At 46.4% G+C, this 56,329-nt stretch carries 48 protein-coding genes and 1 rRNA gene; 31 read left to right on the forward strand and 18 right to left on the reverse strand.

Features of this window, described 5'->3' with window-relative positions:
• Positions 1 to 46: 46 nt before the first annotated feature.
• Positions 47 to 163 (forward strand): 5S ribosomal RNA (rrf, locus tag ACI3EZ_RS06455).
• A 46-nt stretch (positions 164 to 209) separates the two neighbouring features.
• On the opposite strand, the gene ACI3EZ_RS06460 is transcribed toward rrf, so the two are convergent.
• A complete protein-coding gene (locus tag ACI3EZ_RS06460) occupies positions 210 to 668 on the reverse strand; it encodes a low molecular weight protein-tyrosine-phosphatase (RefSeq protein ID WP_405025878.1) in 459 nt (152 codons plus the stop codon).
• 165 nt (positions 669 to 833) lie between these two features.
• On the opposite strand from ACI3EZ_RS06460, the gene ACI3EZ_RS06465 reads away from it, so the two are divergent.
• Positions 834 to 2,159 (forward strand): ClC family H(+)/Cl(-) exchange transporter, encoded by a 1,326-nt coding sequence (locus ACI3EZ_RS06465; RefSeq protein ID WP_405025879.1) that lies wholly within the window; start codon positions 834 to 836, stop codon positions 2,157 to 2,159.
• A 113-nt stretch (positions 2,160 to 2,272) separates the two neighbouring features.
• Here the strand turns inward: ACI3EZ_RS06465 and ACI3EZ_RS06470 are convergent, their stop codons facing one another.
• Together ACI3EZ_RS06470 and ACI3EZ_RS06475 are read right to left on the reverse strand one after the other, a co-directional pair.
• Positions 2,273 to 3,262, reverse strand: a complete 990-nt coding sequence (locus ACI3EZ_RS06470) for a LacI family DNA-binding transcriptional regulator (RefSeq protein WP_405024747.1) — start codon at positions 3,260 to 3,262, stop codon at positions 2,273 to 2,275.
• Between the two features lie 49 nt (positions 3,263 to 3,311).
• Positions 3,312 to 4,787 (reverse strand): sucrose-6-phosphate hydrolase, encoded by a 1,476-nt coding sequence (locus ACI3EZ_RS06475; RefSeq protein ID WP_405025880.1) that lies wholly within the window; start codon positions 4,785 to 4,787, stop codon positions 3,312 to 3,314.
• Positions 4,788 to 5,009: 222 nt separating this feature from the next.
• Here ACI3EZ_RS06475 and ACI3EZ_RS06480 point away from each other — a divergent pair, with 222 nt between their 5' ends.
• Positions 5,010 to 6,977: a sucrose-specific PTS transporter subunit IIBC gene (locus tag ACI3EZ_RS06480; protein WP_405025881.1), complete on the forward strand. Its 1,968-nt coding sequence runs from the start codon at positions 5,010 to 5,012 to the stop codon at positions 6,975 to 6,977.
• A gap of 89 nt (positions 6,978 to 7,066) precedes the next feature.
• On the opposite strand, the gene ACI3EZ_RS06485 is transcribed toward ACI3EZ_RS06480, so the two are convergent.
• On the reverse strand, positions 7,067 to 8,254 hold the full coding sequence (locus tag ACI3EZ_RS06485) for a class I SAM-dependent methyltransferase (RefSeq protein ID WP_405025882.1): 1,188 nt from the start codon (positions 8,252 to 8,254) through the stop codon (positions 7,067 to 7,069).
• A 181-nt stretch (positions 8,255 to 8,435) separates the two neighbouring features.
• On the opposite strand from ACI3EZ_RS06485, the gene ACI3EZ_RS06490 reads away from it, so the two are divergent.
• Positions 8,436 to 8,672: a transcriptional regulator gene (locus ACI3EZ_RS06490; RefSeq protein ID WP_283582398.1), complete on the forward strand. Its 237-nt coding sequence runs from the start codon at positions 8,436 to 8,438 to the stop codon at positions 8,670 to 8,672.
• A 101-nt stretch (positions 8,673 to 8,773) separates the two neighbouring features.
• Positions 8,774 to 10,930, forward strand: coding sequence for an ATP-dependent Clp protease ATP-binding subunit (locus ACI3EZ_RS06495; RefSeq protein ID WP_405025883.1), 2,157 nt, complete (start codon positions 8,774 to 8,776; stop codon positions 10,928 to 10,930).
• 172 nt (positions 10,931 to 11,102) lie between these two features.
• Here ACI3EZ_RS06495 and ACI3EZ_RS06500 read toward each other — a convergent pair whose 3' ends face one another.
• On the reverse strand, positions 11,103 to 12,446 hold the full coding sequence (locus ACI3EZ_RS06500) for an NlpC/P60 family protein (RefSeq protein ID WP_405025884.1): 1,344 nt from the start codon (positions 12,444 to 12,446) through the stop codon (positions 11,103 to 11,105).
• A gap of 193 nt (positions 12,447 to 12,639) precedes the next feature.
• Complete coding sequence (locus ACI3EZ_RS06505) at positions 12,640 to 13,530, reverse strand: LysR family transcriptional regulator (protein WP_405025885.1); 891 nt, start codon at positions 13,528 to 13,530, stop codon at positions 12,640 to 12,642.
• A 130-nt stretch (positions 13,531 to 13,660) separates the two neighbouring features.
• On the opposite strand from ACI3EZ_RS06505, the gene ACI3EZ_RS06510 reads away from it, so the two are divergent.
• Both ACI3EZ_RS06510 and ACI3EZ_RS06515 read left to right on the forward strand, forming a co-directional pair.
• Entirely contained in the window at positions 13,661 to 16,030 is a 2,370-nt protein-coding gene (locus ACI3EZ_RS06510; protein WP_405025886.1) for an FAD-dependent oxidoreductase, read from the forward strand.
• 189 nt (positions 16,031 to 16,219) lie between these two features.
• Entirely contained in the window at positions 16,220 to 17,107 is an 888-nt protein-coding gene (locus ACI3EZ_RS06515; RefSeq protein WP_405024730.1) for an ROK family protein, read from the forward strand.
• Between the two features lie 370 nt (positions 17,108 to 17,477).
• Here the strand turns inward: ACI3EZ_RS06515 and ACI3EZ_RS06520 are convergent, their stop codons facing one another.
• Entirely contained in the window at positions 17,478 to 18,383 is a 906-nt protein-coding gene (locus ACI3EZ_RS06520) for a proline-specific peptidase family protein (protein WP_405025887.1), read from the reverse strand.
• 43 nt (positions 18,384 to 18,426) lie between these two features.
• Positions 18,427 to 20,844: a Xaa-Pro dipeptidyl-peptidase gene (locus ACI3EZ_RS06525; protein ID WP_405025888.1), complete on the reverse strand. Its 2,418-nt coding sequence runs from the start codon at positions 20,842 to 20,844 to the stop codon at positions 18,427 to 18,429.
• A gap of 166 nt (positions 20,845 to 21,010) precedes the next feature.
• On the opposite strand from ACI3EZ_RS06525, the gene ACI3EZ_RS06530 reads away from it, so the two are divergent.
• The 4 genes from ACI3EZ_RS06530 to ACI3EZ_RS06545 all read left to right on the forward strand — a co-directional run bounded on the left by ACI3EZ_RS06530 (position 21,011) and on the right by ACI3EZ_RS06545 (position 24,253).
• Positions 21,011 to 22,183 (forward strand): cation:proton antiporter, encoded by a 1,173-nt coding sequence (locus tag ACI3EZ_RS06530; protein ID WP_405024727.1) that lies wholly within the window; start codon positions 21,011 to 21,013, stop codon positions 22,181 to 22,183.
• A gap of 85 nt (positions 22,184 to 22,268) precedes the next feature.
• Entirely contained in the window at positions 22,269 to 22,700 is a 432-nt protein-coding gene (locus ACI3EZ_RS06535) for a Fur family transcriptional regulator (protein ID WP_405024726.1), read from the forward strand.
• 70 nt (positions 22,701 to 22,770) lie between these two features.
• The gene (locus tag ACI3EZ_RS06540; protein ID WP_405025889.1) at positions 22,771 to 23,226 is read left to right on the forward strand and encodes a hypothetical protein; all 456 of its coding nucleotides are present in this window, start codon (positions 22,771 to 22,773) and stop codon (positions 23,224 to 23,226) included.
• Positions 23,227 to 23,239: 13 nt separating this feature from the next.
• Positions 23,240 to 24,253, forward strand: a complete 1,014-nt coding sequence (locus ACI3EZ_RS06545; protein ID WP_405025890.1) for a DUF6681 family protein — start codon at positions 23,240 to 23,242, stop codon at positions 24,251 to 24,253.
• 81 nt (positions 24,254 to 24,334) lie between these two features.
• On the opposite strand, the gene hflX is transcribed toward ACI3EZ_RS06545, so the two are convergent.
• From hflX to ACI3EZ_RS06565, 4 genes are all read right to left on the reverse strand, one after another.
• The gene (gene hflX / locus ACI3EZ_RS06550; protein WP_405025891.1) at positions 24,335 to 25,609 is read right to left on the reverse strand and encodes a GTPase HflX; all 1,275 of its coding nucleotides are present in this window, start codon (positions 25,607 to 25,609) and stop codon (positions 24,335 to 24,337) included.
• Between the two features lie 57 nt (positions 25,610 to 25,666).
• Positions 25,667 to 26,338: a histidine phosphatase family protein gene (locus ACI3EZ_RS06555; protein WP_405025892.1), complete on the reverse strand. Its 672-nt coding sequence runs from the start codon at positions 26,336 to 26,338 to the stop codon at positions 25,667 to 25,669.
• 218 nt (positions 26,339 to 26,556) lie between these two features.
• Positions 26,557 to 28,410: a monovalent cation:proton antiporter family protein gene (locus tag ACI3EZ_RS06560; RefSeq protein ID WP_405025893.1), complete on the reverse strand. Its 1,854-nt coding sequence runs from the start codon at positions 28,408 to 28,410 to the stop codon at positions 26,557 to 26,559.
• A 21-nt stretch (positions 28,411 to 28,431) separates the two neighbouring features.
• A complete protein-coding gene (locus ACI3EZ_RS06565; protein WP_405025894.1) occupies positions 28,432 to 29,061 on the reverse strand; it encodes a VTT domain-containing protein in 630 nt (209 codons plus the stop codon).
• 159 nt (positions 29,062 to 29,220) lie between these two features.
• On the opposite strand from ACI3EZ_RS06565, the gene helD reads away from it, so the two are divergent.
• Positions 29,221 to 31,524 carry an RNA polymerase recycling motor HelD gene (gene helD, locus ACI3EZ_RS06570; RefSeq protein WP_405025895.1) on the forward strand — a complete coding sequence of 768 codons (2,304 nt, stop codon included), beginning with the start codon at positions 29,221 to 29,223 and terminating at the stop codon, positions 31,522 to 31,524.
• 168 nt (positions 31,525 to 31,692) lie between these two features.
• On the opposite strand, the gene ACI3EZ_RS06575 is transcribed toward helD, so the two are convergent.
• Positions 31,693 to 32,307 carry an SGNH/GDSL hydrolase family protein gene (locus tag ACI3EZ_RS06575; RefSeq protein ID WP_405025896.1) on the reverse strand — a complete coding sequence of 205 codons (615 nt, stop codon included), beginning with the start codon at positions 32,305 to 32,307 and terminating at the stop codon, positions 31,693 to 31,695.
• Positions 32,308 to 32,437: 130 nt separating this feature from the next.
• On the opposite strand from ACI3EZ_RS06575, the gene coaA reads away from it, so the two are divergent.
• From coaA to ACI3EZ_RS06640, 13 genes are all read left to right on the forward strand, one after another.
• A complete protein-coding gene (gene coaA, locus ACI3EZ_RS06580; RefSeq protein ID WP_405025897.1) occupies positions 32,438 to 33,358 on the forward strand; it encodes a type I pantothenate kinase in 921 nt (306 codons plus the stop codon).
• Between the two features lie 112 nt (positions 33,359 to 33,470).
• Complete coding sequence (gene guaA, locus ACI3EZ_RS06585) at positions 33,471 to 35,012, forward strand: glutamine-hydrolyzing GMP synthase (protein ID WP_405024756.1); 1,542 nt, start codon at positions 33,471 to 33,473, stop codon at positions 35,010 to 35,012.
• A 654-nt stretch (positions 35,013 to 35,666) separates the two neighbouring features.
• Positions 35,667 to 35,789, forward strand: a complete 123-nt coding sequence (locus ACI3EZ_RS06590) for a hypothetical protein (RefSeq protein ID WP_405025898.1) — start codon at positions 35,667 to 35,669, stop codon at positions 35,787 to 35,789.
• Positions 35,790 to 36,085: 296 nt separating this feature from the next.
• A complete protein-coding gene (locus ACI3EZ_RS06595) occupies positions 36,086 to 36,463 on the forward strand; it encodes a helicase HerA domain-containing protein (RefSeq protein WP_405025899.1) in 378 nt (125 codons plus the stop codon).
• A gap of 23 nt (positions 36,464 to 36,486) precedes the next feature.
• Positions 36,487 to 36,954: a hypothetical protein gene (locus tag ACI3EZ_RS06600; RefSeq protein ID WP_405025900.1), complete on the forward strand. Its 468-nt coding sequence runs from the start codon at positions 36,487 to 36,489 to the stop codon at positions 36,952 to 36,954.
• Between the two features lie 242 nt (positions 36,955 to 37,196).
• Positions 37,197 to 37,520, forward strand: a complete 324-nt coding sequence (locus ACI3EZ_RS06605; protein WP_405025901.1) for a hypothetical protein — start codon at positions 37,197 to 37,199, stop codon at positions 37,518 to 37,520.
• 44 nt (positions 37,521 to 37,564) lie between these two features.
• Complete coding sequence (locus tag ACI3EZ_RS06610) at positions 37,565 to 37,777, forward strand: hypothetical protein (protein ID WP_405025902.1); 213 nt, start codon at positions 37,565 to 37,567, stop codon at positions 37,775 to 37,777.
• Positions 37,744 to 37,965, forward strand: a complete 222-nt coding sequence (locus ACI3EZ_RS06615; protein ID WP_405025903.1) for a hypothetical protein — start codon at positions 37,744 to 37,746, stop codon at positions 37,963 to 37,965. The genes ACI3EZ_RS06610 and ACI3EZ_RS06615 overlap by 34 nt, the downstream gene beginning before the upstream one ends.
• Before the next feature lie 802 nt (positions 37,966 to 38,767).
• The gene (locus tag ACI3EZ_RS06620; RefSeq protein ID WP_405025904.1) at positions 38,768 to 39,073 is read left to right on the forward strand and encodes a nucleotide pyrophosphohydrolase; all 306 of its coding nucleotides are present in this window, start codon (positions 38,768 to 38,770) and stop codon (positions 39,071 to 39,073) included.
• 52 nt (positions 39,074 to 39,125) lie between these two features.
• Positions 39,126 to 41,009: a DNA/RNA helicase domain-containing protein gene (locus ACI3EZ_RS06625; RefSeq protein ID WP_405025905.1), complete on the forward strand. Its 1,884-nt coding sequence runs from the start codon at positions 39,126 to 39,128 to the stop codon at positions 41,007 to 41,009.
• 304 nt (positions 41,010 to 41,313) lie between these two features.
• Positions 41,314 to 41,829 (forward strand): GNAT family N-acetyltransferase, encoded by a 516-nt coding sequence (locus tag ACI3EZ_RS06630; protein ID WP_405025906.1) that lies wholly within the window; start codon positions 41,314 to 41,316, stop codon positions 41,827 to 41,829.
• Positions 41,830 to 42,135: 306 nt separating this feature from the next.
• Positions 42,136 to 42,774, forward strand: a complete 639-nt coding sequence (locus ACI3EZ_RS06635) for an Lreu_0056 family protein (protein WP_405025907.1) — start codon at positions 42,136 to 42,138, stop codon at positions 42,772 to 42,774.
• 2 nt (positions 42,775 to 42,776) lie between these two features.
• Positions 42,777 to 43,439 carry a histidine phosphatase family protein gene (locus ACI3EZ_RS06640; protein WP_405025908.1) on the forward strand — a complete coding sequence of 221 codons (663 nt, stop codon included), beginning with the start codon at positions 42,777 to 42,779 and terminating at the stop codon, positions 43,437 to 43,439.
• A 70-nt stretch (positions 43,440 to 43,509) separates the two neighbouring features.
• Here the strand turns inward: ACI3EZ_RS06640 and ACI3EZ_RS06645 are convergent, their stop codons facing one another.
• Both ACI3EZ_RS06645 and ACI3EZ_RS06650 read right to left on the reverse strand, forming a co-directional pair.
• A complete protein-coding gene (locus tag ACI3EZ_RS06645; RefSeq protein ID WP_405025909.1) occupies positions 43,510 to 44,853 on the reverse strand; it encodes an FAD-dependent oxidoreductase in 1,344 nt (447 codons plus the stop codon).
• 223 nt (positions 44,854 to 45,076) lie between these two features.
• Positions 45,077 to 46,669 carry a bifunctional aspartate transaminase/aspartate 4-decarboxylase gene (locus tag ACI3EZ_RS06650; RefSeq protein WP_405025910.1) on the reverse strand — a complete coding sequence of 531 codons (1,593 nt, stop codon included), beginning with the start codon at positions 46,667 to 46,669 and terminating at the stop codon, positions 45,077 to 45,079.
• Between the two features lie 172 nt (positions 46,670 to 46,841).
• Here ACI3EZ_RS06650 and ACI3EZ_RS06655 point away from each other — a divergent pair, with 172 nt between their 5' ends.
• The 3 genes from ACI3EZ_RS06655 to ACI3EZ_RS06665 all read left to right on the forward strand — a co-directional run bounded on the left by ACI3EZ_RS06655 (position 46,842) and on the right by ACI3EZ_RS06665 (position 49,973).
• Complete coding sequence (locus ACI3EZ_RS06655; protein ID WP_405025911.1) at positions 46,842 to 48,272, forward strand: C69 family dipeptidase; 1,431 nt, start codon at positions 46,842 to 46,844, stop codon at positions 48,270 to 48,272.
• A gap of 240 nt (positions 48,273 to 48,512) precedes the next feature.
• A complete protein-coding gene (locus tag ACI3EZ_RS06660; RefSeq protein ID WP_405025912.1) occupies positions 48,513 to 49,124 on the forward strand; it encodes an SAP domain-containing protein in 612 nt (203 codons plus the stop codon).
• A gap of 300 nt (positions 49,125 to 49,424) precedes the next feature.
• Positions 49,425 to 49,973 carry a hypothetical protein gene (locus tag ACI3EZ_RS06665; RefSeq protein WP_405024710.1) on the forward strand — a complete coding sequence of 183 codons (549 nt, stop codon included), beginning with the start codon at positions 49,425 to 49,427 and terminating at the stop codon, positions 49,971 to 49,973.
• A gap of 175 nt (positions 49,974 to 50,148) precedes the next feature.
• Here the strand turns inward: ACI3EZ_RS06665 and ACI3EZ_RS06670 are convergent, their stop codons facing one another.
• From ACI3EZ_RS06670 to ACI3EZ_RS06680, 3 genes are all read right to left on the reverse strand, one after another.
• Complete coding sequence (locus ACI3EZ_RS06670) at positions 50,149 to 50,412, reverse strand: hypothetical protein (protein ID WP_405024709.1); 264 nt, start codon at positions 50,410 to 50,412, stop codon at positions 50,149 to 50,151.
• Positions 50,413 to 50,727: 315 nt separating this feature from the next.
• Positions 50,728 to 52,029: a uracil-xanthine permease family protein gene (locus tag ACI3EZ_RS06675; RefSeq protein WP_405025913.1), complete on the reverse strand. Its 1,302-nt coding sequence runs from the start codon at positions 52,027 to 52,029 to the stop codon at positions 50,728 to 50,730.
• 240 nt (positions 52,030 to 52,269) lie between these two features.
• Positions 52,270 to 54,174, reverse strand: a complete 1,905-nt coding sequence (locus ACI3EZ_RS06680) for a M13 family metallopeptidase (protein ID WP_405025914.1) — start codon at positions 54,172 to 54,174, stop codon at positions 52,270 to 52,272.
• 197 nt (positions 54,175 to 54,371) lie between these two features.
• Here ACI3EZ_RS06680 and jag point away from each other — a divergent pair, with 197 nt between their 5' ends.
• Genes jag through ACI3EZ_RS06695 form a run of 3 tightly spaced genes read left to right on the forward strand, consistent with a single transcriptional unit; the run spans position 54,372 to position 56,118 of the window.
• A complete protein-coding gene (jag, locus tag ACI3EZ_RS06685; RefSeq protein ID WP_405025915.1) occupies positions 54,372 to 55,142 on the forward strand; it encodes an RNA-binding cell elongation regulator Jag/EloR in 771 nt (256 codons plus the stop codon).
• 12 nt (positions 55,143 to 55,154) lie between these two features.
• Positions 55,155 to 55,532 (forward strand): DUF302 domain-containing protein, encoded by a 378-nt coding sequence (locus ACI3EZ_RS06690; protein ID WP_405025916.1) that lies wholly within the window; start codon positions 55,155 to 55,157, stop codon positions 55,530 to 55,532.
• A 1-nt stretch (position 55,533) separates the two neighbouring features.
• The gene (locus tag ACI3EZ_RS06695) at positions 55,534 to 56,118 is read left to right on the forward strand and encodes a uracil-DNA glycosylase family protein (RefSeq protein WP_405024704.1); all 585 of its coding nucleotides are present in this window, start codon (positions 55,534 to 55,536) and stop codon (positions 56,116 to 56,118) included.
• Positions 56,119 to 56,329 lie beyond the last annotated feature (211 nt).

A 56,329-nucleotide genomic window follows, 5' to 3' on the forward strand; every position in this document is an offset into this window, starting at 1 on the left:
AATTGTTAGCTAGTTTTGAGAGAACGAAGTTCTCTTAAGGAAAGAGTGCGGTGATGATGGCCTGAAGGATACACCTGTTCCCATGCCGAACACAGTAGTTAAGCTTCAGCGCGCCGAGAGTAGTTGGGGGACCGCCCCCTGTGAGGGTAGGACGTCGCCGTGCGGTGAAAAAGAGGAGTTCTAATAAGAACTCCTTTTTTATTTGTTTATTACTGTTTTTGGATAAGTGTTAACCATACTGGAAGCGCCGCACATAAATCATTGTATGTTGCTTTGAAGTTGTGCGTATACCACGGATCAACAATTGGTTGGCCCTTCTTATTCGGTAAAACATCATTAATTCCGTAAATTTTACCGGCTGTTCCTTGAGGAGCAATTGCGCGAAGATCCCGTAAATTCATGGCATCCATTCCGATAATGTAGTCATTAGTAGTAAAGTCTTGGGGAATAATTTGGCGTGAAATTAACCCAGTCATCGGAATATGATGAGCCGTTAAAATTTGTTTAGTTCCCTCGTGGGGCTGACTTCCTACCTGAGCACTTGTCCCGGCTGAATCGACCGTAATTTGAGACGTAAGGTGGGCTTGATCCACAAGATTATGCATCATTGCTTCTGCCATGGGTGACCGACAAATATTTCCTAAGCATACAAACAGGACGTTTGTCATTATTCTCTCTCCTTCCTTGTTTAGTATTAGAATACGTAAAGTTACGCAAATTGACAACGATTTATAATTATTCGGGTAAACGGCGGTAGTGTAGGGGAAATTTCAATTTTTACGATGATAATCATATAATAAAAGTAAAGCGAAGGGGAAAGAAGCGAGATCCAATTGGAAAGTGTAAAGGAAGTTCTTCAACCAGCATTTCAAACGAAGAACTTCATTTTGATTGTAAAGAGTGCGGTAGTGGGCGCAATAACGGGATTAATCGTTAGTATTTTTCGGTTGATTATTGACCATACAATGAGTTGGTTGTACTTAATTTACCCGTACATGCTTCACCATCCGGTAACTATTATCGGATATGTAATTGTAACCCTCATCTTAGCGTTAATCCTAGGATTTATTATTCGACCGCAATTGCGTAATATTACGGGTTCTGGGGTCCCTCAGACAGAGGCGATTCTTGACGGAACGCTTGAGATTAAGTGGTGGCCGGTTCTTTGGCGGAAGTTTGTAGGAGGCCTTATGGCGATTTGTCCGGGATTGTTTCTTGGGCGAGAGGGTCCGTGTATTCAAATGGGAGCGTGCGTTGCTCAGGGAGTAGCGGATGATCTGTTTCCTAGCACAAAACAGGAGCGAAATACGTTGATTGCTAGTGGAGTTGCTGCGGGGCTTTCTGCAGCGTTTAGCGCTCCGCTCGCCGGTGCGTTATTTTTGATTGAAGAAATTACCCAGGACTTTTCCACGGTCGTTTGGTTAGCGGCCCTGACCGCTGCAATTGTTTCTGACATAGTAACGCTTATCTTCTTTGGGTTAACTCCTAGCCTACACTTAATTTATGATTTTAGTGTCCCGCTAGCGCAATATTGGCAATTAATTCTGTTAGGGTTGATTCTTGGGTTCTTTGCTTTTCTCTACCAGTGGGTGATTTTAAGTTTACCTCATTGGTACGGAAAGTTAAAAATCATTCCCCGACCTTGGCACTGCGTTGTCCCGCTTTTATTGGTAATTCCGCTGGGGTTATATTATTGTAAAATGCTCGGGGGAAGCCATAACTTTATTCTTGATATTACCAGCCCCCACTTTAGTACGTATATTATGAACAGGATGTCTGGGGTGGGAATCTTGCTTCTCCTTCTAATTATTCGGTTTGTTTTTTCGATGGTTTCATACGGTGCATCTGTCCCAGGAGGGATTTTCATGCCAATCCTGGTTCTTGGGGCAACGGCGGGCGGTTTATACGCAAGCGTGATGGTCCACATGGGACTACTTGCCTCAGGGTACTTCTTAAACATCGTAATTTATGCGATGGCGGCGTACTTTGGTGCGATTGAAAAGGCACCATTTACCGCGGTGGTGCTTATTTCTGAAATGGTCGGAAGTATTAAACACATGATGCCTTTGATTGTTGTCACGTTAGTCGCATACCTGGTCAATGATTGGCTAGGAGGACGGCCGATTTACACCGCTTTACGGGAATTAAATGGATTTTAGAAAAGGGACGGATGTACCAAAAGTAATACAGCATTCAGTTGCTCCTTTTATTAGAATTGAAAAACGCGTTAAGGGGTTGGAAGCTCCTTAACGCGCTTTTTGTTTATTCATAATTAATTTGTAAGGTTTCCCCCGCGAAACGTAACCGGGAGAATACACGGCGATTCAGTTACGGGTTTGTCTGGGGTTTCAATCCGTTGTTTTAGGAAATTAACAAGCACCGCAGCAAGGTCACGCGTTGGCTGAATAACTGTCGGTAATTCCGGATAGTAGTTTTGAATTAGCTGTGTACCATCAAACCCGCTTACCCGTAAGGCGGCTGGAACGTCAATATGAAGTTCCCGGGCCGTTTGAAGAACTAAGAGTGCGGTTAAGTCGTCCGTGCACACTACCGCATCAGGATGATGATTAGTTAGCATGTCTTTAATTGTTAGTTTTTTGACTGCGGGTGAATCATCAAACCGAACCGGATAAATGTGGGAATGGAGTCTAAGCGCACGCACCGTATCCTGGTATCCGTGGAGGCGTTGGATGGTCGGATTAGCTTCATCGTGGGGATTTCCCAGGAAATAAATATGCCGGGCACCGGTCTGGTACATGGCTCGAGTTGCATAAACCATTCCCTGGTAATTATCGGACGACACGATGGGGATATGGGGGGCTAACTGCCGGTCGAAAGAAACAATCGGTAATCCCGTACGTTGGTACTCCCCAATGCCAAGGTTGTGGGCCCCGGCAATTACCCCGTCCACCTGATTAGCAATCAGCATCCGGAGGTAAGCGCGCTCTTTTTCCTTATTTGTTACACTGTTACACAGAATCATTTTGTAGTTGTTACGGAGCAGTTCGTTTTCAATTTCCTCGACAAGTTCGGCAAAAAACGGGTTCGTAATTGACGGAACAATTACGCCAATTAGGTGGGTTCGTTTTCCTTGAAGAGAGCGGGCCAAGGAGTTGGGCTGGTAGTTCAGTTTTTTCATTGCGGCATGGACCGCATTAATTGTTTTTTCGCTAAGGTAACCGTAGTTATTGATTACCCGGGAAACGGTCGTAACTGAGCACTGTGCTTCCCGGGCAACGTCTTTCAATGTTGGACGGTGCATGGTTCATTCCCCCCTAATAGGCGTACTTCAGTCATAATCAAGCTGGTAATTATAACGCAAGCGGCCAGTATTTACCGGTAAAATGGCCGCTCCCCAAAAGTGCCACTGTTGTAGCAGTTGGTTCCTGGAAGAACCGGAAGGTCATAACACGCCGGCCACCATTAATAAAGATTTCACCCAGTGAAGCGTCAATGAAGACGTCCAGATCTAGGTTGGCGTTTGCTGCAAGGGTGATTGTCCGGGTTGTCCCATATTTTGGGTTGACTGCCTTTCCGGCCTGACCACGGTCAAGCGTTAGTTTCCCGGTGGTGGTATCAAAATGGAGCTGGATGGCATGGGTACAGTTTGCATTGCCTGCGAGAAAAAGGGTTCCTTGAGTTGGGGCATCAAAATGCAGGTGAAGTTCGTATTGGCTACCAACATCAGCAATCAACGGGGTAATTTCCTGGGAAATTGTACCGTTCAACGTTTGTTCATCCCCTCGGAGACTTTTCATTGCAGCCACTGGTTGCTGGATTAATTCCCCCGCGGGTGTCATGTGGAGCTCCTTTACCTGGCTAAGACAATTAGCCCAGCCTTCTTCATCCGTTGGGTAGGTGCAATCGGGAAGGCCAACCCAGCTAATCATGTACGTATTTCCGTCCGGGGCATTAAATGCCTGAGAAGCATACACGTCAAAGCCGTCGTCAAGGTTGGTTGGCGAAGTAGCACCGGTAATTGCCGGGGTAGTGAGGTCACAGTCATCACCAACGAGATACATGTTTGGATAAATATTGGCGTAATGTTGGATTTCTTGGGCGAGTCCTTGCGGGCAGAAAATAAAAACGGGGTGTCCGTCAACCCAAACAAGGTTCGGACATTCAATCATGTATCCCATGTCGTCTTTACTAAACTGAAGGTATCCTAGATCACGCCATTCATGGAGGTCGGGGGATGAATAGACCGCCACTTGTCCGGTTAAGGTTTGCTTATCTTGCGCCCCGATGATGGCATAATAGGTGTCTCCTTGCTTAACTAGCTGCGGATCACGGAAATGTTCGGTGACATGGTCAGGAGGGATGATTAACGGGGCTGGAAGCTTGGTGATGGTTCCGTCTGGGGCCATCATTGCTCCTAATTGGTATGGGGTTCGAACCCATTTATCGTTCCGGTGGTTTCCCGTGTACATTAGCATTAGTTGGTCGCCGACGACCATTGCTGAACCGGAATACGCTCCGTGACTATCGTATGGTGTATCAGGCGCGAGGGCGAGTCCTTGGTTTTCCCAGTGAACGAGGTCAGACGATGTGAGGTGAACCCACGACTTTAACCCGTGAACCGGGCCGAAGGGATATGACTGATAAAAAATGTGCCATTCCCCGTTAAAGTATGAAAAACCATTGGGATCATTTAGAAGTCCTGACTGGGGATGAATGTGGTAATGCAACTGATACTGTGACCGAGCCGTCTTTGCCTGCAATTGAAGTAGTGTTTGGGCGTCCCAATCAGCGTAAGGTAAATACCGGCGTTCTCGCGTCCATTCCATTAGTAATCCTCCTTGAAAACGTTATCTACCACCATTCTAGCGAGCAGCAGTTTTTGTGTCAAACGTATGTCATGTTATCCTTTCATGTTTAAAAAAGAAGGATAAAAACGGCTTTTTGTATGATAAGCGTTTGACATACGGGTAAAAAGCTGGATAATAGAGCTTGGAAGTTATAAAAACGTTTCCATTGCAATTATTATTTACGGTAAAGGAGTGTTTGCCATGGATCACAAGAAGGTCGCTGCTGACGTCGTCAAGGCGGTTGGCGAAGACAACATCGTTGCCGCTGCCCACTGTGCAACCCGGCTACGGTTGGTCTTAAAGGATGAATCCAAGGTTGATCAGGCAGCTTTGGATAATAACGACGGGGTTAAGGGGACGTTCAGCACGAACGGACAGTTTCAGATTATTATTGGCCCCGGTGATGTTAATAACGTTTACGATGAAATGGTTAAGCAGACAGGGGTGCAACAGGCATCAACTGATGACTTAAAGCAGATTGCTGCTAAGGGAAAGCACGTTAATCCAATTATGGCATTTGTTAAGCTATTGTCTGACATCTTTGTTCCGTTAATTCCAGCATTGGTTGCCGGCGGGCTTATGATGGCGTTAAACAACTTCATTACGTCAAAGGGACTCTTCGGCCCCCAAGCTGTTGTTACGATGGTGCCGTGGCTTAAGCCAATTTCAAACATGATTCAGGTCATGGCGTCAGCACCGTTCATCTTCTTGCCAATCTTAGTTGGGTTTGCCGCCGCTAAGCGGTTTGGGGCTAACCGGTTCCTTGGTGGAATGATCGGGATGATGATGACGTCCCCGAGTTTGATTGCAGGACATTCGTGGGTTCTGTTTGGGATGCACGTTTCCCAGACGCCGTACACATACCAGGTTATCCCGGTATTGGCGGCTGTGTGGGTTCTGTCCATTCTAGAGAAGTTCTTTCACAAGCATTTACCAGAAGCAGTGGACTTTACGTTTACCCCGTTATTGTCCGTTATTATTACCGGTTTTCTGACATTTGTTTTGATTGGACCGGTTATGCGGGCCGTTTCTGAGTACCTGACCGACTTCATCGTTTGGCTGTACCACATGACTGGAGCGATTGGGATGGGAATCTTTGGGGCTTGCTATTCACCGATTGTGCTGACTGGGCTGCACCAAAGTTTCCCGGCCATTGAAACCCAATTAATTACTGCTTTACAGCATGGTAAGGGAGTGGGAGATTTCATCTTTATCGTTGCTTCTATGGCTAACGTTGCTCAGGGAGCGGCGACCTTTGCAATCTGGCGGTTAACTAAGGACAGCAAAATGAAGAGTTTGACTTCATCGGCCGGTGTTTCTGCTTTACTGGGGATTACGGAACCGGCCATCTTTGGGGTTAACCTGAAGTTTAAGTTTCCGTTCTTCTGTGCTTTAGTTGGTTCATGTGTGGCATCGTTTGTCGCTGGACTGTGCAAGTTAGGCGCTGCTTCCCTTGGTTCTGCTGGATTCTTAGGGTTCCTATCACTACACATTGCGTCTCGGTTAACGTTACCGTTCTACGTTGGGTGTGAATTACTTAGTTTTGTCGTTGCCTTTATCATCACCTTTATATACGGGAAGAAGCATATCGACCAGGTTAACCCGGCTAGTGCGACGGTTCAAGAAAGCGTTACGGCCGTTTCTGCTGACGAAGCCGCTGCGGTTGATGCCAAGGCAGAACAGGTTGCTGAGGAAGAATTAAGCCTGAACGATGAAATCATTGCTTCTCCGGTTACCGGGAAGTCTGAAAGTCTAAGTGATGTTAACGACGAGGTCTTCTCCACGTTAATGATGGGGAACGGGGCTGCTGTTGTTCCAAGTGATGGAACAATCTATGCGCCAGTTGATGGTGAAATTACGATTGCATACGAAACGAAACACGCTTACGGTTTGAAGTCTGATAACGGTGCGGAAGTATTGATTCATATCGGGATTGATACCGTTAACCTGAAGGGTGCCCCGTTTGAATCATTTGTTAAGCAGGGGCAGCACGTTAAGAAAGGAGATAAACTGGGGACGGTTGATGTCCAGCAGGTAAAGGATGCCGGGCTTGATCCAACGGTGATGGTGGTTATTACTAATACTGCCAGTTATGCTGCCGTTGATCGAATCACCGAATCAAAGGTGGAACATGGCGATCAGTTAATTGCCGTTACGGTTAAGGAATAACCGCACGTTCTTCGAAGTGTGGTTAAATGAAAAATCCGGGGAACCAACTGGTTCTCCGGATTTTTTGTTTTCAATGCCCTGGATAAAGGTTACTGTTCGTCCTTGTAGACGTAGTCCCGTGTTATTGGCAATCCAGCACCGCTTGGCCCCTTAGTTAGCAGATACTGCATGACGTCTACATTCCCCACTTGGAAGACGGCTGCACAGGCTTGAAGGTAGAGATCCCACATTCGGGCAAAGCGTTCGTCAAACATTTGCTCAACTTCTTGCCGGTGGGCGTTAAAGTTTTTGTCCCAAATTTCAAGTGTCTTTTGGTAGTGTCGCCGTAAACTTTCGAGGTCAGCAATTTGGAGGTTAGCGTTGATGATATGGTCGATGTTTTCGACCACTCCCGGAATATAACCGCCCGGGAAGATATATTTATTGAGCCAGGCGTTATAGGCACCACCTTGTTGGCGGGTAATTCCATGGATGAGGGCGGTCCCACCATCCTTAAGAAACTGACTAATCAGTTGAAAGTATTCTGCCAGGTTTTCTTCGCCAACGTGCTCAAACATGCCGACGCTGACTACATAGTCAAACGGGGAGTGCTTTAACTTCCGGTAATCTTCAAGGAGGATTTCTGCTTGACCTTCGAGCCCCTGGCTCTTAATTTGCTGTTGGACGTAGTGGTATTGTTCCTCACTAAGGGTAATCCCGGTGACTTTCATGTCGTATTTCTTAGCGGCTGTGAGCATCAGTGTTCCCCAACCACATCCAATATCAAGGAGCGTTTCCCCTTGCTTGGGATGGAGTTTGTGGAGAATGTGCATGACCTTGTTCATTTGAGCCTGTTCGAGGGTATCGTCAGGATGCTTAAAGTAGGCACATGAATATGTCATCGTTGGGTCAAGCCACATCTTATAAAAGGTATTCCCAATGTCATAGTGGGCAGCGATGTCTGCCTTGTTATCCTTAACCGAGTGAGTTTGTTTTTTGGGTAAAAGGTTCTTGATCTTAGAATTGGTCATGAAACTGCCTGCTGATTCATAAGCAGAAACTAGTAGTCGTTGAAGTGAGCCATCAACGTCAACGGTTTTGTTCATGTAGGCTTCGCCTAAGCAGAGCGAAGCATTTTTGATGAGGTCAGGAATTGAGATTTTACCGTTAAAGGTGATGGTTGCTTCAGGCGTCCCATCACCGCCGTACTGTTCCGTCTTTCCGTCGGCAAACTTAACCTTTACCGGGTAGTTAAACGAATGTTTCAGTACTTCCTTGAAAAACAAATCATTTATCATGTGAAAGACCTCCTTAGAATTAATGAAATGCTTTCCAAATTAATTGTAACGCTTTTGTTAATTGTTAGTAAGTAGTTGCGGTATGCAACGGTTACGACAAATTTATTCCACTTTTTTGGTAGTTTACACTTGTCATATACTACAAAAGTAGTATACTAAGAAGCGTAAGGAAGTGATGGCGATGAAAATCGACATCAAGGCATATCTCGGTGCAAACCAATTAACGATTTACCGGGTGTCGAAGGAATCAGGCTACGGCTACACGACCTTGCATAAGTCGTTCAATAAGCAGCAGTCCAGTGCGACGTCGCTGAATCTTCGGGATCTCGATGCACTTGCTCAGGCTCAGCATAAACGAATGTGGGAAGTTCTTCGGGAGCTTGAAGAACACTACTTACGGGACGATGATGAAGGGTAAGCGTAGTTGGAAGTCCGTTAGCATGCACGAGCAGGTTGATGGGCTTTTGCCGTTAAATAAATACCGTAAGAATTAGAAAATATAAGAAGGAGGAATGTGTTATGGCTAGGATTCCAGTAGATCCATTTGACGATGACATGAATAGTATCTTTAACCAGTTAATGGGCGGGATGAACGGAATGAATTCAGAACGGCATTATCTGGTAAACGGGCGGGAGTTAACCCCAGAACAGTTCGCAGAGTACCGGAAAACCGGGAAGCTACCGGATGAGGTTGCTCCACAGCAAGCCGCTAAGCGCGGGCAAGCAAATGGGAAGGATTCGCTTCTGGATAAGCTTGGCCGTAACCTAACGGAAGAAGCCCGGCAAGGAAACCTTGATCCGGTAATTGGGCGGAACAAGGAAATCCAGGAAACGAGTGAAATCCTTTCTCGGCGGACGAAGAATAACCCAGTATTGGTTGGTGATGCCGGGGTTGGGAAAACGGCTGTGGTTGAAGGCTTGGCTCAGGCGATTGTCGCGGGTAACGTTCCGGCAGCCATTAAAAATAAGGAAATTATCAGCATAGATATTTCTGGTTTAGAGGCAGGGACTCAGTTCCGGGGAGCGTTTGAAGAAAACGTTCAGCGGTTAATTGATGAAGTAAAGAAACGGGGCAATGTAATCCTCTTCTTAGATGAAATTCATCAGATTCTTGGTGCTGGGAGTACCGGCGACGGGAACGGTTCGAAGGGCTTGGCTGATATCTTAAAGCCGGCATTATCCCGGGGTGAAGTGACCGTTATTGGGGCAACGACCCAGGATGAGTACCGGAATACTATTATGAAGGACGCAGCCCTTGCACGGCGGTTTAACGCGGTTACGGTTAATGCACCGAGTGCAGCGGACACGTTTAAGATTCTGCAGGGAATCCGTAAGTTGTACGAGAAGCACCATAACGTTGAACTGCCGGATGATGTTTTAAAGGCAGCGGTTGATTACTCAATCCAGTACATCCCGCAGCGGAGTTTACCAGATAAGGCGATTGACCTGCTTGATATGACGGCAGCGCACCTTGCGGCGCAGAACCCGGTTGCTGATGTGAAGGAACTAGAAGGTCAGATTAAAGAATTGGCCAAGAAGCAAAAGGATGCGGCCGCTAAGGAAGACTACGAAGAAGCCATGAAGGATAAGCAGCAAATCAAGGAGTTGCAGTCCCAGATTGACCAGCACTCGGAGGATAAGAAGACAACGGCAACGGTGAACGACGTGGCGGAAGCCGTTGAACGGTTAACCGGCATTCCGGTTTCTCAGATGGGCGCAAGCGATATTGAACGCCTGCGGGGAATCGGTGACCGGTTAAAGGGTAAGGTAATCGGCCAGGACGAAGCGGTCGATGCGGTTGCCCGCGCAATTCGGCGGAACCGGGCTGGGTTTGATGAAGGTAATCGGCCGATTGGGAGTTTTCTGTTCGTTGGCCCAACCGGAGTTGGAAAGACGGAACTGGCAAAGCAGTTGGCGTTGGATATGTTCGGCAATAAGGATGCGATTATTCGGTTGGACATGTCTGAGTATTCTGACCGGACGGCGGTTTCTAAATTGATCGGAACAACGGCTGGATACGTTGGGTATGACGACAACGGTAACACGCTAACCGAAAAGGTTCGGCGGAATCCGTATTCAATTGTCCTACTGGATGAAATTGAAAAGGCTGATCCACAGGTAATCACGCTACTCCTGCAGGTACTGGATGATGGCCGGTTGACGGATGGCCAGGGAAACACCGTTGACTTTAAGAACACGGTCATTATCGCAACGTCAAACGCTGGGTTTGGAAACGAAGAGTTGACGGGTGACAAGAAGCAGGATGCTGACCTGATGAAGCGGTTAGCCCCGTACTTCCGGCCAGAATTCCTAAATCGGTTTAATGCCATCGTTGAGTTCTCCCACCTGACAAAGGACGATCTCAAGCAGATTGTTGATCTCATGTTAGCAGACGTTAATGCGACGCTGGCTAAGAAACACCTGGATTTGACCGTCAACGATGATGCCAAGGACTACTTGATTGAACAAGGGTACGACGAAGCGATGGGTGCCCGGCCACTGCGGCGGGTAATTGAGCAGCAGATCCGGGACAAGGTAACGGACTACTACCTGGATCACCTGGACGTTCAGCACCTTGAAGCGGTGATGGAAGATGGTCAGCTAGTTATTAAGGAACGGCAGGCTAAGGCAAAGAAGGATAAGGGTGTGGAAAAGAAAGGGGATGGCAAAGAATAATCTTAACGGAGACATTAAGTAAAAGGACGAGGTTAGCGGGATTTCCGTTAACTTCGTCCTTTTTGCGCCTTTATAATTAAAACTCCATCATATAAACACCGAAGCAATGCCCTCAAATAGCATTGCTTCGGTGTTATATTTAAGATTAGTTGTTTATGAAGTCGCTATTGAATTACCGAACGTGAACGGCAAATGATGGTTCGAAGTATTGCATGCTTTGAACTGAGACAGACTGTCCCGGCTCCGGAGCAGCAATGAACTTATCATTCCCAACATAAATTCCAACGTGGTACGTAGCGCCTTTTGCTCCCCAGAAAAGCAAATCTCCCGGCTGGGCCTGACTAACTGAAATCTGAGCCCCGGCATTTTCTTGCTGGGTGGTTACCCGGCCAATGTGAATACCTTCGTGAGCGTAAACGTACTGCGTAAAGCCTGAGCAATCAAATCCAGCCGGCGTAGTTCCCCCCCATACGTATGGGGTGCCAACAAAGGATTCAGCGTATGAAACGATAGAATTGTAGTTTGCTTGGGCCTGATTAACCTGCTGTTGGGCTTGGTTAACTTGTTGTTGGGCCTGCTGAACAGCGGCAGAACGAGCAGCGGCATTGGCATTGTTGTTTTGCTGTGTTGTTTGTGTTTGTGCAGGAACCTGAGCGACAGCAGCCGGTTTAACCTGCTGTTGGGTCTGAACAGTCGTTGCCGGTTGCTGGGCTGATTGTTGAACGGAAGCCGTCGATTGCGATTGCTGTACAGCGTAGTTTGCCTGCGTCTGTGGTGCAACTACTGAACTTGAAGTAGCAGGTTGGCTTGAAGAATTAATGTTCGCAGTCTCAGCCTTAACGCGTGCTAAATTACTTTCTGCTGATGACAGCTTAGCATTGGCGTTGTCTAATGAAGACTTAGCTGCACTAACCTGCTGCTGAACATTAGCTGGCACCGTCTTTTGTTGAACTTGCTGCGGTTGAGCCTGTTGTTGAGCGGCAGCCTTTTGGGCCGCAACAGCATTAGCTAACTGCTGTGCCTGGTTGTTATTATTAGCAGGTTGCTGTTGGCTAGCAGCCGGTTGTTGTGTTGTCTCCTGCTGAGCAGGAGCTGCGGTAGCAGTAACGACAACGGCATGACCGCTAATCTTCAGGATTTGGCCTGGGTGAATCAGCGTGTCGTTAACCGGAATGTTGTTCAGCTTCTGTAATTGGCTGATGGTCATCCCAAATTTGTTGGCGATGGCCCAGAGAGAATCACCCGCCTGAACGGTGTAGTTCTGAACATTGTCAGTATCGTTCTTTGTTGGGATTTGCAAATCCTGTCCCTGGTAAATCATCCCAGTTTGTTTGTTAATATTGTTTAATTGTTCGATTGATTGAATTGAAACGCCGTATTTCTGGGCAAGGCCGGAAACCGTATCGTTAGTAACAACCTTATGAACGGTATCGGCATTAGCCGTTGCGGTTGTAACGAGCATTGCTCCTGCAACCCCAACGGTTCCGGCTAATAATGTTTTTGTTGTTTTTTTCAAGAAATTCACTCCTAAGAAATTAATGACGTAATTAATAAGTACTCTTTTCCCGTTATCTATGCTCCATGATACACGAAGTGCATTGCAGAAACGTTGTCATAATGTTACAAGAACGTAACTTAATCGGGTGATAACACCGCGTAAACACGTCTAGTCTATCATACATAGCTTAAAGAGTAAAACTACGGCCCCGTTAGCGGTATTTCCGAGTAATAAACCGGTGAAAAGTAGTCAAGATCGCCGAGTGTTGATGTTCTGGATTGATGCATAGAGCCGTTGTAAATTGCATACTGCTGGCAGGGATGGAGACGGCACGAATTGGCGCGTCTTGGGCGGTTAAAAGTGAATGGGGAACAATCGTTGCTCCTAGACCAGCCCGTGCGAGCTGCAGGGCAGTGACGATGTTATCGGCAGTTAGGATGGTATGGGGGTGAATTTCGTACCGCTCGAAATAGCTCGTGACGAGGTGATCAAAAGTAGAGGTTTCTTTTTCACGGATAAACGGGTGATCACTAATTAGAGGGGCAATGTCGGGCACGGCTCCCGTTGTAGTAATCTGCCATGAGGAAGGAAGAACAAGAGCCATTGTATCCCTAAATAGAAAATCCACCGTAATGTGTTGTTGGTGAGGGGGATTAATCCCGATGTATGCATCAATTTTATTAGCGGTCAGGAGGCGGAGCAGGGTCGCGGGCGCCTGTTCAACTAATTGGATGGTTGTAGTGGGATGATGGCGGCTGAATTCGGGGATAATTTGAGGGAGAATAACCCCAGCAAGGGAAGGATTGATTCCTAGCGTGAGGGTACTTGGGGCTGCCGTGGCGATTGTTTTGAGGTGGGCGAGAATATGTTGGCGGTGATTGTTAAGATTACGGATTCCTTGGAGATAGTATTGGCCGGCAGTCGTTAGCGTCACTGGATGGTGGTGCCGATCAACCAGCAAGACGCCGAGCTGGTGTTCGCATTTTTTGAGAAGTTTGCTGACTGTTGGCTGCGTTAGGTAGAGCTGGGCGGCGGTTCGAGAGATACTGCCAGTTCCTTGAATAGTTTCGAGAAGGGTAATAAGTTGCTCATCGGTGGTCATGGTAAAAGGGACTCCTTTGGCTGGATTATGCCATAAATAGCATATTTTTATTGTCAAAAAGATTATTTCACTGGAATCGATTTCATGCAATAATTAATTGTGAAAGTTTTAACCACCAGGGGATGATAATGTGCAGTTAATAGCATTTGCGGGGACGAATGCTAGTGAGTCATATAACCGAAAATTACTTGAATTTATGCAACGTCACTTTGAAAACAAAGTAACGATTCAGTTATGTGAGATCGCAAACATTCCGTTGTTTACGGAGAATCGAAAAACCCCGGAAATTATCTATGATTTGGAAGAACGGATTGAAGCTGCTGACGGGATTATTATTGCTACCCCGGAATATGATCATTCTATCCCAGCGGCCCTTAAAAGTTTGATTGAGTGGCTTTCATGGGAAGTCCACCCACTCACGGGGAAACCGGTAATGATTGTAGGAACGTCTTTGGGAATTCAGGGAACATCCCGGGCACAGGACCACCTTCGGCAGATCTTGAATGCTCCCGGTGTTGATGCGGTTGTAATGCCTGGTAGTGAGTTTTTAATGCCATACGGCGCTGATGCTTTTGATGACTACGGTAACTTGAAGGATGAAAACACCGTGGCATTTTTGGAACAGTGTTTTACAAAGTTTACTCAATTTTGTCAGCAACAGCGTGCAAGAAAGGGGGCAACGCAATTGAAGAAGAGTCAGGCGTATGCCGCAACGTATGATGTGATTGTTGTTGGTTTTGGCGCGGCAGGAGCCACTGCTGCGCGGTTTGCTGCGGATAATGGTGCGAGGGTACTATTGCTTGATAAGGCACCTAAAGGGCACGAGGGGGGAAACACCCGCTATGCAGGACAAGTGGTTTTGACCGGTCATGACCCGAAGAAAATGAAGCAGTATTTTAAGGCAATGTATGGCCCGATTAACATTAACGAAGAGATGCTTGACACTTACGTTGACGGAATGTGCCATATTCCAGAATATATGCAGAAATATCTTGAGATTAAAGAACCAGCAAGCTATAACAAAATTCACCGTGACCCGGACTGGCAGGCATTTGCCAACGATTTATCACCGGAATATCCAGAATTTCCGGGCGCGGATACCGTTGACCTAACAACGGTGCATGACGGTTTCTTTGACGCGACGTTATGGAAGACGGTTCGGCATCAGGTTGAAAAACGAAGCAAGAAGATTGATGTTTGGTTGGAATCACCGGCTAAGCACTTAATTCAAAACCCAGACACTAAAGTAGTTGAAGGGGTCCAGGTAAAACGGAATGGGCAGTTGATTAATGTCCGTGCCCGGAACGGCGTCGTTCTTACGCTTGGCGGGTTTGAAAATAATCCCGAAATGATTCAAAACTTTATTGGAGTACCTAAACTGAAGGTAATGGGAACCGTCTATAACACCGGCGATGGGGTGCGAATGGCTCAGGAAGTCGGGGCCGGGTTGTGGCACATGACTAGTTACGAGGGGTATGGTTTTAGCGCCGGTTTCACGTTTGAAAACCCGGCTGAACCTCGCGGGCGGTTTATTTTAGACCCGTGGCCAGCGTTATCAACCGGAAGTATTTTAATTGCCGCTGATGATGGGAGCCGGTACCTTAAGGAAGATGAACATGGCCGGCACGGGCACGTTTATCAACACGGTGAATGGCGGATGCCAATTGTAAATGAACATCCGTATTTAGTTTTTGACGAAAAACAACGAGCGGTGATTGCTGAGCAGAAGCATTTGCCGTACGAACCGTTCTTTGAGATTACCGTCCAAGCAGATACGTTACGGGAACTTGCGGCTAAAATTGGAATGAATCCGGATGTTTTGGAGAAGACAATTAAGCAATTCAATGAAGCGGCTGAAAAGGGAGTGGACCCGTTCGGCCGGGATGCCGCTGGAATGACTACTTTTGATGCACAGGGGCCGTACTATGCAACCCCGCTAGCAACGGCAATGTTGAATACCCAAGGGGGCGCGCGGCGAAACGCGCGGGCTGAGGTACTTGATGCCTGTGGCGAACCGATTCCGCACTTATACAGTGCGGGTGAATTTGGGGGGATCAATGCCAATATGTATAACGGTGGCGGGAACCTTGCGGAGTGCCTGATCTTTGGGAAGATTGCGGGTGAAAATGCAGCTTCGCCTAAAGATGATGCATTGGTGATGGTTAATGAAACAACTACTGCTGATTTAGGGGAGAGCGATTTATTAACAGACGTAACAAACCAATACCCGACTGGTGATCACCAGTACATCGGGGTCAGCGACGCCGGAATTGGGGGCGAAACCGTAGTTCGGGTAACTTATGAAGACGATACGATTAAACAGATAGAGGTGTTGCAAAACTCGGAAAGTGCCGATGTTGGGCGAAAAGCCATTGAAGAGCTCCCTAAGAAGATGGTAGCGGAAAATACGTACGATGTTGATGCGGTGGCGGGAGCCTCTGCTTCAAGCAGGGCGGTTAAGGAAGCTGTTCGGAAAGCAATTAGGAAGGCAAAAAAATAAACTGTTGAGTTGGACTGCCAGTCAAACAAACTAAGTAGCATAATTCGTGTTCTGAATTTTGGAACCCAAGGGATAAATTCGGTGAGAAGAGATTTCTGTTAAACGTTTAGCAGAAATCTTTTCTTTTACGAAATAATCGGATAGAATGATAAAGAAAGCGATTTATTTAGGTGAAAGGAACGATGCAGGATGGCAATCAAGTACGGTGCGATTGAAGCCGGCGGCACGAAGTTTGTGTGCGCTGTTGGAACGGCGGATGAAAATGACCGCGTAACGGTCGAAAAGCGGGTCAAAATTCCAACAACCGTTCCGGAAGAAACGATGGCAGAGGTGTTTGCCTTCTTTGAAAAAAATCCGGTTGATGCGATTGGAATAGCATCATTTGGTCCGATTGACATTAATAAGGAGTCAGCGACGTACGGGTACATTACGACAACCCCTAAGCCAGGATGGGCAAATTATGATTTTCTTGGTGAAATGAAAAAGCGGTTTGCTGTTCCATACGGATGGACAACGGACGTTAACGGTGCGGCCTACGGTGAATTAAAGTGCGGGGCAGCAAAGGGCTTGACGAGTTGTTTGTACCTTACCGTTGGGACCGGCGTTGGCGGCGGCGCTGTGGTAAACGGTAAAATCCTGGAAGGATACGGGCACCCGGAAATGGGGCACATTATTATGCGACGGCATCCAGATGATCATTACGAGGGGCACTGCCCCTACCACCACGACTGTCTGGAGGGCTTGACCGCGGGCCCAGCTGTTGAAGCCCGGCAAGGAGGCGTGAAGGCATATGATATTCCGGAAAATGATCGTGCGTGGGACATTGAGGCGTACTATTTAGCACAAGCATGCGTTGACTTTACAACGATTTTATCGCCGGAAATGATTATCTTTGGCGGTGGAGTTGCGCACCAAGAGCACCTTTTCCCGAAAATTCGGCAGTCATTTACAGAGCAGTTGAATAATTACTTAAAGACGCCGGCCCTAGATGAGTACATTGTCCATTGTGCGTTGGGTGATGATGCCGGGATTACTGGGTGCTTACTATTAGCGCGTGATGCGCTGAATGATGCGTGATTTGAAACGTTGTTTTAGATAAATTAGGCGGGTGGATAGCTCGCCTTTTTTGCTATATTCCCTTTGTTGTGGTTCGGTAGATTTGGTTTGGCACTTTTTTCCAATCGTAATAATTGGGATAATTTTAATTTCAGACGGGAAGTACGGAAAACAAGACAGAATCTAGTCTGACGGTGTTTAATTTTATAACGCTCTGCTTAATTAACGTGAAGCGGCGATCTGCTTGGGCAAGACGATTTAGCCCGTTATCAATCCCACCCTAGTAAAATCTCCAGGAGAATAATTACACCATAAATAGTCCGGATACCGAGATTAAAACAATATAAAAAAGTGGTTAGGTTCACACGGAACCTAACCACTTTTCCTATTCTTATTCGTTAAAGTTACCTGTTTCTACGTCACTCAAGAACTTCTTGAGGTGGGCGAAGTAAACCGGAGCGTTGTCAATCATGTGGTGGTGTCCCCCGCCCGGCGTAGTTTCCAGCCGGGCGTGCGGAATGTCTCTGGCCATCCGTTTGGCTGTTGTCAGCGGCATTGTTTCGTGTTCCCCAAACGTCAACAGGGTTGGCATCGTGATCCGGCCGAGTTGGTCCCGGATGTCCCATAACTTCAACTTACCGGTAATTACGAATTCGTTGTTCCCCTGAAAGGCGTTGTATACCGGGGTAGCCATCGTTGAAATTAAGTGCCGGATAGCTTCCGGTTGTTTGCGGTCAACGTACTCACGGTTAAGGACGTCAACGTATCCTTGATACCGGGCGTTGTCCAGGTCATCTTTTTCCTCACATTCCTTCATGTAGGCAACTGCTTCTGGAGGAAGCGTTCTTTCCCGGAGTTCGTTAATATGGGTGACGTATTCGTCAATGTTATCAACCATGCTGGAAACGATCAGTCCCTTCAGGTGTTGACCGTATTTCAGGGCGTACATCATGGCAAGGGCGCCCCCCCATGATTGTCCAATCAGGTAGAAGTTATCCAACCCAAGTTTTGTCCGGATTTCTTCTAGTTCTTCTAGATAGTAGTTGTAGGTAAGGTACTTATCGGCGATTGCTGGGTCAGAGTAATCAGGTTGGTCAGAGTACCATGAACCAAGTTGATCGTACATGGTGACCTGCACGCCTAAATCGGCGAGTTGTTCGCCGAAGTTTTCCCAGTATTCGTGGTTCCCACCAGGCCCCCCGTGGAGGCACAGTAACTTGATGTCGCCGTGACCTTGGGTGTTGGTCCAGATGTGGTAGCCGTTATCGAGGGTAACGATTGTTGTTCCTTGACGCATAAAGTCCACTCCTTTAATGTTATTGTCTTTAATTCTACCATATTTAAATTGCTGGCCGGGATTGAACCGTTAGTTGAGCGCCTGTTAGGTCGAGGGTGTAGGTGACCTGTTCGTTTCCCCGGATGGTCATTCCCATGTCAGTGGCGTACACCACGAGCCCGAGTTGGTGACCTGCCTTTAGCCGGTAAAACATCGGCTGAAGAGCAAACGTGACCGGATAAGTGGTGCCAGCGACTAGTTCGTCAGTTTGCCAGAGATTGGTCCGGTTTTGAAGGTTCCTGTGGCCCTTGGTAATCATCTTAAACGGCGTTTTCTTCTTAGCGAGTTTAAATTCAACGAGGTCCTCTTCACGAAGGTGGAAACCGTGCTCGATTCCCCGGCGTTTAAGTACAGTCGGGATAGTATTGAGTCGCCGGGCCTCCCCATAATCGACTAGCATAACGCTAACTAATCCGTGGTCAAGGCTGGTGGCTAACGGAAGGGTCACCTGGGGTTGTCCTTCGAGGAATATATCGTGATCTAGTGGCTGCGTTTTAAAGACGAGACGGTTCGGGGTCATGGCGGTCTGTTTATCCGTTAATAAGTCTGTCATCCAGCCTGGAATATTGGTCCGGTAGCGGGCAAAAGCGGTAGTCGTGAGGTGGTCGGTGTAGGATAATTGCCCCGCAGCTGGGGTGGTAGCCAGCGTGTGGTCCGGGGTAGGAAAGTAAGTGGTTTTGTTACAGTCCGTCCCGTCCCAGTCAGAAACGGCATGCCACGTTTCTTCTTGCGTATTATCCTGCACTAAAACGGTGGGAAGGGCGGTTTCCGCCCCGTTATTAACATCATAGAGTTTATGCGTCAGCCACAAGTTCATCATGGCACTGAAGTCCAGTGACTGGAAATTGTTGATGTAGATGTGTTGCCCCTGATGCAGGATTAGTTTTTGTTTAACTGGAAGTTCTTTGAGACCGTGCCACAGGTTAAAAACGTTGCGGAGCTTAACGTTCCAGTCGTTCAGTCCGTGAACCATCACAATATCAGCAGTAACGTTGCGCAGGTTGTTGAGGTAATTTCGAGCATCCCAAAAAGCGTTGTAGGTACCACCTTCCCGGTCCATTTCCCGGGAAATATTTTGTAGCGCCTCTTCAAACTGGGGGTTGATACGGTGAAAGTCAGCCGCTTGCTTAGTTCGGCTGAAACATTCGGCTGCGAGTACGTCCGCGTCTTCGCCGGGAAAACCATCAGGGGCAATGACAAGCCCCCCGTCACGGTAGTAATCGTACCAGTTAGAAATGGCGGCCTCACTGATGATTGTTTTTAGGTTGGGTACCCCCGTTGTCGCACAGGCAGTTGCAAGCGTTCCTAGGTAAGATTTTCCGGTCATAGCAACGTTGCCGTTACTCCACCATGCTTGAATGGCGGTGGTGGCGGCATGGTCGGTAAAGGCGGTGCGTTTTCCCCCTAACCATTCGATGACGCTGGTGGCTGCTAGCGTTTCAGCGGCGGAACCACACGTTCGGAGTCCGGCTGAATCCCGGGTACCGATTCCAGCAGCGTAAACGACAGCGAAGCCCCGGGTAAGAAGGTATTCGTTGAGGGTGTACGCAAACTCGCCGGTAAATGATGCGGCTGCCGTTTTGGTGGTGGCGTGCACTGACCGCGGTGCAGGAAGCGGGGTATTTTCTGGGTGAGCGTGCGGTTGCGGTGCATGGTCGGGCGTTCTGCGTTTCAGCGGGACATCCACATTATGGGTTAGTCGTTTTCCAAGTTGATCATTGGTTCCTTCATTGTACGGGGAGGCGGTGTAAACGACCGGAACCTGTAAGCCAGCTGCGGTTTCAGCGGGGCGGATAATTTCAACGCGAAGCAGATCGCGCTGGCCGTCGTGATCCGTATCGAGTGGGGCTTCGACGTAAACGACTTCCCTGATCATTTTTGCGGGATCGAACACGGGCATGGACTTACCGTTAAAAACGACGGGTTTTTGGGTAGCAGGAAGGGTGTAAAATGGCGTAAAGTATCCCCGTGTTGCGAGAACATCAATGAACGGCTGCCCCGTTGGTGTCTGGGTAACGAGGAGGTCGTACCAGCACTCGAGTAGGTCAGCTGTATTCTGAAGCTTTTCGTGGACAGGTAGGCCAAGCGCCTTCATTTCTATGAGTGGTTTGGTTGCATCAAAGTCGGTGCCTGGTTCGAAGCCCAGTAGTTGCAGGGCGACCAGGTAAAAACTAGTGGGGGTGACGTCAGCGTGGGTAATGTATTCCAAAACCGATTCTTCGGGGGTTGCTAGTAACCCGGCAATTAATTGTTGTTTCATGGCTGGGGTGCGAGCCTCCGGAAATGCCCGCCCAAGTAAGTCCACCCATAGTGCGGTGGGAGGTAACTTCATGGTTTTATCACTGATAAAGCGAATTGTTTCTAATTCTTGCCGTTGTTGCTGGCGGGGGATGGTAATCCGGCTAAACTGGTTGAGTTTCATTGGAATTCCTTTCTAGGGTGCGCACCCTGATTCAAAAATAATGGTCAGTAATTGCGTTTATTATAGCAAGCTTTAGGACAAAATTACCGGTTTAATGCCGAAATCGGTATAATTAAGCGTAGATTATATTGTTACGATGGCATGATGATGAAGGAGTAGTGGGGAAATGGAGTACCTTGGAATTCTATGCGTTATTTTATTAGCAACAGCCATCGCCGGACACCTGAGCCGGCGTTGGGGAATTCCGGCGGTAATCGGACAGTTACTGGTGGGAATTGTTGTAGGGCCGGCTTGTTTGGGAATCGTAAGGGCGACTGCGTTCGTACACATGTTTGCCGAAATTGGGGTAATTATTCTGATGTTTATTGCGGGATTAGAAAGTGATTTGGGCCTCCTTAAGCGCTTCTTTAAGCCGGCCTTGGCGGTAGCAGTTTGTGGGGTTGTTTTGCCTGTTGGCTTGTTTTATCTTTTGGGGCTTGCTTTTCACTTTAGTCAGGAGGAGGCCATTTTTTTAGGGGTTCTCTTTGCTGCAACGTCCGTCAGCATTTCCGTGGAGGTTCTCAAAGAACTTAAACGCCTGGATTCGACGGAAGGAACAACGATTTTAGGCGCTGCGGTAATTGATGATATTATCGCCGTTTTGTTGCTGAGCTTGTTAGTTAGTTGTTTCAGTGACGTTTCTAAGGCTGACGGGGGCCACGTACAGTCTAATTTATGGCTAGGCTTTCTCTTCCAAGTGGTGTACTTTGTTGGGATTTTCTTCCTTGTTAAGTGGATTGCTCCGCGGTTAATGCACCTTGGCGAGCGGTTAAGTGTGTCGTCTTCCGTGGTGTTAATGTCACTGGTGATTTGTTTAGGAATGGCGTACCTTGCAGAGTTGGCTGGCCTGAGTGACGTGGTTGGTGCGTTTTTTGCGGGGGTGGCAGTTGCCCAAACGCCGTATAAGCAGGAAATTGACTCTAGTATTGAACCGATTGGGTACGCGGTATTTATTCCCGTGTTCTTTGTTAGTATCGGCTTAAACATGACCTTTAAGGGGTTTGGGGAAAATCTCTTTTTCGTGGTGATTATGACGCTGCTGGCCCTTATTACCAAGTGGGTGGGCTGCGGTGCTGGTGCCCGCTTACTGGGAATGGATATGTATGCTGCTAACGTAATTGGTGCGGGAATGGTCTCCCGGGGAGAAATGGCGTTAATCATTGCGCAAGTCGGGTACACGGCGCACTTACTTTCGGCACGGTTCTACTCCAGTGTGATTATGGTAATCATTCTGACGACGTTTATAACGCCGTTTATCCTAAAGGACGCAATCCATCGGCAAAGGAGGGCAACAAGGTAACTCGGTTTGCGCCGGGGTTAAATTGTGGTACGATTACGTTATCGGTAAATAGTAACAATTATCATTTATAAGGAGGCGGCCAGTCATGATTAAAGAGGCGCTAATCCTTCTCCGGCAGAACCATTACAAAGTAACGAAACAGCGGCGCGCGTTATTGACGTATCTAAGTCAGTTTGAGCAGCAGTATGTTGATGTAACGGTGGTTGATGAGTACATGCACCGCCTGTTTCCCGGGATGAGTCATAACACGATTTACCGCAACATCAAGGAATTCAGTGAACTGGGAATTATTGAAACCCAGACTAGAGTTCACGGAATGTGCGTTAAATACCAGTGTGATTTCCAGCATACTCATCACCATCACTTTATTTGCCGGCGGTGTGGTCGGGTAATTGAGGTTGAGGTGTGTCCAGCGGATTTGGTAGGGGACCAGCTTCCTGGATGCCAACTGGAAGACCACCACTTTGAGGTGTATGGCTTATGTGCACAGTGTGTGCACCAGACCGACAAATCTTAATAAAAGTTTGGTACCCTACGCGTGATTTTGTAGTAGGATAGAGAAAATTAGCGAAATGGAGGGGTTGAATATGGCCTACAGACCAGCACCGTTTATCACCCCGTTCGCGGTTTTATCGGCAGTTCTCGCGCTTGGCGCGACGAACGTCGTGGTAAACCGTGCGACGGGAACGGTTGAGGGTAAACCACGACAGGAACAGGTTAGTTCTACGCCGGCGCCGGTGAAGAGCGAAAAGCCAGCAACAACGCCATCACATGATAAGGCCCAGGAGGATCGTTCTCAGGCGTCAAACCAACAACAGGAGAATAATAACCAACAGGTGAACAACCAGCAGGCGAATAATCAGCAGGATGATAACCAGCAAAGTAATACCGGGGGTCAAGGCGATACCGGAAAGAACGAGCAGGGTGGTGGCCGGACGTACCACATGAACACCAACGATGAACAAAACGACACAAACGGAGCGCAGCAACCAGCTCAGCAGGGTAACCAGCAGGGTGCTACTAACCAACAGGCCGGGAATTAAGGGGGTCCGGTAGATGTTTAATTTCTTAAGTATCATCAGTAGCTATCTCGGCTATATTAACGTGAACGTTAAGCTAAAGAACCGGATTTATACAGTTTTAGGGGCCCTCGGGAATCTGTATCTGTTGTACGTTGCCCTTCGGTTCTTTGCAAATGGTTTTTACCTTCGCGGTTTCCTGTTTATCCTCGCGTTTGCGGTTGCGGCGTATTTTTCGTACCTGAATATCTTATACTACTTTACGAAGGATAAGAAGTCCCGCTACGATATTTCCCCGGTAATTGAGCGGTGGCTACACATCGCTCCCCCGGAAGCGGCGGAAGAGGGAAAAATGCGACGGAGTACCGGGATTCAGCCGGGTTACATTCAAACCAACGGGTTGTTTGACGATGATCAGGAATTTTTGCCGGCAGTGATTACCGCTTCCTCCCGGGAACGGGCTAATATTCAGCAGGTTGTTAATGACCTTGAGCGGAAGGGCTATTTGCAGCTGGATTATGACGGGAAGTCTAACCAGGAAATTTATCGGAGTGGGAAGCGGCAGGCGGCGTTAAGTGCGCCGGTCACTCTTCCATACTATGAACTTGTTCAAACGGGGAAGTACCTTGAGGTTTACGGGGGCGTTAACCAGATGGAACGGCTGCCCCTCGGACGGGTTAAAACGGTTGGGCTCTTGCCGGCGGTCGAAGCAATGGAGCGATACCACCTGTACCTGGCGTCCGCGGCAATTATTAAGGGACCGTATAAGTTTGCAGGGCGCTCTGACGTTATAGTGCAGGCCCGGGATTTTGATTTGGATATTAAGGTGGCCTATCGCGAGCGGGGAAGTCAGCGCCAGCATGTAACGACATTCGGTTCGGAAAACGAGGAGCCACATTCCCTTCATCGAACGCAGGCCCAAGAAATGGAAGCTGAAGAGCAGGCTTCCCAGCGTGCGTTTCGGCGGTCTAGCGAAGCGGGAAATGAGCCTCCTCTTCGGCGCCGACAGGCCCAACAGAAGCATTCTGGATTCCGTGATTTTTGGAAATAATTAAATAATAAAACTCCGTGAATTAGCCGGTAATCCGGTAATCCGGTAAATTCACGGAGTTTTTGTAATGGTGAATTAAAATTAATCGGCGATAAATTGGTGAAGACGGCCCGCCATTTCCGGGGAAACCTCAGCGGTAATCCGCGTGCCGTCTTCCTCATAGGAGGTTTTAATGATGGTGGCGTGTGTGTTGAGGAGCTCCAAGAATCGACCCTGGCTAAACGGAATCAGATAGGTGTGTTGCTCGTTATCCTTAAACAATTCCTTCTTAATTGCAGTAATCAAGGTGCGGAGTGATTCTTCGTCTTGCGCACTGTAGGTCAGTTGTTGCCCGGTTAGTAACGGGTAAGGCTGCCCTGTTTTATCCGCCTTGTTGTACGCGTAAATCATCGGAATGTTGGTAACCCCAATTTCCTTCAGAGTACGTTCAGTAGTTTTTACCATTTCGGGGGCGTGGGGGTCCGCCGCATCAATCACCTGGACGAGCAGGTCGGCTTGGGCCGCTTCGGCAAGCGTGCTCCGGAAGGCCTTTATGAGTTGGTGGGGGAGTTTGCTGACAAACCCGACGGTATCGCTGAGAAGGATTTCCTTGTTGTCGGCAAACTTAAGCCGGCGGACCGCTGTATCAAGCGTTGCAAATAGCATGTCTTTCGTGAAAACCGATTTGACCGCCCCTTCATTATCGACGAGGTTTAAAAGGCCGTTCATGGTCGTTGATTTTCCGGCATTCGTGTATCCCACGAGGGCGACACTCTTTAATCCCGAATTATCACGGAGTTTCCGTTTAATTTGTTGTTCCTTAGCAATATCCCGTAGTTCTTTATTAAGGGCACTAATGCGCTTTTCGATGACTCGCCGGTCCATTTCGTGCTGGGTTTCCCCGGAGCCCCGGTTACTCATTCCGCCGGCAGACTGTTGGTCGAGTTTTTCAGCACCAGCGGTATGTAACCGGGGAAGTTGGTACTGAAGTTGGGCGATCTTGACCTGGATTTTTGCTTCACGGGTATGGGCCCGGGAGGCAAAAATGGCGAGGATTAAGGCAGTCCGGTCCATGACGGTCATGTTGGTAATGTCTTCGAGGTTTCGGATCTGGGTGGGTGTCAGCTCGTCATTTACTACCAGGGTGGTTGCTTCCAGTGCGGTGCCTGCCCGCCCGATTTCTTCTGCTTTGCCGGAGCCAAAGTAGGTGGCAGCTATTGGTTTTTCGAGCTTTTGGCGCACATCGCCAACAACCTGCATGTTATTGGCGGTTGCCAGCTTTCCTAGTTCGTCCATCGTGTATTCAAAGTCCGTTTGTTCATTCTCAATCCCGCAAATAATCACGGGCTCGGGAGGGGTATCCAACACACTTTCCATCCAATCTCACCTCGTTTATTTCAATCACCGTCATTATACACCCGAACGACCGGAGACTCAGTATTTCTGATTGTCACGGTAATGGTTGTAGTAGGCAACCTGAATATTATCCGGTGAAACGGTCAACTTGGTAACCGATCCGTTCAATGGCCGTTCCTTAATGATGTCGATTTCTGGGGCGTACCGGTGAACAATACTCCGGATGCACGTTCCGTGACTGACAAGCAAGACATGGTCGCCATCACGGTGGTTTTGGCGGAGAAAATTAAAACCGGCATCCACGCGATTCCAAAATTCGGCGTCACTTTCGCTGTCATGAAACGGATCAACGGCTTTCATCATGTCCCGGGATTTTTCTAAGGAAAACTTAGTGATAAGTTCCTCGAATGTCTTACAACCGTGTGGCATCCCCACCATAATCCATGTGTTGGCGGAATCTTGTCCCTCAAAGTAGCCGTAGCACTGTTCACGGAAATAGGAGAGTGCAGTCGGGGTGCCCAACTGTGGGGTGGCCTGGTTTTCGTCCATAATAATTTTGCAGGTTCGGGCAGTCCGAGTCATATCACTGTGGTAGATGCGGTCGAATTTGACCTGGGCGAGGTGCCGGCCTGCCTTGTGAGCGTCCATAATCCCCTTATTGGTTAACGGGGAATCGCACCAGCCCTGCATTCGCCGGTACTTATTGAGTTGGGTTTGTCCGTGTCGCACCATATAGACTGAAAATGTCATTGAATCGCCTTCCTTACTGTGTAGTGGTTGGGTTAAGTATAGCATAAGGTGCGCTGCCGTTAAGAAACCCAAGGCACTAAGCGGAGTTTATGAAAAGCGGGTGGATATTCGGCTAACCAAGGAGGGGCTTATTAATTTGTCTGCGGGGGCTAAGTGGGGCTTGATTAGGGAATTAAGCCCTTTAAAAAAGGTCACCGACAATTGGGGTGACCGCTTTTTTAGTCTTGTTCGACTAACCGCTTGATTCCACGGACATCCGCAGGGTTCCCCGAGAAGATGATGTGGTCTCCCAGTTGCAGGCGGGTATTACCATGCGGCGCAATTGCCCGTTTTGTTCGGAAAATTCGAGAGATTGTAATGTCGTTAATAAACGGTAAGTAACGGATTTCCATGCCGTCAAAGATTGAATTGTTCACAACTACCTCGTAGAGGCGGGCGTCCGGACTGGTAATGAGCTTCAGTGTTGACGGACTCGTAATGAGGGAACGCAGTCCCCCGACGTTAAAGTCAAACATACTGTAAAATTCTATGCCCAACCGCTGAAGGGTTTCCTCGTGAGTGCTGAGCGGATCGCGGTTTTCGAACCGGGTAATGACACGCTTGACACCGTACTTTTTGGCAGCGACAGCAAGCCGATAATTAACGTTACTATCGCCATGGCAAAGGACTAAGACATCGGTATCGAAAACCTGGTTGCTAATTAAATCCTTTGGCTCAAGCGAATCTAAAAGCGTTAAGTTGGCCTCCGAATTATACGTGGAGTAGTTCCGGGCAATATTTGTGTATAGTTGGATGGCATACCAGTCATTTTCAAGTTGTTGGCTAGCCGCAACGGTGACTAAGCCCACCCCGATGATATGAACCGTTGTCTTGTGGTTGTCTTCTGGAGCAGGATGGTACCCGCGGTTGAAAAGCAGCGGGCAAATAACGCACGTGAGGATTGCTGCTAGTAAGAAAGCGCCGGACTGTGCCGTCGTAATGGCGTGGAGTTCCCGGGCGACTTCGAGGGCGGCAAGGATTAAGGTGATGGTGGTTCCCGATAGTATTGCCCCCATCAAGGAATTGGCCTGGTTAAATCGGAGCCGTAGTCCAATGTAAACGGGGAGCTTTGCTAGAAGGAAGGCGCCGAAAATGACGACAATCATGATTAGTACCCTGGGACTGGTTAGAAGGACCGGAATGTTGAGTTTGACTCCGGTGAGGATAAAGAACACCGGAATGAAAAATCCGTAGCCGATGGAATCCAGCTTGTGGAGGGTTTCTCGCTTAGGTTCAAGAAGCTTAACTACAATACCAGCGATGAACGCGCCCAGAATGTTTTCAGCTCCGGTAGCCTCTGCAATGACCACGAGGGTGACAATTACAAAGAATGCCAGGCGCATATCAACCTGGGTGGTAGGTTTGTTTATCCGGTCAAAGAACGTGAAAAACGATTTGAACCGGCGGAAAAGAATTGCCCCGGCAATGAAGAGTAATGAAATGAGCCACAGGCTGGAACCCTTTCCGGCATACAGTGCGGCGTATACCGTCAACGCTAGCATAGGGATAACTTCCCCTAAGACCGCGATTAACAGGATAGTTTGGCCGTACGGCTTACTGAGGAGGTTGTTTTCCTTTAAGAGGGAAATGACCAATCCTAAGGCGATGGTGGCCAGGAGAATTGTCGCTAACCAGATATCGTTAAAGAGGCCGGTAACCTTAAAAATCAGAGCAAGGGCAAATGATGTTACCACGCACAGGGCATACGCGATTATGGCGGTTAGAACGGGCGAAAGCTGTTTGGACTGCTGGCGGGCAACCTTCTTTTCAAGCGGGGTGCGCGGTTCCCGGTTTCGTTGAAAAAGGGAGAAGTCGATTTCCATTCCGCTTAAAAACAGCAGAAGAATGACCCCCAGAGTAGAGGAATCACTAAGGAGGCTGTTAATGTGGATAATGTTTAGGCAGCTCTGGCCCAGGATAATTCCCACGATGATTTCTGCTACAGAGGTGGGAATGATACTGAGTTTAAACCGTGAGAGCAACATGGGGGTTGCAAATGCGGCTAAGGTAACGATAACAAGCGATAAATTCATGGTTGAACCTCTTTTAATCTCTTAATGGCTTTTACGAACATGTTGTATTAGGTGAGTGAAAGCTGGAGCGCTGGCGAGTATCACGATAATTCCCAGAAAGACGGCGGTAAAGTGGTGCTGAACAAACGGGATGCGGCCAAAGAAGTAGCCGATTCCTGAACACAATGCCGTCCAGAGAAATACGCCCCAGAAGTTATACCAGCTAAACCGCCGGTAGTCCATCCCGCTCGTCCCGAGAGCTAGCGGAAGAAACGCACGAATGACTGGGATAAAGCGACCAAAGATTACCGTTTTACCGCCGTGACGGTGCAGAAACTGTTGGGTTTGGTAACGTTTTTGGTACGAAAGCAGGCGCCGAAACCACGGGCGGTCGCCTACTAGCCGTCCTAAGGTAAAGTTGACCGTATCACCGAGCAAAGCCGCGCAGAAAAAGAGGGGAACGAGGAGCCGAATATCAAGTACCGGTGAAAGGGCGGCGAGTGAACTAGTTAAAAATACTAATGATTCGCCCGGGAGGAATGCTAAAAATACAAGCCCCGTTTCCATAAAGACCATGATAAATAGCACCACGTATGTCCATCCGCCTAATGCGTGGATTGCGGGAAGCAGGTATTGGTCAAAATGTAGTAAAACGTGGATTAATTCGGACACAAGAATCCCCCTTAAGATTACTGTTAATGATTATGATAGCATGATAGCAAATTTTGCTTCTAAGGGGGAGCATAATTACTTCAACTAAGAGAAGTTGGTTCCCCTTATGAAAGGTGATAGAATAGAATGACATATTTGGCTAGTAGGGAGTGAATTGTCGTGGCAAAAAAGGATGTGCGCCAGCAGGAACAGCAACGGATGGATACCGTTGTGGAAAAAATTCGGACAGCCGAAGATGTTCGGCGGCAAGAAATCGCCCGGGCGAAGCAAGAACAACGAATCGTTGATGCGGATTTTAAGAAGAACGTTCGCCTTAAGGTGTCAACGTATTCCGGAATGATGGATACTGCCATGGCGGTCCGCCAGCAAAACCAGCTCCTCCAGGAACGGGAAAACGCCCAGGTGCATGCGCAACATGAACTAACGATTTTAGAAAAATTGGCGGAGCATCCCTACTTTGCCCGGATTGATTTTCAGGAAGAGGGCGAACCAAAGCCGGAAACAATCTACATTGGACTAGCATCCTTTGCAGAAACACCGGATCACTTCCTAATTTATGATTGGCGAGCCCCAGTGGCCAATCTCTACTACGATGGCGGACTCGGGGAAGTGACCTACCAAACGCCGGTGGGCGAGCAACAAGCAACGGTGACGTTAAAGCGTCAGTTTAACGTTAAACACGGTAAAATTACCGCGGTTTTTGACACGGACGAAGCGGTTGGCGATCAGATGCTACTGACGGCCTTACAGGGGCATTCGGGCACTAAAATGAAGGGGATCGTCACGACAATCCAGCACGAACAAAACCGGATTATCCGGAACACCACGGCAGATCTGCTCTTTGTTCAGGGAGCTGCGGGTTCGGGAAAAACGTCAGCGGTTCTGCAGCGGGTCGCTTACTTGTTATATCGGTACCGGGGAAAAATTACTGCTAAGCAGATTGTGTTGTTTTCCCCCAACCAACTCTTTAACGATTACGTTGACCACGTGCTCCCGGAAATGGGGGAGCATAACATGGAGCAAATGACTTACTACCAGGCGCTTCAACGGCGTGTGCCCCATTTACGGGTTGAAACGCTGCAGGAGCGGTTTACTGCGCAGGATGATTCCGTAACGCTACGGGTAAACCGCCTAAAGGAGAGCTTGCAGTTTATGCGGGTTCTTCACGAGTATGCGACGCTGTTGGAACAGAGGGGGATGCAGTTTACTGGCCTCTGTCTGGATGGAGAAGAAATCTTTTCCCCGGAAATAATCGCGCAAATCTATTATGGTTTTAACGAAAATTACCATCTCCGCAACCGACTGCTTGCGACGAAGGAAGAGCTCCTCCGGCGGCTTCAGCGAAAAATTAAGCGGACGGCTAAGACCGATGCGGTCCAAAAGGCAGTCCAAGGACTTGATCAGGATGCATTAAACGCCCTGTACGGGGATCATCCCCGGGACTTTGAAGACGGGGACGCTGAGTTTAAGTTTTTAACAGAAGCATTTGTGACCCAACGGTTTACGGCGGTGGCGGACGATATTCGGAATAACCGCTTCATCGACGTAACCGCGCAGTACGTTAATTTTTTGGGAAATATTCCGCGGCTGGTTAACCTACAGGAGTGGCACCTATCACCGGCGGAATGGATGCAAGCGGGGCAGCGGACCATTATGGCTTTCCGGCGCCAGCACCTCGCCCTTGCAGACGCGACCCCGTACTTGGACTTGTATGACTTGATTACAGGCCGGCACGGGATGCGGAAGATGCGCCACGTCCTAATCGATGAAATTCAGGATTATACGCCTTACCAGTTGGCGTACCTAAAAGAGTTGTACCCACGAGCAAAGTTTACCATGCTAGGTGACCTAAACCAGTCAATTCTCACACATGAAAATAGCCGGACCCTTCTCGAACAGCTCCGGCCCCTCTTTAATCCGGAAAAAACTCAGGTGGTTCAGTTAACGCGATCTTACCGGTCAACTAAACAACTAACGGCTTTTACCCGGGAACTACTAGTTGACGGGGAGCGCATTGAGGCGTTCGACCGGCAGGGCCCCGTTCCTGAAATGGTGATAGGGCAAAGGAAGGATGTCCTGGTTACCCGGGTAGCTGCAACCTTGTGCCAGAACCACAAACGGCAGGAAACAACGGCGGTGGTTACCCGAACGCTGAAGGAGGCTCGGTGGCTGGCAAGCCACCTCAAACAGGCAGGAGTGACTACGACCGTTATTAAGACGGAGAACCAGCGGCTGGTTGCCGGCCCGATTATTGTACCAGCGTACCTGGCAAAAGGGTTAGAGTTTGACGCGGTAGTTATGTGGGATGCGAGCGCGGATAACTACCATGATGAGGCAGACCGCCAGTTAGTATACACAATTTGTTCGCGAGCGATGCACCGGCTGATGATTACGGTAACGGGAACCCCGAGCCCGTTATTTGAGCGGGTGGAGGCTACTCGTTACCAGGTAAAGCAAATTTGATAAGAAAAGGCGTGCTAAAACGTTAAACCGGCGTGGTGAAAGACGCGGGCTAACGCCAGTATAGGGCACCGAGTAGTTATTTTAGCATTCGATTATTCATAAATAACAAGGAGGCTGAGACTATTGTCCCGCCCTCCTTGTTATTTTATATTTAGTTGATCACGTTAATTAATTATTATCGTGGCTTTGTCGCTTCCCCATAAATTGACGGGCTGATGAAATCATATTGAAGCTGGCTAGGCGTTGCTTAAACCGGGTAGCTAGCATGGTGGTTAGTTCATCGTACGCTAGGGTAGAGTAGTGGATTCCATCTGCTTGGAGCATTTTCTTTGGTGCAGCTGCCATGTGGTTGTGCCACGGAATGAGATCACAATGAGTGGTGGAGGCAACCTGTCGGGTAGCTTGAGCGTACTCTTCGAGGCGGACGTTAACGGGGGAATCTTTTGCAACCACCCCCGGTGTGATTAACAGGCACTTTTCCGGGGTGATCTGACGGACAAGCTTTGTGAGGGCCACGGCAAATGTGGATGCTGGAAGGGATTGTTTTTGCCGGGCGTCCGCCAGCCCAAAGAACGGCACCACGTAATTTGGCTCAATTGTAAGAACATCTGCTTGGAGTCGTTCCAGTGCGACTGTAATGGTACTGTTCGGTAAGCCACGATTAAAGCAGTAAACGTCTTCGCGGCCAAGTTTGGCCTTTAGCATGTCCGAAAATTTACTGGACGGGTAGCCGTCCGTATAACCAGCGGTAATGCTATCCCCAAAAAGAACAATCCGAATCATTGTGGTCCCTCCGTCAAAAGTTGCATTCCTATTATATGCGTTTTAGGAGGGAAGCACTACCCCTTTTGGGGTTCGTTTCGGGGAAAGGAGAGTGGTATAATATGCCCGTCAATAGGGGGTGAACGGGGCGATGCAAAATGAAATGAATTACTACCGAATTTCCCGGACGGAATGGGCCCAATTAGAAGTGCCTGCGCGAATTGCACTTACTAATGAGCAGCTTGCGGCGATCCGGTCGGTTAACGACCAGTTATCACTAAGGGATGTGCGGGAGGTGTACCTGCCATTAGTGCGACTTTTGGGGATGGAACTTCGTCAACGGCGGCGGCACCAACAAGCTCAAGCAGCTTTACTGGGAATTACCCCGGCACCCGCCCCGTTTATTTTAGGGATCGCCGGGTCAGTTGCGGTTGGGAAAAGTACGATTGCTCGGCTGTTAAATCTGCTACTCCGGCAGGTTTTTCCGGACAAACGGGTGCAACAGATTACCACCGACGGGTTCATTTATCCGAACGCTGAGTTAAACCGGCGGGGGCTGTTTGACCGTAAGGGATTTCCGGAAAGTTATGATATGCCCAGGCTGATTACCTTCCTGAATGATATTAAAAACGGGGTTCGGGTCCAAGCACCGGTATATTCGCACGAACTCAGTGACGTGGTGCCGGGGAAGTTCGATGTGGTTGATCACCCTGACATTTTGATTGTAGAGGGAATTAACGTTCTTCAGTTGCCACCAAGTGAGCGGGTTTACGTAAGCGATTACTTCGATTTTTCGTTATACGTGGATGCGGCAGAGGATGATATTGAGCGCTGGTATCTCGAACGGTTTGGAATGTTGTTGGAAATGGCGGCCAAGGATCCGCATAACTATTACTACCAGTATACGCAGGAACCACGGGCGGAGGCCTTTGCGATGGCAAAACGGGTGTGGCGGGACGTTAACTTGAAAAACCTGCACGAATATATCTTGCCGACAAGAAACCGGGCGGACCTTATCCTGTCAAAGGACGGCCAGCACCGTGTAACCGAACTATTAATCCGAAAAGCATAATTAATACCGATTAATGTCCGGGTTTTGGTGGGATTACCGTTGACCGGGCTTTTTTTTGTATGTACAATGAGAGCAAGTATTTTAAAATGAGGTGAAGAGCGTGGCGCATGATATGCAATCATTCGATAAGATCCTCGTGCTGGATTTTGGGAGTCAGTATAATCAGCTAATTACCCGGCGGATCCGCGAGTTTGGCATTTACTCCGAGTTGATGTCACACAAGACGACGGCGGCGGAGATTAAGCGGCTAGCTCCTAAGGGGATTATTTTCTCCGGGGGACCGGATAGCGTAAACGATCCCGGGGCCTTCACGGTGGATCCGGAAATTTTCAACTTGGGGATTCCGGTGCTGGGGATCTGTTACGGGATGCAGTTAATGGCTAATATGCTTCCTGGCGGACATGTCGAACCGGCGGATAATAAGGAATACGGGAAGGCTGACATTACGGTAACGTGCGATGATGCGGCGTTATTTACTGGGATGGACCGGCAACAGACTGTTTGGATGAGTCATGGTGACCTGGTAATGCAGGTTCCCACCGGCTTTACGGCAGTGGCGACGAGTGCTAATTGCCCGATTGCAGCCATGCAGGATTCAAAACGGAAGCTGTACGGAATCCAGTTCCACGCTGAGGTGCGAAACACAATTCACGGTAACGAGATCCTCCGCCACTTCGCGTTTGATGTGTGTGGCGCGCAGGCCAACTGGACGATGGACGACTTCATCGACATGCAGGTGGCAAAAATTCGTGCAGAAGTCGGCGAAAAAAAGGTCATTCTTGGGCTGTCTGGTGGGGTTGATTCCAGCGTGACAGCGGCTCTGTTAAACCGGGCAGTGGGCGACCAGTTGACGTGCATTTTTGTGGATCACGGCTTGCTGCGGAAAAACGAGGCGGACCAGGTCATGGCGGCGCTCAATAAGGGCTTGGGCGTGCGGATTAACAAGGTTGATGCGGCAGACCGGTTCTTATCCAAACTTGAGGGGGTCACTGACCCAGAACAGAAGCGGAAGATTATCGGCAATGAGTTCATTGAGGTGTTTAACGCTGAGGCGGCAAAGATGAAGGATGCCGACTTCCTTGCGCAGGGGACGTTGTACACGGACGTCATTGAAAGTGGAACGGATACAGCCCAGACAATTAAGTCCCACCATAACGTGGGGGGCTTACCAAAGGACGTGCAGTTTACGCTGATTGAACCGTTGCGGACGCTCTTTAAGGATGAAGCTCGGGAACTGGGTGAAAAGCTGGGGTTACCGCATGATTTGGTATGGCGGCAGCCGTTCCCGGGACCGGGTCTGGGAATTCGGGTCGTTGGGGCCATTACGCCGGAGAAACTCGCAATTGTTCGGGACAGTGATGCGATCCTCCGGGAAGAGATTAAGAACGCCGGGTTACAAGAAGACATCTGGCAGTACTTTACCGTTCTACCGGGAATTCGGAGCGTTGGGGTCATGGGCGATGGTCGAACGTACGACTATGCCATTGCCATCCGGGCGGTTACGTCCATTGACGGAATGACGGCTGACTTTGCCCGGATTCCGTGGGACGTTCTGCAGAAGATTTCGGTCCGGATTGTAAACGAAGTCGACCACGTTAACCGCGTTCTGTACGACGTGACGAGTAAGCCGCCGGCAACGATCGAATATGAATAGTTGCAGGTAGCCTTAAAAAGTGAAGTATTGATTTAATAAGGCTTAGTAAAATAGGCATTTACAGTAATTTTAATTATTGGATGGAATTATAGCCGATATCGGTTAAAAAGTGCCAAAATGATGCCAAAGAAAAGAAGCTCTAGTTGAGAAATCGACTAGGGCTTTCTATTATGTCCAAAATAGTTTCACTTAAATAGATTTCGTTATGTTTTAAACTTTCTTTTTGATGATTAGTTAATAATAAATTCAACAAATAAATAAGGAGGACATTTAAATGTCGAAATTGTATTTCAATAATTAAGATGTAATTAATTTAAAAGGTGTCGTAGTTCGTGGGTTAAAGACAAAGAATAAGTTTCAAACTAGTGAGCCAGAATGTAAAGTACTTGGAATTCGACCGAAAGGTCTGTTAGAAGGCTTTACTAAATTTGATGGAATTTTAGATGTTAAGTTACCGCTGGACTTTAACCAAGATATCAAGGTTGATGATATTGTGGAATTTTCAGAAGTATCTGTTGTTCCGTATAGTTTTAAAGATAAGGGTTACGTATCTTATTCAATTAAAGCTGTAAATTGCAAAATTGTTGATTACTTGAAGTTTTAATAAATCGTTATGGGTTAGTGAGGGAGGGCAATCAGGAGGTTATGTGCGATATGAAAAATGATATGTTGAGATACCGTAAGGTATATGATCTAAACGAAGAAAGCCATTTTAAATGGAGTTGGGGTTTAGGTGCCATTGGCACTTTAATTATATTAATTAATTTAGGCGGGTAGTGGAGGATCGTAACCTTAACTGCGCTTTGGTCAATCTTAGAAATTGACCATTTGATTCACTTTGTTGAAGAATTACAATTTAAAAAATATAGTGGTTTAAGTGATTCAATACAAAGATGGTTAATTTTATGGCAAGTAAAAAAGTTATTGGAAGATGAAGTTGATCGGATTGTTGGTGTGTATCAATATGGACGAGGAGGGAAAATAAAAGTTCCATTTGTTAATTATACATTAATCATAATCATGGATTTAAAGGACAAATTGAAATTGAATTACTTCCAGAGTTTAATGGTTTTTTGAATAGTGAAACGATTAATACACAATTAACCAGTCAGTTAAAGTATCTTAATCGAAATTATGTGGTAACTGATGTTGCGTTATCTCAAACAGGGAATTCAATGATTTATACCTTAAATGATGTTCAAGCCGATAACCAAATTAAAATTCAAAGAACGGCGAATATAGTTAACCATGAAGCAAAGGTTATTTTAGATCAAAATCATATCATTGATTGGGATCAAGAATATCATGGTGTGGTAAGTGGAACCACCGGTTCAGGGAAAACGATGCTGATTGAGTATTTAATTGCCAATGCTAAAAAGAATGGATGGGATATTGTAATTCTAGATCCAAAACAATTAGATTTGGCTAAGATAAAAAATACTAAGCAATAACAGTTGCCGATCAAAAGGATCAAATGTTAAAAGTCCTTCATGATACGGTTAAGGAGATGCAGGAAGTCCAACGAAGATACAAAGAAAACGCAAATATTCAATTAGTATCACACTTAGTAGTAGTCGATGAATTAGCGGCGTTGAAGTCAATGCTAGATCGTAAAGAACAACAACAGTTGTTAAATGATTTAAAACAGTTAGCTTTACTTGGAAGACAGGCGAAATTCCATTTGCTGGTTGGGGTGCAACAAGCAAATGCCAATAATATTCCAACGGAAATTCGAGAGCAATTAGGAATTAAAATTTTACTTGAAAATAGTACACCAAGTGCAAGAAAGTTTTTATTTGAAGATTGCATTATTGAAGTGCCGTTAGGCAATGCAGTAGGACAAGGTTTAATTAGTATCAATGATGGTCCAGTAAGTCCTTTTAAGGCTCCGTTAATTCAAACTGATTTAATTGAAGCGATTAACCAACCAGTTACTTATTAAAAATATTCGTTAGCAAAGAACGGTCACCGAATAATTTTTGGAAAAAATTATGGTGGCCGTTTCTTTGCAATAAAAATACCAAAGCAAGCTAATTGCAAGAGCTTGCAAAAAGAAAATTTGTTTTTTAAAATGAATAAAAATATGGGAATGTTTACTTCTGCTTCGGTCCAGATACACAGTCATATCAATCAACTCCAGTTGATATTCCATCAACAAGTGATCTGCAAAATCAAAAGAATAGCTTGGAAAATCAATTAGCACAACAGAAACAACAAGTTGCTAATGATCAACAAACAGTTAATGATTTGCAAAGCCAAGTTAATGCAGATAAGGAACAAATTAAGAATGATACTCCAACGGCATTACAACAAAAACTTGAACAAGATCAAGCCAAGTTTGATGAATTGAGGAAAGTTCAAGTTAGTCCAGAAGAAATTCAAAAGGCACAAGACGCATATAATGATGCAGTTAAAGCATTAAATTATGCTCAAAGCCAAATGAATAAAGATAACGATACTTTAGCAAAAGCACAACAAGCTTACATTAAGATGAAAAAGAATATTTAGTATTTATTACACCTAAGATAGATTCCAATTCAAAGCATAAACAGATGGCTTTAAGTAAGGGTAAGGATGAAATTATTATTGATACGATTTTAAAGCCAATGTTTTTAATCAAATTGCCTGGTAAAGATAAAAGAGAATTTTTTAAAATTAAGAAATCTATTGAAACGGTTTTAAAAGAATGTAAGAAAGTTGAATTTCCTCAAAAAAAGAAGCCATCAAATCATTGGAATATATCATTAAAAACTTTGATTATCTAAAAAAGAGACATTTTCCAACTAAAGAAATGGGAATCAAGTATGATGAAAATATTCATACAGGACGTGTTTATCTAACTGTATGTGATCCTCAAGATAGTTGTTTGAACAAAGACTGTATAGATTTTAAACTTGAGGTACAAAAAGATGGGGAAAGAGCAAAGCTTATTTCTGATTTTGCAAAAAGATAGAGTGCACCAACAAAGTGTCATTTAGAAGAAGCTGACGATAAAAAAGCATTCAAAAGGTAAAAGGAATATTAGAAAGCGATTATCAAAAAAATTTTGTAAGATTTGATGATGTTTTTGATAATCAAAGTGTGAATGACTTCAAAGAAATGAGGGAGAATGCAAAGTTGATTAATAAGATAAATTTTTAGCTATATAAGTAAAAATACGCCCAACAGGTTGTCTAAGACTATTGGACGATTTGAATACATAACTGGATAGCGACTCGTTATCGTTTGTTAATCTACCACGTAAATAACGTTGTGCCACACTCAACGAAATGGTGCAGCAATGTTTTGCAATAAGAAGTTAATATAAAATCATATGTTTTCTAAATCTAATTGTGTTCGTCTAACCGGTTAGGTTTTTTGTTCTGCAAGATAATAGTAGCTGATATGGTTTACAGGAAATCAAATGGAGATAAGTAGATAAAGGTAAAAGTAGATAAGGATATTAGTGTAATGATAGTTTGGGGTATAAGAGTAAATGTAGAGAAGTAGATAAACATACAAGAGTATTAAAGTATTAATAATCTTTGTTATAAAAGTAAATAGGGTACTAAGGTACCAGCAATTTTATTATTAAAATAGGTATAGGGGAAAGATAGACAAGTGTAAAAGTGGATAAGGATACCAATGTATTAGTAATCTTCATTTTTATTCAATATACAACTTGCGAGTTTTTCATTTAGATATTGACATAAGAACATTAAGCGTTTAAAATAAAATTATAAAAATTTTTAATAAATATGTTTTAAGGAGAAAAAATGGATTATAAAAGAGTGATGAAGGATCTCATAAATTTTAAAGCACAAAGAGGTTGGGATAAGTATCATAATTTAAAAAATTTGGCAGAGTCTGTAAATATTGAAGCTTCAGAAATCATGGAGATATTCCAATGGAAAAAAACGGATACTCAGTTAACAAAAGAGGAAGAAAAACATTTAAAAGGAGAGATTGCTGACACCTTAATTTATCTTTTTTACATGTGCGACAAATTAAAGATAGATCCTATGGAAATTATCGAAGCAAAATTACAATACAATAAAAATAGAAATTGGGACTTTAAATAGAACAAGGAAAAATTTAAGTATCAAAATACACTAAATTATTAGGAGATATAGTATGGGAGGATTAAATAATTTAATAGTATATAAAACACAAGAAGTACAAGGATATTTAGATCATTTGGCTGAAGATATTAAAAGAGAAAAAGGACACGATGCTGATCTATTATTAAATTATCCAGTTATATATATACATGTTTGGAGAAGTAAAACAGATATTTTCAACAATCAATGGAGCATATATATAGGAGAAACAAATGATATTATCTCTAGAACTAAAGAACATTGGGCAGCCGCAAGAATTCCTAAGAATAAACGTGGAAATGGTAATTGGCAACATCATTTGTTAGAGGATATTGATGATAAAGGTAATCCAGTAATACCAACGATTTATTTGTTTGGACACAAGGATTTTAATAAGTCTTTAACGTTGGATATCGAGAATAAACTTATAGATTTTTGCTTAGCTATGGAAACTACTCATACATATAATGGACGTGGAAATGAACAAGGAAACTATGCCGGAGATGAAAATTTAGATAAAATATTTAGCTCTATTTGGAAAGGATTGAAAAAGGATAATAATAAATTATTTTTATCAGAGTCAGCTATACAAAAATCTGCAATATATAAAGCATCACCAAATCATCGTTTAACGGATGATCAAAAACAAGCTCGTCAATTAATTATAGACAGAACGGTTGATGCGATATTATCTAATAAAAAAGAGCAGCTTATTTTTGTAGAAGGAGAAGCTGGCACGGGGAAAACGGTGTTAACTAGTAGTACATTTTATGATATTTTAGATAATGATTTATTTAAAGATTTAAAATGCTATATGCTTATAAATCAAGAGGAACAAAGAAATGTATATAAAAATATGGCTAAAAAATTAGGTTATTCTGATGATATAATTCAAGTTCCCACAACATTTTTAAAAAATCATTCTGTACAAGATTCTAGTGGTAAATATCTGCCTAATGAAGATGAACTTGTTGATTTAGTATTTGTGGATGAAGCTCATCTTCTATGGAATCAGACAAACCAAGCGTATAATTCTAATTTTAGTAAGCCACAGTTAGATGAAATAATGAAGCGATCTAGAGTAACGGTTATAATGTTTGATGAATATCAAATTTTAGATAAGCGTCAACTATATGTTAATGAGTACATGGAGAAAAAAAGAGAAAAAGCACAATCTCAAGGGCCTAATGTAGCTAATGGTGATAATAATTATATTAAAATGACAAATCAATTAAGAATGGATTGCGATTTGAAAACCTTAGAATGGATTGATAATTTATCAAAAGAAAAAAAGTTAGGGGAATTAAATCTTAAGAATCATAGAGATAGCTGTAATTATGAAATCCGCACTTTTGATTCGCCTGAATTATTACATGAAGCCATTATTAAAAAGGCTTTAAATAAGAGAACGCCGTTATCTAGAGTAATAGCAACATATGATTGGAAATTTATTAAAGATAAACCGGCTCCACAAGATCAAAAATACTGGAAAGTCCAGATTGGAGATTGGAGTATGCCATGGAACGAACAAATATATCATATGGATATGAAAAATAAGCTTAAAAAAAGACAAAAAAGGAAATATGATGCGTTAGATTGGGCTGAAAAAGATTACACAATTAATGAAGTTGGATCAACTTTTACTATTCAAGGATTTGATTTAAATTATGCGGGAGTTATTTTAGGTCCTTCAATAAGATACAAAAAAGAAACTAGGGAAATATGGTTTGATGAAAGCAAACGATATTGGGATAAGATGAACGGTAAGCGTACACTGCGAGATAACACTAAAATAAATGTTACCGATATAATTTCTAGAAATGAATTACGAGTTTTAATGACTAGAGGAACAGATGGTTTATATATATATGCTTGTGATAAAGAATTAAGAGAAGCACTAAAAAAAGCTATACACTAATGATTTAGTATTTGACTAGCTTTTTCTGGTTTTTTATTTCAAAAATTCTAAAATGATGCCAAGAAGTTTAAAATCTAGGTCGTTATTAGATCCAAATAAATTTATATAGTTGAGTACGAATAGTTGCGGTTAGCCTTAAAAAGTTAAATATTGATTTAATAAGGCTGAAAAATAGGCATGTGCAGTAATTTTAATTATTGAATGGAATTGTAGCCGATATCGGCTAAAGGATGCCAAAATAATGCCAAGAAACTTGATTATGATATTTTTAATCAAGTTTTTTTAATATCAGGGAGTTAATTTTATGAATGAATGTGAAATTAGATTAATTACAAAAGCAGATGTGAGGTCGCTGTTTAACTTAATTAATAATTCACGTGAAACAATAGGGAAATTTTTACCGTGGGCATTAGAAGTAAAAAAAATAGAAGATGAAGTTTTCTTTGTAAAAAATGCCCTTAAAGGATTAGAAAAAGGGACAATGTACCCGTTTGTAATAGAAAAGAATAATAACGTTGTGGGTATGATAGATTTACATGATATTGATCGGCGTAATAAGCATGCGGATATTGGCTACTGGTTAGGTAATGAATATGTTGGTCAAGGAATAATGAGTCAAAGTGTAAAACAAATTGAATTATATGGTTTTGAGAAATTGAATTTGCATAAGTTAACAATTCAAGTAGAACCAGATAATGTGAAGAGTATAAACGTGGCACGGAATGCGGGTTTTAAATATGAGGGAACTTTAGAAGATGATAAATATGTCAACGGAAAGTTTCATACATTCGATGTATATTCACTGATAAATCTTAACTAGAAAATTTTAAAGAAAGCCTTGATTGGAATTTTTATTTATATAATGAATAAATTTGCATAATTTTGTTGCTTACATTCCTTGGGATAAAGGAGTAATTGATTCCACCAGAAATGGTGGTTTTAAAGCCGAAAATGACACCTTATGGCTGAGATAAAGTACGGATAATAGCGTAGTGACTATGCCCTAGCTGGTTTGCCGACCAGTTAGTTTTTTTAAGTAACCTGGTTTTGTGAAATTAACATTAGTGCAGTTCCTTTCGGTTAGTAATAAAATAGGGGAAGTTGAAAAGGAATGGGAGGATGGAATATGAAAAAACGAGCAGTTGTTTTGGGCCTGGGTCTTGGAGTTAGCCTGCTTTTAGCGGGATGTGGGCAACAGGTTAGTCACCATGAAAGTCATCATCATGATACCCCGACGCACCAGCAGGCGCAGCCGGAACAGCATAACCAAAGCAAGCAGATTGTTCTGAATAACAGCCAGGCAACGCAAAGTAGTAGCAGTAGTAATGCGGTAGCAGTGAACCCAGAGCACGTTCACCTGACGACCCAACAGTTGGGAACGTTAGTGGCCTTATTAAAATACCCGAATTGGTTTAAGCAGGGGGTTGCAGCTGGTAGCATGTACTATAGTGACCAGCCGAATACGGCCCCGGGGAGTGACTTAAATGGCTTTAGTTACGTAACAGCTAATGGGGATCCGACTAGCTATCTTTACTTCCAGTTACAGGGCGAAAACGTTGTGATTAAGTACGTGGATGTGTCAAATGCTGATTGTGTTGCGGACGCGCCGATGCGAACCGTTAGCGTGCGGCTGGATACGCTGATTAACGATTACTACAATACCAAGAAGAAGCAGGATGAAGTCAATGGTTACGCTAACCGGTTGCTTCCTGAATCACAATACGGTAAGAATGCTGATAATCAAAATCAGAGTACGGGGGACTAATCATGACGGCACACATTTACCTTGTCCGGCACGGCCAGACACTGTATAACCTAATGAATAAGATGCAGGGGTGGTCAGACACCCCGTTGACGGAGGCAGGAATTGCTGGGGCGCAGCAAACTGGGCAGTGGCTGCGTAACGTTCACTTTGACGGGGCATATAGTTCAGATCTTGGACGGGCAGCGAAGACCTGTCAACTGATTCTTGAAGAAAACCTGACGACTGATTCGGCCGGACAGGTTCAACTTTCAGCGTTCCGGGAGCAAAACTATGGCTACTTTGAGGGAATGGATAAGCAGTTGGCTTGGCGGCTAGTCGGCGCCCAACTAGGAATAACAACCCTCAAAGAAATTGTGGCAGCTAAGTCGTTTGACGAAGCGAAGGACCTAATGAAGGTGGCGGACCCGTACCGTTTTGCGGAAGATCATACGGAGTACTGGCGGCGAGTTGATGCCGGTTTTGCCCAGTTACGGGCCGATTATCACCGGGGAAATATCTTAGTGGTAACGCACAGTAATACGATTGCTAGCATCGTGGATCGTTTTAGTACCATTGACGTGTTGGCGGATTATCCTAAAAATGGTAGTGTTACTCGATTGTCCTTGATAGATAACGGGATGACAGTGGATTACTACAACCGAACGGGCGCAGATCAGGAATACTAACCAGTAAAACAAGGATAGAAAAACGGGGTGGAAAAGCACCACCCCGTTTTGTATTCTTTTTATTAATGTTTTATTTTTGGTTTGCCTTATTAATTGCGGCGAGGGCTACGTTGTTCAACCAGTTAAGTGGTTGGTCAAAATTGGGCTGGAAGAACATATCAACCATGGCTAGCTGCTCAATGGTCATCTTATTTTGGATGGCCAGCGAGAGGACGTTGGCTGACTGGGAAACGTCGTGTTTGCTGAAGACGGCGCCGCCGAGAATCCGGTGGGTAACCGGATCCCATACGAGACGGCAAGTAACGTTAGTGGTAGACGTCATGAATTCTGGCCGGTACGGCTCTTCAATTGTGACGGCGTCCGCTTTGCACCCCCGCATCTTGGCACCCTCAACGGTTAACCCTGAAGCGGCCATACAACAGCCGTACAGTTCGACCGCTGAAGTGGCCTGTGTTCCCATGTACTTCACGGTTGGTTGATCAATGTTTTGACCAATTAGCATTCCCTGGCGCACGGCGTTGGTTGCCAGCGGAATGTAGTCGTCCTTGCCGGTCGGGTTGTAGTAGACGTTAGTGGCGTCACCGGCCGCAAAAACGTTCGGGTTACTGGTTTGCATGTATTCGTTTGTTCGGATGGCGTGGTTGGGAAGCATGGCGAGTTGACCATCAAACAGTGCGGTATTGGGCTTGAAGCCGGCACACCATACGGCAATGTCCGCAGTGTAGTCTCCCTGGTCGGTGTGAACAGTAATTTGGTTACTTTGCTGTTCAAAGCTGGTGACCTTTTCGCCGAGGGCTAAACGCACCCCGTGATTACGGTATTCCGCTTCAATTTTATCGCTGAGGTCCTTATCAAAGTTTTTGTACAGAACCCGCGGGAAGGCATCCACTAGGGTGACGTCTTTGCCAGCAAGTGATAACTGCTCAGAGAGTTCTGCGCCGATGTAGCCGGCCCCGATGATCACGGCCCGTTTAATTGATGGTGCCAGGTTCTTCAGCGTTTCGGCGTCGTGCCAATCCTTGCACAGGTAAACGCCCTTGCTGTTGATTCCGTCAATCGGCGGGATTACTGGGAGTGAGCCGGTCGTTATCACGAGCTTATCGTACGCAGCCATTGTTTCTTCACCGTTGATGCAATCTTTGACGCGGAGGGTCTGGGCGGCCACGTCTACGCTGAGAACCTCATGTTGCATCTGCATGTGGGCTCCCAAAGCTGCCAACTTCTCCGGACTGGAGTAGAACATCTTCTTGGGGTTTGAAACGTGGTTTCCCACCCACAGGGCGATGCCGCACGAAAGGAACGAGAGGTTGTCGTTCTTTTCATAAACCGTAACATCGTAGTCCGGGTGGTCCGTTAAAATTTGTTGCGCGGCAAATGTGCCGGCGTGAGTCGCGCCGATGATTGCAATTTTCATGATTAAGAACTCCTTTTTTAAAAATTATAACATTATAATAATTCCTAATTGTGAAAAAGTCAACTAAAAAATGAAACCCCTTTCTATGTGTGAGATACACGGTATCAGGGACTAATATCAGGACGATATTAGCAATAATAGTAGTTTTTTCACAATTATTTTTTAGGCGTAAATAAAAAGACCGTGATTCTCATCACAGTCTGAATGTTTCAGTTAATAAGTTTTACTTTTTCTTTGCTGCTTCATACCGTTCGTGGTAGTTGGCTAACAATTGAAGAATCTGTTCCCCAATTACCGTATAGGCGTGGGTTGGCAGGTTAGCTTCAGATACCCGGAGCTTCCCCGGCGTTGTTCCAAAGCCCGGACCGTTCATCAGCGTAATTCCGTTTTTCTTTGCCAGGTTAACCAGGAAGTCGATCTGCTCAAAGTTTTCTTCGAGGTACTTTCGAAAACCTTTACCGTACTTATGTTCGGCAATTTGATAAATATCGAGCAGGGAGTAGTACTTGGTATTTTCCTTACTCTCATCCGGATTAATCCCGAGGGCGGTGCATAACCGATTGTACCGTTCGCTTACAATTCGGCGTGATTCGTTGATATACTGATCATCCTTGCCGGCAACCAGGTGGGTAAGGGCAAAAAGGTCTTCCATAACCTGCTGGGGCGTAGAGAGTCCGGCAGTGTGGTACAACCCGATGGACCGACTGTCTGCTACCATCCGTTCAATGAATGACATTTTATCGGGGTGCAAGACTACGTTGCCGTACCGTTCGTTAACCTCTGCTCGTTGTGCGGATGGTAGCTCACTAACGAGCTTATCGAAGACGTTGTCGTCGTGCATGGCGATTAGGCCGAGGCGCCAACCAGTTGCACCAAAGAGTTTGGAGAACGAATAGACCAGCATTGTATTGTACGGGACGACGCTGTAAATTGTTTGGAAGTTCTCAGCAAACGTTCCGTAGACATCATCCGTCACAATCATCAGGTCCGGGTTTTTGGCCACGGCCCGCTTAATGGCCGCCAGCGCCTGTTTGTCAAACGCCTTAGCGCCCGGGTTACTTGGGTTAATTGCACACACCAGTTTGATGTTAGGGTCTGCTAGTTTTTCCAGTTCTTCCGGTCGGATTTGCCAGTTAGTAGTTTCATCCGCGACCAGGTTGATCTTAACGAGTTGATAATCGTTGAGTACCGGAATCTCCAGGTATGGCGTAAAAATTGGCGTGGTCAGCGCAATTTTGTCCCCGGGGTGGATCAGGTGATTTTCCTTTAGGGAGTTAAATAGGTAGACGATTGCCGCTGTTCCCCCCTCAGTTGGGAAAATCTGCGTGTGGTTCTCCAGGTTGACACCGCCATACAGCACATTTTGAACATAGCGGTTTAAAATTCGCTCGGTGTAATGAAGAACCCGATCAGGAGCCGGGTAGTTGTTCCCAAGGGCCCCGTCGGTGAGTTCCTTAACCAGCCGGTCCGGGTTAGCCGCTAGTTCATCTACGCAATAGTCCACGGCCGACTGCAAAAACTTGTCGTTCGGGCGTTCTTCAGGATTTAAGAACCGCTTAAACCGAGCGGCAATCCCTCCCGCTTCGGTGTACCCGGCCAGGTCGTGTTCATCAATCGTTCGCCGGGTTTCGGTAATTCCAAATTCAACGAGGCGGTTAAATGCCAGCCGGGCCTTCGTGTTTAACCAGTTTGGATCGCCCCGCCCGGCGTTCAGGGAGGTGTTGTGGTGATCGTTATTCTGTGCGAGCTTGTTAATCTTCTTGCTAATTTCAAAAGCGTTTAGCTTAGCAAGCTGTTGCTCGTCTACTCTGTCCACTAGTGTTCACTCCTTTAGAATTCTTACCCTAGTAGGGTACTATTTTTGGCGGAAAAGTACAATTTCTTTTGTGATTTTTTTGTAGCGGGCCTTTGCCCTGAGAAAAATTGAACCTGCCGGGGCGCTCTGCTAGAATAAAGGTAATTTTAAATGGGAAATGAAGGTTATATCAATGGAAATTGAACGCGCTTGCACGTCAATGCTGGTGGGGAAGGATGCTAGTATCGATGGTTCCGTGATGATCGCGCGGAACGATGATACCTTCTTACCATTAACCCCTCAACGGTTTTATATGCATCCGGCATGGCACGGGGAGAAAGGAAAGAAGATTAGGTCGTGGTTAAACGGGTTTGAGATGGAACTGCCAGAAAACGGCTACCGCTACAACGCCGTTCCGAACGTCGACTACAAGAAAAATGGTTACTACGAAGAAAGTGGGATTAACGAAAAGAACGTTGCAATGTCTGCAACGGAGTCAACGTACGGGAATGAACGGACGTTGGCCTTTGATCCGCTGGTAAAGGACGGACTTGATGAGGATTGCATTGTTAATGTAACGCTACCGTTCATCGACTCTGCCCGGCAGGCCGTTCAGTTTCTTGGAAAACTGATTTCCAAGTATGGTTCTCCGGCCGGCAACTCCGTTTTGTTTGCTGATAAGAACGAGGCATGGTACATGGAAATTGTGACGGGACACTTGTGGCTTGCTCAGCGAATCCCGGATGATGCTTATGCCGTGGTAGCCAATGAGGTGGCCATCCAGCAGGTCGACTTCAACGACACGGAAAACTTCCAGTGGGCGGACGGGATCCAGAAATTTGTTGAGGAGCACCACCTTAATCCAGACAAGGAAGGGTGGAACTTCCGCCACATCTTCGGGACGTTTAACGAGAAGGATCGCCACTACAATACACCACGGGTATGGTACGGGCATCATCTGTTTAACCCAGAACTGGAGGAGGATCCAGAATCAGGTGAATTACCGTTCATTATGCGGACGAACCATAAATTTACTCCAGACGATATTGAGATGTACCTCGGTTCCCATTACAACGAGACGCCATACGACCCAATGGGCCACGGGGATGATGCCGATAAGTACCGCTACCGGCCAATTGGCTTGAACCGGACGCAGAATTCCCACGTTCTCCAACTGCGGAACGATGTGCCAGAAGAGCAGCAGGCCATCATGTGGCTGTGCATCGGTTACCCGGAATTCAGCCCGTACATTCCGTTTTACACGAACGCTAATGACACGGATCCGAGTTTCTCAGAAACGCCGCTTGAGATGGACGTTGATGCTGATTCTGCTTACTGGCTGTATCGTCACATGTCAATGCTGGTGGAAAGTCACTACAGTAAGTTTATCCAGGATAATATCGATTACCTGATTGAGTGTCGGCGCGTCAATCGCAAAATGATTGCTGAGATTGACAAGGAGGCCGCCAAGTTGCACGGCGAGAGATTAACGGAGTTCTTAACACAGAAGAACTACGAAAGCGTGGCCAGGATGAAGAAGATGACCAAGGAGCTGATGAACAAGCTTATCATGAAGGGCATTGAATTATCGAAGTTCACGTTTAACATGGATAAGAATTTATAATTCTCAATTACCTAGGGGCGTTTAAATGCGCGGTATAAGGGGCTTTGGAGTTTTAATGTATCTGTAAAAAAGGTAAAGGATGAACAGAAAAGCCCTTAAGGAAGAGCCTGATATAAAGTGTGTTTGCCTGCCTTTATAATTTCAAGAATATGATAACCAACGTACTAAGCTTAGTAAAAACGCGCCTAGAAATTTCTGGGCGTGTTTTTGGTAAACGCGTGTTAATAACCGGGGGAAACGATGATAAAAATCACAAAAGAGAATCTAAAAAAAGAATATTGGTATAAAAAAGATTTACAAAGATTTTGTAGTGAAAAAGGGTTGCCTTCTTACGGGACTAAGGCAGAGCTTTTAATATATATTGAAAAGTATTTTGGAGGTACACCACTAAGTGACATCAAACCTCTGAGGAGACCGAAAAGGGCGTCAAAAAAACTTTTATGGGATGAAATGACACCAGAAACAAAAATATTAAATTCAGGCTTTTCTTTAAACGGTGAAGCACGAAAATTTTTTAAATATTATTTGGGCTTGGAAAAATTTTCTTTTAAGAAAAACATGGCAATAAAATTACGAGAAATCGAAAGAAACCAAGATGAAGCGGCGACCATTCAAGATTTAATTAATGCATATTTTAATTCTAGTAAAATTAGAAACCCAGAGGAAAAAACGTACGAATGGAATTATTTTGTTAAAGACTTTTTTAATGATGAGAATTCTAAAAAATTTGGTTCAAAATTGAAGGTAGCTTCTATCTTATGGAGTAACGTTAAACAAAGTGCGGGCAGTAAGAAGTATAACAGTTCATTAATTGAAGAATATAAAGACAAAATCCAAAATTATATGCTTTAGGTAGACGCATTTATGAACCCTTAAATGTTTGGCTGTATTGGTGATGGTATTCGTAAACTTGGGGATTATTTTTTGACTACTCCGACCGAAAGCGACAGTGAGAGAATAATACGGATTAGTGAACGGTAATAAAAATTAACGGTGGAGGTGCAGCAGGCGGCTCCTTTTTTATTGTTTCCATTTCGCCTATTTTGGGGGAAGGTATCCTTTGTGAACGTGAGCTGGCGCCAATAAACGAAAGGAGCTATAATCGGGAGCAGATTTATTAAGAAAGAATAACGAACTTGGAGGATGATGCGAATGATAACAAAGCACTACTGCCTTGTCGCGGGGGTTATTAGCGGTGGGCTGCTATTCGGCTGGGGGATAACTGCTCAGGCAAACTCTTCCCCTAAAGCGTCCTCAAGTTTCCGGGTAACCCCGGCAATGGTTAGCAGCACCGGCACGCCGGCAGGAACAAATTTCCCGCAGGCCATGCAGGGAAATTGGTATACAGCTGACGGCGCGACTTTGACTATCCGCGGTAACCAACTTCAAACCAACGACGGACACGGGCACGCGACGATGTTACAGGCCCACCCGGCCCAACAGCATACCGCCGCAGACACTAACCATCATCCAGAAACGATGCAGGCTGATACGGTCAACTGGTGCTTCCTGACGAACGTAACGGTGCACAACCACCGCTGGTTACGGGAGTATGGGTGGACGCAGAGTAAGGGGGATGGGACCCTCTATCGTGTAACGAAGTGGCACCACCACAAGGAGCTGTTACGGAGTAATGATTTAGCGACGATGCACTATTTTCGGAATGCGCACGTTGCCCGGACGTGGGCTCATCATCATTGAAGAGGGTAAGTGTTGATCTTGCCTTGTTTTGAAAACCGTATACTCCCAATATTGAATTTATTTTGTTCAAAATTGGGGGTGCATATTGATTTTTTTGTATTTAATAGGTGGTTTTTTTACCAGCTTAATAGAAGCGACCGTTATCCCTTGGGGATAGCGGTCGTTAATTTATTAGTTAAAAGCTATAATTTTCAATAGGGGTATCAAACCAGTCGTACCGAAGAATATGGCGGTGCTTTCGGTCGACGGGGATCCATAGCCCCGTGTGCATGATATCGCGCATCACCTTTAGAAAGACGCCGTCATGGGCAGTACTTTGCGGTCGGGTAACGGTAATGAACTCATTTGTTTCGGTCTTGAGGACAAGAGCGTGCTTGCCGAGCTTGACCACCTGGGCGGGAACAATGTCCGCTGTTGATTGGTTGCCTGATGTTGTCATGAAATCACTCTCTTTCTATCAGGACATCCGGGGTTGAATTCCCCGTATCATCATTATACGTGGTTTGACTGAAAGTGCCACGAATAGCCCTGAGCTTTTATGAATCCTTACGTTCGTTTGTACTTTCGTAAGGATTCTGAAAAGAGAAAAGAGCGTAAAACGCCGAAAATGAACATGCTGGAAGCGGTAAGCCGCACGAATTATGAAGGACGGATTCAACAATCGGCGTACATTTACCGTAATTTTTGTTTATTGGGGGCACCAGATTATACGGAAAAACAAAGGGGATGAGACTTATGTCCCACCCCCTAAAATTTAGTCTGATTCGCTATCTTGCTGGCGAGCTTCCTGTTCACTCCGGGCCTCTCTTGGCAGAATCAGGTTCAAAATAATTCCTAGAACCGCAGCCACCGCCAGGCCCGAGAACTGGTACTGCCCTAGCTGAAGGTAGGCGTTCCCAATTCCGATTACCAGGATTACTGAGGCAATCATCAGGTTTCGTTTTTTATCAAAGTTAACGCGGTTATCAATCAGCACGCGCAGGCCGCTGGAGGCAATTACTCCGAACAGCAGGAATGAGATCCCCCCGATAACCGGCTTGGGGATGGTTTCAATTAGTGCACTTAGCTTACCGATGAAACCAAAGATAATGGCAAATAAAGCGGCACCGGCCAACACATAGACGCTGTGGACCTTAGTGATGGCGAGCACACCAATATTTTCCCCGTAGCTTGTTACCGGTGGGCCCCCGACAAACCCAGCGATAATAGAAGCGGTTCCGTCTCCCGCCAAGGTGTGGTTGAGTCCTGGATTTTTGAAGAAGTTCCGCTCCGTCAGCTGGTTAAGTACCATGATGTGGCCCATGTGCTCCGTCATCGTCACGAAGGCAATTGGTGCCATGCTGAGGATGGCACCCCAGTACAGCTTTGGTTTGTAATTAACAAACGGAATTTGGAAGGCTGGCAAGCTCAGCCAGTGGGCGTGAAGAACCGGGGTGAAGTTCACGATGCCGAAGAGAACGGCGATTACGTAGCCGACTACAATCCCCAGTAGAATCGGGATCAACCCGAGGAAGCCTTTCATGAACATGTTAAAGGCGATCGTAACCAGCAGGGTTAGCAGGGCAACCGCAAAAAATTTGAGATCGTAGTGTCCCGTCGCATTAATCGTTGCGTCCTTGGCAGCCGTTCCAGCAAGCGAAAGTCCGATGACCATGATAATTGGGCCGACAATAACCGGCGGTAAGAGGCGGTCAATCCAGTCTGACCCAATCACGCTGACAATCAGTGATACGATCAGGTAAACGCACCCGACGGCAATGGTTCCCTGAGCAATCCCCGGGTAGCCGACCGTTTTCATTAAGGCAATCATCGGCACGATGAACGAAAAACTTGAACCCATGTACGCTGGAATCTTCCCCTTAGTAATCAGGATATACATTAAGGTCCCAACCCCAGAACTAAACAGGGCGATTCCTGGATTTAATCCCACCAGGATAGGAACCAGCACGGTTGACCCGAACATCGAGAACATGTGCTGGATGGAAAGCCCCACCCATTGACCGAATCCAGGGCGTTCGTTGACGTCGAGCACGATGTCCCGCCGTTTATTACTCATAAAAAACACTCCTTTAAAAAAGCTCCTGGTCGCGTGAACCCAGGAGCGGTGCGTACAGGAAAACCCTACAATAAATACCGGTCTTTTGAGTCTCACGGGACCACATTAAAAGCATTAAACCGCGCCTCATTGTATGGTTTTTTTTGAAGGGCGTCAAGTAAAACGGGGGTGGTAGTAGGAAGAGATGATAAAGCATCCCATCCTGTACCACTCCCGTTCTTGTTTTGAAAGCGGCTTTAGTTACCAGATGTTAACCCGGTTTTCTGGTTCCATGTACATGCCATCGCCGGGCTGCACGTTAAAGGTGGTGTAGAAGTCCGCTAGGTTCCGTGGCTGAATGTTGGCCCGAAGTTCCTGGGGAGCGTGCACGTCAATTGCCAGGAGAAGTTTTTCTCGCTCCAGGGAAGACTTCACGCACCAGATCCGTGCCCAGTTAATGAAGAATTCCCGCAGGTTAGCGTCCGGTGTTTCCTTGGCGGCTTCCAGAGCACAGCTTAATCCCCCGGCGTCAGCGATATTTTCGGAAACGACTAACTTACCGTTGACCTTACCGGCGCGGGTGGTCAGTCCGTCAAACTCGCGGATCATGTCCTGGGCCAGGGTATCAAAGTGCTGTTTGTCAGCGTCCGTCCACCAGTTCTTCATATTACCCCATTCGTCAAACTTGGCGCCGTTGTTGTCAAAGGCGTGGGAAATTTCATGGGCGATGACCGCACCGATTCCGCCATAATTGGCGCTGGCGGATTGGTTAAGGCCGTAGAACGGGGCCTGCAGGATGGCTGCCGGGAAAACAATGATGTTAAATGAGGGGTTGTAGTAGGCGTTCACCGTGCTGGCTGCCATTTCCCATTCTGTCCGGTCAACTTGTTTGCCCCAGCGGCTGAAGTTATCTTCGATAGCAATTCGGGTAAACCGGGAAGCATTGGTAAGCAGGGATTCTCCTTCGTGAACGACAAACCGCTTGTAAAGCGGCGCCAATTTGTCAGGGTAGCCAACCTGAACACCGAGATTATTCAGCTTAACGATGGCTTGTTCACGCGTAGTGGCACTCAGCCAATCGTTATTTTCTAACCGGTGCTTGTAAACGGCGACCATCTTGGCAACCATCTGTTCAACGTCGGCCTTGGCCTGTTCACCAAAGTACTTGTGACCGTAGTACAACCCAACAACCTGGGAGAATTGATTGCTTGCTAAGCGGTAAGCACTTTTTTGCTGATTAGCTGCCTGCTTGCTTCCAGAGAGGGCGCGGTTATAAATGGTAGCGGTAATGCGAGCTTCATCGGTCAGGTACGGGCTGACCCGGAGAAGGGTTTTAACAAACAGCCAACCCTTGAAGTTCGTAAACGTCTGCGGGTTGACGATTTTGTCGAGGTGTTCGAAGTAGCGCGGTTCGCTTACGATGATTTTATCCGGGGCCTTACCGATAAGAGCGGCGGCGTCCGCTACAAGGTCAACCTGGTCGCTAAAGGCGGATAACTCTGCTGCGTTAACCGGGTTGTACAGGCTAGTGTAGTCGGCTCGGGCCGTGCTGTCCTTTTCGTACGGGGCCATGGACCGATCAAAGGCGAGGGCCTGTTCGAGGGTTTCCTGGGCAAAGTCGTCGTCGTATCCGGCTAGTTTAAAGAGTTTGAGCATCATTGCTCGGTAGGTCTCTAGGAGGGCTGGTGCTTGGGGATTGTTCTCCTGATAGTACGTTGTATCCGGTAGGATGAGGGAGCCCACGTCAACGCTTAATACGTAGTGTTGGGTATCCTTCATGTCGGGTTCCACGAAGAACTGGAATGGCGCCGGGAACCCGTCCTTAGTGAGGGCAGGGAGTTGGCGCTGCCAGTCGGTCAAGTCCCGCAGGTGGCTAACCCGTTCGAGGAGTTCAAGGGCGGGGCCAAAGCCTTCTTTGTTTCGGTGAGCGAAATCAGCGGCTAACCGGTAGTATTTGATAAATTCGCCGAGGTATTTATTAGTTGGCCGGGTAGTCCCGGCTAGCATGGCGCTAAAGTCATCCATTAACTGGTGTTCGATATTGTCAGCCAGGGTGGCAAAGCCCCCGGTAGTTGGCCGGTCGGCGGGGATTTTGGCCGTTTTAAGCCAGTCGCCGTTAACGGCCATGTATAAGTCGTCTTTAATTAGCTGTTCGTTTACTGTCATGAATCATGCCTCCAAATAAAAGCGCTTCAGTTACCAATAGTTTAGCGCACATGCCGGCAAAAAGCGATTTTTTAGGGGGGTGGAAGCGTCTAGGAAAATCCTAAGCACCTTCATTATTGCCCGTTTTCGCCGGTTTGTTACCCGTGCATTATGCTACAATGGTGGTGATTGGATACAAGAGACGGAGGAGAAAGGAAATGGAGTTTACAGGGGAAACGGTTGATGAGGCGGTTGCGGCTGGGCTGGCCCAGCTGAAATGTACGCGCGACGAGGTCACGGTTACGGTGGTCACGGCCGGGAAACGGGGCTTCTTGGGAATTGGCCGCCAGGATGCGGTCGTTACCATGGAGGTGCGAGAGCAACCTCAGGCACCAACGCAAGAAGCGCAAGAGCCGGTTGCTGAGAAGCAGCAGGCCGCCGATGAAGCACAACTGCAAGAAGAGTCGGTAGCTTCCAAACAATCCCGGCAAACTTCTCAGGAAGCCGCCCGCGATGCGGTGGTTACTGATTTGGGGAACTATCTGGCTACCGTCACCGCACAGATGGGCGTTCCTGCAACAGTAAACGTTACCGTTGGGCACCGCCAGGTTACGTACCGGTTTGTTGCTGATGAAGCCGATGAGGGAAAATTGATCGGAAAGCACGGTAAGGTCCTCAATGCTTTGCAACTATTAGCCCAGAACTACGTGGATGCCCGTTACCGGCACCACCTGCGGATTATTCTTGACGTTGCTGATTACCGGGAACGGCGGCGGGCAACGCTGGAACATCTGGCAGAGCGAACGGCGGCGGATGTTATTGCAAGCGGCCGGCCGGTTTACCTGAATCCTATGCCAGCAGGCGAACGGAAGGTTATTCACCAGGCGTTAGCTAAGAATGATTACGTAACAACAATTTCCCGGGGGCGGGACCCGCGACGGGGCGTAGTCGTACGGCCGGCACACCGTGATGATGTAGATTTAATGTAAGGGGCGGATGGAATGGAAACAATTATTGTTAACCATAAGTTTGATGAGGTATACGCGGGGGTTTTAACGAAGATTGCAGAACACGGGTTTAAGGTGTTTGATGACATTGACCAGCAGGCGGAGGCAACGGCCGTTGATTTGCAGATTAACCCGACCCGCCTAATTATTTTCGGAAATCCTAAGGTAGGGACGCTTTTGATGCAGGAAAACGATGAGATTACGTTTGAGCTCCCCATTAAGGTTTTGTTAATCGGGATGGGGAAACAGACTAAACTGGTATACCGGGCACCGCGCGACTTTGCCGGGGTTGATCGGCTCCAAGAACGCGGCCGGCAAATTATTGCAAAGATGACAGCGATGTACGCGGACATGGTGGAAAGCGTGAAGTAACATGAATGATGAATTAAACGCTATTTTTGAAGCGATTAAGGCGGATCCGCAGAACGCGGAGTACACCAAGCAGGGCATTGATCCGCTATATTATGTGGACGCGAACGCTACTATTCTGGTGATTGGGCAGGCGCCGGGAAAGAAGGCCCAGGACACTCACATCATTTGGAACGATGCGTCCGGGAAGCGGCTCCGGGAGTGGATGGGTGTGTCGGATGATACTTTTTACCATTCCGGGAAAATTGCGGTTCTTCCGTGTGACTTTTATTTCCCGGGAAAGGGAAAGAGCGGCGATCTTCCCCCGCGGAAGGGGTTTGCGGATAAATGGCATCCGCGCTTGTTAAAGGCGATGCCGAATCTGCAACTAACGATGCTGGTGGGGAATTACGCCTTGCGGAAATATTTGGATTTGAAAAGCAAGGATACGTTGACGAACACGGTTAAGCATTTCCGGGACTACTTGCCGGAATACTTTCCGTTGGTTCACCCGTCTCCGCGGAATCAAATGTGGATGAAGAAAAACCCGTGGTTTGAAGCGGAGGTTTTACCGGAACTAAAGCAGCGGGTGCAGGATGCTTTAAAATAAGATAAAAAATCCTGTGGCTTAGGAAGGCCACAGGATTTTTTTATCTTTTTTATTTGGAAATGTTATTACCGCCCTATGCTTTTTGCCTTTGTTGGTCATGCTTGCGGTTCACAATCATGAGAACGAAAGCGGCAACGACGCCGGCCCCGGCAACCAGCACGCTGATAAAGAAGATGATCTTATAAGCTGTAATCGGGTTATGCTGGTCGAT

This window comes from Ligilactobacillus sp. LYQ60, from assembly GCF_045033015.1.
Taxonomy (GTDB): Bacteria; Bacillota; Bacilli; order Lactobacillales; family Lactobacillaceae; genus Ligilactobacillus.

Excerpts from the sequence above, each read along its gene's own strand:
- ACI3EZ_RS06460 (WP_405025878.1), bottom strand. The coding sequence starts at position 668 with ATGACAAACGTCCTGTTTGTATGCTTAGGAAATATTTGTCGGTCACCC.
- ACI3EZ_RS06470 (WP_405024747.1), bottom strand. The coding sequence starts at position 3,262 with ATGCACCGTCCAACATTGAAAGACGTTGCCCGGGAAGCACAGTGCTCA.
- ACI3EZ_RS06475 (WP_405025880.1), bottom strand. The coding sequence starts at position 4,787 with ATGGAATGGACGCGAGAACGCCGGTATTTACCTTACGCTGATTGGGAC.
- ACI3EZ_RS06480 (WP_405025881.1), top strand. The coding sequence starts at position 5,010 with ATGGATCACAAGAAGGTCGCTGCTGACGTCGTCAAGGCGGTTGGCGAA.
- ACI3EZ_RS06485 (WP_405025882.1), bottom strand. The coding sequence starts at position 8,254 with ATGATAAATGATTTGTTTTTCAAGGAAGTACTGAAACATTCGTTTAAC.
- ACI3EZ_RS06490 (WP_283582398.1), top strand. The coding sequence starts at position 8,436 with ATGAAAATCGACATCAAGGCATATCTCGGTGCAAACCAATTAACGATT.
- ACI3EZ_RS06495 (WP_405025883.1), top strand. The coding sequence starts at position 8,774 with ATGGCTAGGATTCCAGTAGATCCATTTGACGATGACATGAATAGTATC.
- ACI3EZ_RS06505 (WP_405025885.1), bottom strand. The coding sequence starts at position 13,530 with ATGACCACCGATGAGCAACTTATTACCCTTCTCGAAACTATTCAAGGA.
- ACI3EZ_RS06515 (WP_405024730.1), top strand. The coding sequence starts at position 16,220 with ATGGCAATCAAGTACGGTGCGATTGAAGCCGGCGGCACGAAGTTTGTG.
- ACI3EZ_RS06520 (WP_405025887.1), bottom strand. The coding sequence starts at position 18,383 with ATGCGTCAAGGAACAACAATCGTTACCCTCGATAACGGCTACCACATC.
- ACI3EZ_RS06525 (WP_405025888.1), bottom strand. The coding sequence starts at position 20,844 with ATGAAACTCAACCAGTTTAGCCGGATTACCATCCCCCGCCAGCAACAA.
- ACI3EZ_RS06530 (WP_405024727.1), top strand. The coding sequence starts at position 21,011 with ATGGAGTACCTTGGAATTCTATGCGTTATTTTATTAGCAACAGCCATC.
- ACI3EZ_RS06535 (WP_405024726.1), top strand. The coding sequence starts at position 22,269 with ATGATTAAAGAGGCGCTAATCCTTCTCCGGCAGAACCATTACAAAGTA.
- ACI3EZ_RS06540 (WP_405025889.1), top strand. The coding sequence starts at position 22,771 with ATGGCCTACAGACCAGCACCGTTTATCACCCCGTTCGCGGTTTTATCG.
- ACI3EZ_RS06545 (WP_405025890.1), top strand. The coding sequence starts at position 23,240 with ATGTTTAATTTCTTAAGTATCATCAGTAGCTATCTCGGCTATATTAAC.
- hflX (WP_405025891.1), bottom strand. The coding sequence starts at position 25,609 with ATGGAAAGTGTGTTGGATACCCCTCCCGAGCCCGTGATTATTTGCGGG.
- ACI3EZ_RS06555 (WP_405025892.1), bottom strand. The coding sequence starts at position 26,338 with ATGACATTTTCAGTCTATATGGTGCGACACGGACAAACCCAACTCAAT.
- ACI3EZ_RS06560 (WP_405025893.1), bottom strand. The coding sequence starts at position 28,410 with ATGAATTTATCGCTTGTTATCGTTACCTTAGCCGCATTTGCAACCCCC.
- ACI3EZ_RS06575 (WP_405025896.1), bottom strand. The coding sequence starts at position 32,307 with ATGATTCGGATTGTTCTTTTTGGGGATAGCATTACCGCTGGTTATACG.
- coaA (WP_405025897.1), top strand. The coding sequence starts at position 32,438 with ATGCAAAATGAAATGAATTACTACCGAATTTCCCGGACGGAATGGGCC.
- guaA (WP_405024756.1), top strand. The coding sequence starts at position 33,471 with ATGCAATCATTCGATAAGATCCTCGTGCTGGATTTTGGGAGTCAGTAT.
- ACI3EZ_RS06590 (WP_405025898.1), top strand. The coding sequence starts at position 35,667 with ATGAAAAATGATATGTTGAGATACCGTAAGGTATATGATCTAAACGAA.
- ACI3EZ_RS06600 (WP_405025900.1), top strand. The coding sequence starts at position 36,487 with ATGTTAAAAGTCCTTCATGATACGGTTAAGGAGATGCAGGAAGTCCAA.
- ACI3EZ_RS06610 (WP_405025902.1), top strand. The coding sequence starts at position 37,565 with ATGGCTTTAAGTAAGGGTAAGGATGAAATTATTATTGATACGATTTTA.
- ACI3EZ_RS06620 (WP_405025904.1), top strand. The coding sequence starts at position 38,768 with ATGGATTATAAAAGAGTGATGAAGGATCTCATAAATTTTAAAGCACAA.
- ACI3EZ_RS06625 (WP_405025905.1), top strand. The coding sequence starts at position 39,126 with ATGGGAGGATTAAATAATTTAATAGTATATAAAACACAAGAAGTACAA.
- ACI3EZ_RS06630 (WP_405025906.1), top strand. The coding sequence starts at position 41,314 with ATGAATGAATGTGAAATTAGATTAATTACAAAAGCAGATGTGAGGTCG.
- ACI3EZ_RS06635 (WP_405025907.1), top strand. The coding sequence starts at position 42,136 with ATGAAAAAACGAGCAGTTGTTTTGGGCCTGGGTCTTGGAGTTAGCCTG.
- ACI3EZ_RS06640 (WP_405025908.1), top strand. The coding sequence starts at position 42,777 with ATGACGGCACACATTTACCTTGTCCGGCACGGCCAGACACTGTATAAC.
- ACI3EZ_RS06645 (WP_405025909.1), bottom strand. The coding sequence starts at position 44,853 with ATGAAAATTGCAATCATCGGCGCGACTCACGCCGGCACATTTGCCGCG.
- ACI3EZ_RS06655 (WP_405025911.1), top strand. The coding sequence starts at position 46,842 with ATGGAAATTGAACGCGCTTGCACGTCAATGCTGGTGGGGAAGGATGCT.
- ACI3EZ_RS06660 (WP_405025912.1), top strand. The coding sequence starts at position 48,513 with ATGATAAAAATCACAAAAGAGAATCTAAAAAAAGAATATTGGTATAAA.
- ACI3EZ_RS06665 (WP_405024710.1), top strand. The coding sequence starts at position 49,425 with ATGATAACAAAGCACTACTGCCTTGTCGCGGGGGTTATTAGCGGTGGG.
- ACI3EZ_RS06670 (WP_405024709.1), bottom strand. The coding sequence starts at position 50,412 with ATGACAACATCAGGCAACCAATCAACAGCGGACATTGTTCCCGCCCAG.
- ACI3EZ_RS06675 (WP_405025913.1), bottom strand. The coding sequence starts at position 52,029 with ATGAGTAATAAACGGCGGGACATCGTGCTCGACGTCAACGAACGCCCT.
- ACI3EZ_RS06680 (WP_405025914.1), bottom strand. The coding sequence starts at position 54,174 with ATGACAGTAAACGAACAGCTAATTAAAGACGACTTATACATGGCCGTT.
- jag (WP_405025915.1), top strand. The coding sequence starts at position 54,372 with ATGGAGTTTACAGGGGAAACGGTTGATGAGGCGGTTGCGGCTGGGCTG.
- ACI3EZ_RS06690 (WP_405025916.1), top strand. The coding sequence starts at position 55,155 with ATGGAAACAATTATTGTTAACCATAAGTTTGATGAGGTATACGCGGGG.
- ACI3EZ_RS06695 (WP_405024704.1), top strand. The coding sequence starts at position 55,534 with ATGAATGATGAATTAAACGCTATTTTTGAAGCGATTAAGGCGGATCCG.